This window comes from Chitinivibrionales bacterium (assembly GCA_014728215.1).
Classification (GTDB): domain Bacteria; phylum Fibrobacterota; class Chitinivibrionia; order Chitinivibrionales; family WJKA01; genus WJKA01.
In genome coordinates this window covers 1-57671 of the sequence record WJLZ01000044.1, presented here as the reverse complement: position 1 = coordinate 57671, position 57671 = coordinate 1, and the positions used below count along the sequence as shown (strand labels likewise).

The window sequence follows — 57671 nt, the reverse complement described above, 5'->3', positions numbered from 1 at the left end:
ACCCATAGTACTTTTTTACGACCACCCATCAGTATCTACTCCTTGTAAAAACTATGTCGTCCGGCGCACCGGCAAATCAATGTGAAAAATAGTACCTTTCCCCTTCTGAGACCAATGGACATAAATCAATCCATTATGATAGTCCTCAACAATACGCTTTGCCAGCGTAAGGCCGAGTCCCCATCCCCTCTTTTTAGTGGTATACCCCGGAGAAAATACTTTCTTACGATCTTCCCATTGAATGCCTTTACCATTGTCCTTATGAATAATCCTGACCATTTTATTATCCGAAATATATTCGGTTTTAAGTTCGATCAATCCGTTTTGTGACCGTATCGCATCGAGGGCATTTTTTTGAAGATTTTCGATGACCCACTCCATTAGATCACGATTGCAGGGAACTTCCGGAAGCACACCGAAATCTTTTTGAATCTCTATTTTTCTTCCCAGCACAGGGAGCCGGGCGCTGAAATACTGCATGGCATCTTCAACAACTTTGTTAATATTACTGGGAAACAGGTCGGGAACCGAACCGATCTGATTGAACCGGTTGGTAATTTTTCTCAACCGTATCAGGTCACCTTTCATATTCCCGCAAATTTTCCCAACCTGGCCAATGAGCTCTTCGGGTTCAGGCCCATCCTCGCCTTCAGGTGCAGCTTCAAGATATTCAACCCACCCCATCAGTGACGATATCGGGGTACCCAGCTGATGGGCCGTCTCCTTTGCCAATCCTACCCAGAGATTGCTCCTTTCGGTTACCCTCACACTGTGAAAGGCAAGATAGGCTAAAAGCATCACCGCAACAACCAGCCCTATCTCCAGAAAGGGCATCCACTCAAGAGTTTTCAGACGGTCACTGTTACTATAGACCAGGTAACCGATTTTTGTTCCTGTTTCGTGGATAATAATCGGTTTCGGTTCATAGGTGGCCCTGAAATCTTCAATTTTCTTTCTGATTTCTTCTTTTGATATGGCTGCTGTATCATTGGGAGCGATATGCTCACGATTCCAGAGAGGCCCTGTGGTAATATTTTTCCAGATAATCGGTCGCCACGAGGTATCGGTAACAATAATTGGAAAATGGAGCTTTTGAATCACTTCCTGAAAGATTACCTCGATCTCCTGATTATTCATTCGCTGTGAAAGAGCAGTTTTGATCAATTCAGCATAGGTCTGGGTTACCCTTACCGAATCTTTTCGTATCTGACCGATAATTTGCCGGGTAAAAAGCGCATACCAGAGGAGTCCGCCAAAACAGAGGAAAAGAAAGAAATGCTTCCCCGTGAAGCTCCTTAAGCGCATAAAAAACGGGTAAAGCGCCTGTGCCGGGAAATGTCTCTTTACAAATTTTCTCACGATGACTGTATTTCTTTTACACCGCGCATATATGGTTGAAGTACTTCGGGTATACGGATGGTTCCCCGGGAGGTCTGGTATGTTTCGAGCAGGGCTACCAGAATCCTGGCAGTCGCAACACCAGATCCATTGAGTGTATGGATATACCGCGGTTTCCCGCCCTCCCCGGGTTTGTATCGGATATTCATACGCCGCGCTTGAAAGCTTTCAAAATTGCTGCACGAAGAAACTTCGAGGAATTTCTTTTCCCCCGGAGCCCATACTTCAAGATCATAGCATTTTGCCGCAGCAAAAGAAAGATCGGCATCACATAAGGCAAGCACCCGGTATTTCAGGCCCAGTGCCTGTAAAATACCTTCGGCATTTTCCCGCAAACTCTCGAGTTCATCATAGGAATTTTCGGGAACAACAAACTTTACCATCTCAACTTTGTTGAACTGATGCAATCGCAGAAATCCTTTGGTATCTTTCCCGTAGGAACCCGCTTCTCTTCTAAAGCAAGCGCTATAGGCACAGTATTTTACCGGAAGCTGCTCTTCGTTGAATATCTCGCCCCGATGAATATTAGTCACCGGAACTTCAGCGGTAGGAATACAGAAAAGCCGGTCTTCGCCGATATAATACATCTGATCGGCGGATTTGGGTAACTGCCCGGTCCCGAAATGACTCTCTTCGTTGGCAAGGAAAGGAGGAAATATTTCGGTATAGCCGTTTTTGGTCACATGGGTATCGAGAAAAAAGGAGATAAGGGCGCGTTCAAGCAATGCCCCGGCGCCTTTATAGAGCGGGAACCCGGCCCCGCTGATTTTTGCGCCACGGGTAAAATCAAAAAGCCCAAGCGATTCACCAAGCTCCAGATGATCTTTCGGGGTAAATTTAAAGGAAGGCTCCTCTCCCCACTCACTTACAACAACATTGTCTTCTTCGCTTGCACCATGAGGAACCGTTTCATGAGGAACATTGGGGATCTTGATCGCTATTGCACGAATGTCATCTTCAATGGTTTTCAGATCAGTGTCAAAATTTTTGATTTGTTCCGAGACCGTTTTCATTTCACTGAGAATCCCGGATGCATCGTTCTTTTCTTTTTTTAACAGGGCAATTTCCTGAGACTTTTTGTTTCGCAGGCTTTTCAACTGTTCGACTTCATAGATAATCTCGCGTCGCTTACGATCCAACTCGAGAATGCTTTCGATATCTGCCGGGTCCTTTTTATTAAGGGATGCCTGTTTTACCTTATCGGGGTTTTCTCTAATAAATTGAATATCGAGCATTGTACGGCCTCTTTGACAAAAATAGCACTTGTGAAACAGTAATAGGCAATTTAATGTTCAATAATATATATCATGGAAATAAAGAATCCGGTGAGTCGAAACGGGCTTTTCAGGCCTCGGCGCCTTCACGGCGAACGAATAATTCCGACAAGCCTAGGGGCCTTCGGTTTTTCTTCTCATTGAGTTAATCAGGAGCCCCAGGCCGACGAGAATAACCAGAAAAGAAAAAACCACGGGCCAGTCTCCGAATCGGGTGTAGAATGTAGGACGGTGACCGAGGGGGACTTCGCCGACCAGGACCCCCCGTTCATAAAGCCCTGTCTTTTCACGTACCCGCCCGTACTGATCGACGATCATGCTGATACCGGAATTGGCGCATCGAGCCAGAGGAATGCCGTTTTCGATACAGCGCATGCGCGCCATTGCTGCATGATGAAAGGGCGCAGAGGACCTGCCGAACCAGCCGTCGTTGGTAATATTGATCAAAAGCGACGCACCTTCAGCAATTCGCTTCCGGACAAAGCCCGGGAAGATAATTTCATAACAGATAAACGGTGCAGCCTTGTAATTGCCCTCTATTTCAAAGAGACTGTATTCTTTTCCTCGCATAAAATCGGCTTCACCCAGATTTACCCGGCTCAGAATAGGCACGATATGCTCGAAAGGCATGGCCTCGCTGAATGGAACCAGTTTAATTTTATAGTACAAATCGAAATCGCTGCCCGTTGAATCGAGGTACAGCGCGGCGTTATATACAAACCGGCGGTAGTAAGAGTTTTTTGGGGCAGGCTCCCAGTTCAGTGTTCCAATGATCATCGGGATTTTTACCGAATCTCTCCATGCATACACCCGGTCTTTCAGCGATCGTCGTCGGGGCAGGTAACAAAGAAGTGCGCTTTCGGGTAGAATGATAAGATCGGGATCCTGCTCAGCGGCCTTGTAGGTTAACGATTCAGTAATGGCAAAGGAGGTATCGAGCGACCGGTTGCCCCATTGGTTCTGATTGATATTGGTCTGCAGGAGACCAACCTTGAGGCTCTTTTCACTTTCGGGTGCCCGTGCGAGCCGGAGAGAACCGCCCACCGAGACGATCAGGATACCGGCCGCAAAAATCACCGGGGCCCACAGAATCCTCTTTTTTAACCCTCCGTTATCGATACCCTTTATAAGCCTCCACAAAACCATATTTCCCAGCATCAACAGGAAAGAGAAACCGTAGACTCCGATTACCGAGGATAATTGAGCCAGGGGAAGCACCGGCGCAACAGAATAGCCAAGCAATGCCCAGGGGAATGCAATTTCGGTAATGCTCCTGAAATATTCGATCATTACCCAAAGAGAAGGAAAGAGGAGATAGGCAAAATTACCGAATCTTCTGGTGGTGAACCGGAACAGGACACCCGCTGCTAGATAATTCAATCCCACCACGAGGGACATAAGTCCGAGGCCGATTAAAATCAGATGCCACAAGCCTTCGGCTACGACATTTGCTATCCAGTAAAACTGGGCAAGGGATGCCGTAATGCCGAAAAGATAGGAGTGAATAACCGACCGTTTCAGCGATTGCTGTGTAGCAAAGAAAAAGAGAGGTATAAAGACGATAAAACTGAAAAAGGGAAAGGGGAACAGCAACGGATGGGTATGATGATTAAAGGGGGGCAGCGTGATGCCGTACATAAGTCCGGCAACAAGCGGCACCCACCATCTGTTTTTGGCAGAATAGAATAGTTTGATTTTATTTAATATTATTTGCAGCATCGGAATCCGACATAAAAATACTTCGTGTCCTTCGAAAGTAGGACACGCGAAGTACATTGACTGTCTTTTTCCTTGCTCTGCCACGATCCTCCATACACATATGCGCTTTTTTCATTGCCGCCGGCGGTCCATTCTGCATAGTTGCCGCTCATATCCAGAACGTCGTAACGGCTCTTACAATCGGGATATTTGCCGGATTTTGTTGGTTTGTTATCACTCCAGCTGTTACCGAGGGTATTGCATTTTTCCACATCGTACTTGGTTCCGTAGGGATAGATATTATTTTTCCTACCCCCTCCCGAACAGGCAGCTTCCCATTCTTCGGCGGTACACAATCTTTTCCCCACACTTGCACATTTTGCTCGGGCTTGTTCGTAGGTAACTTTATTAAGCGGCTCTTCATTGCGTTTATTCGGCCACTCATATTCATCGATACAGAATTTCCCCGCCTCATCGACCGGTTCCATACCATCGGGGCAGATAATTATCCGGATCGTATCAGAAGCGCTTTCACCGTCACTATCGGTAACTTTTAAAATCGCAGTGGAGAATGCATCGAATTCATGCTCGACATAGCCCGTATCATTGGATGACCAGTCAAATGTGCCGTCTCCGTTAAAATCCCACTCATATTTCGCAATCTTTCCATCGACATCTTTCCCGCTTCCTTTAAGCAGTATCTTTCGTTTTCTCCGTGAAAGAATATCTTTACCCGCAAATGCGCGCGGCGGATCATTAACAACCACAACTTTCGTCGAGTCAAGCGCAGTCTTTCCATCATCGGATTTAACCGTCAATTTCGCCATGTGTTCTCCGGCGTTTTTGTAGGTATAGCTTGCCCGGGAATTTGTTGATGACGACCAGTCGGCCTTATTATCATTGTCAAAATCCCATGAGTAGGAAACAATGCTGTTGTCGGGATCGGATGCAGTGCCGTTGACTGAAAGCATCGAATTCACCTGAACACGATACGGTCCTTTTGCATCAACACTCGGTGGTGCATTGGTAATGGAAACAGTCCTGGATTTTTCTGCAATCCTGCCTTTTTTATCGGTAACCGTGCAGGTTATGGTATAGTTCCCTTCCTTTTCAAAGCTCGTTGCGGCTTTTGGTTCAGGTCCTTTTTTCTCCACCTTTTTATCACCATCGAAATCCCAGGCATAGGTAATGCCGGCCGTGTCGGTAGTAACCAGATTGCATACAAACGAAACGTCACTGCCCACACTCGCGGAATCGGGACCGGCAAGCGATTTGATCTCCAGTGCTTCGCTGACGGTTACGGTAATTTTTGTCGAGGATACTGCACCATACCGGTCACGCACCTCGCAGGTAACGACATAGTCTCCCTGGTTGTCCCAGGACCAGGTGGCCGTTTTCTCCTTTGCAAAACCATTCTCTCCGGGATAATCCCAAACCCCGTCATCGTCAAAATCCCACCGGACAGTCAGCTCATCCAGCGGATCAGTGCCGTCGGTGCTCTTTTCGGCGCTGAATACAAACTCGGTGCCGATTGTTCCTGATGATGGTTTAACTGAAATTTGTGCGACCGGAGGGCTGTTGACGATAATTTTGCGAGTCGCCTGTGCGGTTTTGCCCTGAGCGTTTTTGATCTGTACTTTAATCCGATACTCGCCTTGCTCTTTATAGGTATGTTTAATTGCGGCCTTTTTTCCATACGTACCATCGGAAGGATAATCCCATTTATTATCTCCATTCACATCAAAACGGTACATGAGTTCTTCGGGGCCCTCGGGTTTATTTTTTGATCGTGAAGCATCGATGGTTACCGCATCACCGGGTGATACCTGTTTTGAACAGAAGAGACTGGCCCGCAATTGCGCTTCCTGTTCATCAACAACAAGATCGTACCTGAAATCATCGGAAGCCCCCTGCTCATCACTGGCCCGCAGCACCACAGAAAACGCACCGGCTTTAGAGGGTTTAAAGCTTAATTCTCCGGAAAAAGAATCGACCTTCATCTCCACCGGTCCTTCAATCAGGCTGAAAACGATCCGGGTGCTTTCTGGATCCTGAGCAAAAATGGTATCCCGGTATATTTTCCCGACGGTGGCTGACGTCTGAGGTTCTTCGAGCCATATAGGCGGAAGGTTCTCGGCCTGACGGGAAATCGGTTCACAGCCCGAATGTGCCAGCGATGCACCGACTACCGACTCACTTACCCATGCCACGAGATGTTCTTTATCAACTTTAGCCACGTCCGTTTTTAAAACGCCCGAATTGTCAACTAAAGCCTTCTGACAGGGAGAAAGATTAAAATCATCACCCTGTCGCGGAGTACAACTCAACCGGCCGCTCAGTGAAATTATCATCGTTTTGTTTTCTTCATGATATACGGCAAAGTGGGCGTTTTCTTCTAAAGAAATTGCCGCGTTTCCCGTCGATATGGAAAATGAACTGGAGAGGGCAGCCATATTATTCAACACCGCAAAGACATCACCTTTTGAAAAATTCAAATGGAGATACCTGTTGCCGTCGGCTTTGTCCATTGTCTCGACACTCAATTCGGTATTTTCGTTGAGGTAAATACTATTCTCATTGCTCAATGTCAGTTTCAATTTCGCTTTGGATGGAATAATGAGGACATCACCGGGTTTAATCTGCATGTCTTTTTCGACAACCTGCTCTTCTCCGCCTTCAGGAATAACTTTACATTCACCAACCACGATATTTGCCACAGGATAAAAGGTGTCCCCTGTCTTTTTTGCACATGAAAAGCAAAGCGCTGCAACAATTAAACTTACCGTGAAAAGATTTACTCGCAAGTAGCGGTGCTCCATATAAAGCTCTCCTGATTGAGTATTGAGGTAATAGAATAATATATAGAGTCTAAATTGTACTTTGCTTTAAAAGGCAAGTCAAGAATTAAAACAATGATTTAATTAAATTTAGAATACCCGGAGGAAGAGAACGTCTGCACGAAGAGCGAAGGAAAGGAATGTCAGATACGTAAATTAAAGGCCTGCGCAAAGGAATCGCTGAGATCATCGACAACCATATCTGAATTATAGTATCCCTTTTTGATGCGGGATTTTACCGATTGGATCAGATCATTTCTGATGGTGGAAGAACTGCTTTTTGTTTCAGCCCCTTTCGACTCTTTTTTTCCGGCCGAATCGTCCTGCTTGCGCGATCGCCGGGAAGCCATTTCAGCAGTATTAAGAGAACGAAATTGAGAAATTTCTGAAATCATAATAAAAAAACTAAATTCCTGTTTAAATTCCGCCGATACTATGAGTATAGAGAAAATGCCGTTTCTCTTTCCATACATCCCCAAGGCAAAGATTTGTCCAATCTTTGCCTTTTTTTATGGCTATTTTTCAATTTTAATCATTCTACATTTTCTCCTAATACATATATCGGCATAAAAATGCATTCCTTTAGCTTATTCTCAAAAATTTATTATAAAACTCTGGGGAGCGGTCTAATTAAAGCTATTGTAGGCCACAAAGTCATAAACGACAAACAAATTCAATTAATCCAAATAAAGGAACCCCTTAATCGAAGAAAATGAGAGGACCATTCAGGGCTGGTGAATTTGATGGCATTGTGCTGATTAATGCATAACCGGAGGGTGGAATACTATATTATTATGAAGCTCAAACATGATACGATTATTTATTTTAATACATTAATAGATAGCAGGTTAGAGGAAAAAATTAAATTGAGAAGGATTTTATTATGAAAGAACAAGTGCAGGAAATCATCAATGAGATCAGACCGAATCTTCAGGCAGACGGTGGAGATATCGAACTGGTTGATGTGACCGATGACGGCATTGTTCAGGTTCGCCTTCAGGGTGCCTGTGCCGGCTGTCCCGGTGCCGCCATGACCCTTAAAATGGGTGTTGAACGTATACTGAAATCCCGTATTCCCGAAGTAAAAGGTGTTGAAAATATCGCTGTCTAAGGCGTATTTGCAATGTCTTTCTCATTACCACTCGGCGCAGCAGTGCAAAAATCAGAATTAACTCGCTACAACTGGCGCTCGGCCTGGACAAAACTGACGTTTTTATCGTTATGCTGGCTCAGCTATGTTATTTTCGCTGCGCTGGGATCGGTTATCTATTATCTGATCTTTCCCCGGCTGGAAAACACCGGATTCGACATTGTCGTCCTGAGTTTATTCGTACTCTTTGTTACCGTTTTGGGTGTGGGGCTTGCCCTGATTACGATCACCTCACTCACCGGTATCGACCTTCTCTATCCTCACGGCAAACCTGCATTAACAGTGACCGTGCTTTTTCCAATCGCAGAGATGCTGAGTAAACTGTTCGGAATTAAAAAGAGCAAACTCCGGACTTCATTTGTCAAAGTAAACAATGCGCTGACTATCGCCCAGGCAAAGAGGATCAAAAGCAACCGGGTCCTTGTTCTGCTTCCCCACTGTCTCCAAATCGATGTCTGCAATCGCAAAATCACCAATGATATAAACAATTGTGCCCGCTGCAAACGGTGTCCTGTTGCAGAACTTCTTGAGCTGGGAGATAAGTACGGGCTGAAAATTGACGTGGTCAACGGGGGGACTCTTGCTGTACGAAAGGTAAAACAGTTCAGACCCGACGGCATTGTTGCGGTAGCATGCGAACGCGATCTTACCTTTGGAATTCTGGATGTTTATCCGATTCCGGTATATGGTGTCCTCAACGACCGTCCCTACGGACCATGTTATAATACCTGTGTAGATATGAACTTTGTTGAAGAAGCGGTCAGGTTTTTTAAAAACAGCCGGAAGCAAAAGGCACCAGCTTCTTCGTAAGCTTTTAGCAAGGATTTTGTCTTATCGACCTCTGGGAATTGAAAGCGCCGGCATATCATATTCTCCGTAAATTATGGCCGCTCTCCATTATCCTTTCTGGAGAAAACAATAATGCGTTGAATATGCTCTCCCGGTTTGCAATGAAAAAAATTGCTATACTCGATATCGGCTGTGGTACCGGTAACGGTATCGAGATAATTCCATTCGGCAATTATTATATCGGTGTCGATCTTTCATTCAGCATGCTCTATCATATGAGAGAGCGGTTTAAATCCCGGGCAGTGCAGGCCGATGGTTATTTTCTTCCGATGAAACCCGAAGCCATCGATCTGATTTTCGCCGCCGGAATCCTTGAATATCAAAAAGACGCCCGACGGTTCCTGAAGAGCATAATCGCTCCGCTCAAGCGAGGAGGGCATATCTTTCTCACCTCATCTCCACCAACCCTGTACACCGATTTGCGAAAAATCAACGGCTCCATGGTCTGGCCGCGTACTGCAGATGAAGTTATTGCAATGGGAGAAAAATCCGGTCTCACCTGCCTCGAGAAAAGCCGTTCGCTGTTGCAGGAACAATTCCTATTTATTAAAAATTAAGATTTTACTCCAGTTCCCGATATTGGATATCATAGGAGTACCCCTGTTCGGTGAGAAAGAGTTGCCGTTTCATGGCGAAATCCAGTTCTCGGGATTCCCGGGTAACGATTGAATAGAACGTTGCCTGCTCCTCCTTTTTCTTGGGCCGCAGGATTCTTCCAAGGCGCTGTGCTTCCTCCTGACGGGATCCGAAGGACCCGGAGACCTGGATAGCCACATTTGCATCGGGCAAATCGACGGCAAAATTACCGACCTTCGACAGAATGAGCTGTTTTATCTCCCCTTTTTTGAACTGTTCGTAAAGGGTAATCCTTTTTGCGTTGGGTGTGGCGCCGGTAATAAGCGGGGCATCGAATTCAGCCGAGAACTCATCGAGCTGGGACAGGTATTGTCCCATGATAAGCACCTGATCGTCTTTATGTTTATCGAGCAGTTCCCGGGCGACCGGCATTTTATAAGGATTCTCGTATGCCATACGGATTTGCTCCCGGGAAGTACAGGAGAGGTACTTGAGTTTTTCCGATGACGGCAGGTCGACTCTGATTTCAACGCATTTTGCCGTTGCTATCCACCCCTGCCGCTCCAGATCTTTCCAGGGAATATCGTATTTTTTCGGTCCGATCAGAGAGAAAACATCCTCTTCATGCCCGTCTTCCCTCACCAGGGTGGCCGTCAGACCTAACCGGCGGCGAGCCTGAATATCGGCGGTGAATTTGAAAACAGGAGCCGGAAGTAAATGGACTTCATCGTAGATTATCAATCCCCAGTTTTCCTGATTGAAGAGCTTGAAATGGGAAAAATCTTCGGTCTTTTTCTTGCGGTAAGTTAGAATCTGATATGTTGCAAGAGTTATGGGTTTGATCTCTTTTGTTTCTCCGCTGTACTCTCCGATACTCTCTTCGGTAAGATCGGTTTTATCCAGAATTTCTTCTTTCCATTGCCGTGCGGCGGTAATGCTGGTAACCAGAATAAGGGTCCGGCGTTTCAATAGCGCCATGACATAGAGTCCGACCACGGTCTTTCCGGCACCGCAGGGAAGAACAACCACTCCACTCCCCCCGGAAGTCGAGCTGTCGCCGATAAAGCTCTCTGCAGCCTGTTGCTGATACGTTCTGACAGAAAAGGAAGTACCGTCTCTGCTCGTTTCTCTGAGTTCTACATCATAGGGAGCACCGTCAACATACCCGGCCTGGTCATTTATCGGAAAGCCGATCTGGATGAAACACTGTTTGAGTATACCCCGATTCTGACCGGGAACAACGATTTCATCGGTCCCCACTTTCTCTCCCACCAATGGAGCTATTTTCGGATGTGCGGTAAGATGATTCAACTGTTGCGCATTACTCGCTTTAAGCACCAGCCGGTTGTCGCTGGTTTTTAAAACGAATTTACCATAACGCCCCATGAGTTCCCGGACATCCTGGCACACATTGCCCGGCACAGGATATTTGGAAAACTCTTCCAGCCGCCCCACGACATCATCTGAACTAATCCCCAGAGAAGATGCGTTCCACAGCGATAAAGGCGTTATCATATACGTGTGAATGTATTCGGGGCTTTTTTCCAGATGAGCAAATATACTGATCGCATCGCGAGCTTCGGTGAATCGGGGATTATTTACTTCAAGAAGGAGGGTGCTGTCACTTTGAATAATCAGCGGATTATCGATATTCATATAAAAACAAGAACTTTCAGAAAAATGAAGAGTGACAAAATCATAGCGAGTAAAAGTTTTAAAAATAATATACGGGCGGCATTGACTCGTATTAGTTCCAAAACATAGTTTTTAAAGTTACTTGAGAGTACATCTATTTTGTCAAGCCACTCATCCACTGCGAAAATGAGTGGTGTTTTATTTTAAGAGGGAAAAAAATGGCAAATGTTATCGTTGTCGGAACTCAGTGGGGTGATGAAGGCAAGGCAAAGGTTATCGATTACCTTACCGAGCGTTCCGATCTGATTATTCGCTTCCAAGGGGGAGCTAACGCAGGACACACGGTTATCGTTGATGGCGACAAATTTGTTTTTCACATGGTTCCATCGGGGATAATGTATCCCGGCAAGGTCTGCATTGTAGGCAATGGCGTTGTTTTTGACGCCGAGCAGTTTTTGCTTGAAGTCGATGAATTGACCGAAAAAAACATCAATGTTATCGGCCGTCTTTTCGTTTCAGATAAAGCCCAGATGGTGCTTCCGTACCACAAACTGGAAGATAAGGCATCGGAGATGCTTAAAGAGGGCGGCAAGATCGGTACTACCTGCCGGGGAATCGGTCCGGCCTATGCCGATAAAGCTCATCGAAGCGGTATACGCACCGGCGATCTGAAAAACTGGGACACCTTTATCGACCTTCTGAAAGCCAATTTCGACCATAAAAAGAAATTTTTCGATGCTTTCTATACCATGCCCTTTGATCTGGACCTCGACAAAACTATCGAAGATTTCCGGAAGATACGAGAACGGTTGCTTCCCTTTCTGGCAGATACTTCCGAGTATATTTATACCGCTACGGGAGAGGGGAAACAGCTTCTTTTTGAAGGCGCACAGGGTACATTTCTTGATATCGATCATGGAACCTATCCTTTTGTGACCTCATCGAATACTGTTGCAGGATCGGCATGTACCGGTTCCGGTATCGGCCCTTGCCTGATCGACCATGTGATCGGGATTGTCAAAACATACACCACCCGGGTTGGCAACGGACCTTTTCCTACCGAACTTGAAGATGCAACCGGCGAACTGATCCGTAAGCACGGCGGAGAGTACGGAGCCACCACGGGGCGTCCCCGCCGTTGCGGCTGGTTTGATGCTGTCATGATACGAAAATCGATCCAACTCAACGGTATAACCCGTCTGGCCCTGACCAAACTTGATGTTCTTGATCATCTCGATGAGATCAACGTTTGTACGCACTACGAAATAAACGGTAAAAAGACACAGGTCTTTCCATCAGATCTCCAAACACTCGAAAAAGCACGGCCCATATACGAGACGCTTCCGGGGTGGAAGCAGCAGACAGCACAGTGCAAAACCCTTGCCGATCTTCCGGAGAATACAATAAAGTATATTAATAAAATAAGGGAACTCTGTTATGACACTCCCCCGCTGCTCGTTTCAGTGGGGCCCGACCGTTCCCAGACTATCGAAGCTGAACCTTTATAAATCTCGCAAATCCGGAGTTGTAGCATTATGATTGCCGTTGAAGTTAACACAGTAGCGTTCTCCAATAACGGCTTTGTCATCTTCCTTAAGGAGCGGGATGGCAACCGAACACTCCCAATTTTTGTGGGCATACTCGAAGCCCGTTCTATTGCCGGCCAGTTGAACAATGAAAAATTTCCCCGTCCGCTTACCCATGACCTTTTCAAGAATGTTCTTGATCAGGTTGACTGCAAATTGATGAGGGTTGAAGTGTGTGATTTAATCGACAACACATTTTACGGCAAGCTCGTTCTGGAGCAGAAGGGCAATTCGCTTGAAATCGATTCCCGTCCGAGCGACGCCATTGCCCTGGCACTCCGATTTTCCGCACCGGTCTTTGTTGGTGAAAAAGTCATGGATGAAGCATCCGAGATTATTTCCGAAGAAGCGATTCAGAAAAAAACGGATGAAAACGGGGAAGAGGCTCCGCCCCTCTCAGAGATGGATCGTCTCAAACAGGAACTGGACAGAGCCATCAATGAAGAGCGATACGAGGATGCCGCTCATCTACGGGATGAAATCAGCGAGCTTTCTCAGCGCACCGATTCAAATTAGAAATTTCGGCCCAGGCTTACCCCCCATTCTGCCGCGTGGAACATGCCCTTTCCGGTATTCCGGATAAGCCGTCGCCCAGATTGTATATACGCTGTTTTCATAATTAAATTTAAAGGGCCACCTATGCAGATGCATACCAGGAGTGCAGGAGGAGTCGTTGTCAATAAGGACGACAATGTTTTGGTTGTCAATCAGAACCGCAATTCATGGTCGCTCCCCAAGGGGCATATCAAACCCGATGAAGACCCCCTCGCCGCAGCCATGCGGGAGATTGAAGAAGAGAGCGGCATCACCGACCTTCAGCACGTTAAATACCTCGGAAGCTACGACCGCTATAGAATCGGTAAGGATGGCGGTGATGATGAATCGGAACTGAAAACGATTATGATGCATCTCTTTATGACTTCCCAGATGACGCTCGAGCCGACAGATCCCCATAACCCCGAGGCCCGATGGATCGATAAGGGCGATGTCGCCGGTCTTTTAACCCATGACAAGGATAAAGAATTTTTCCTCAGTGTCAAAGATGCAATCGGGAATGAAAGGTAAGCCGGCACGGTCGAAGGTCGAACGCGATACACTGAGTGTGGCCGAAGGGCTGCCGAAGTGTCGGAAGTCGAAAACCCGAAATCATCTACTCTCCTAATTCACTCTCTCTCTTCCTCACATCATTCGTCCGATCAACGCCGGCACGGCATGCTCGACCCGCAGGATCCTGGGGCCAAGTGAAACGGGAGTGAACCCCACTTCTTTCAATTTCTCAATTTCATAGGGGATGAATCCCCGTTCGGGACCGATTGCCAGGGTAACAGGATTTTTACATCCCCGGGGGCATACTGTCCCGGCGTCCGGCTGAGCAACCAGAGCTGTTGTTTTTTCGGCAATTGTCTTGAGTTCATCTTCAACAAAGGGCTTGAACCATTGACGGAGTTGTATGCGGGGCATCACCGTATCCTGGGCCTGCTCGAGCCCCAGGATCATATGACGGCGCAGGTTCTCCTTTGTAAGAACGGGTGTCGACCAGTAACTTTTTTCGACATGCCGGCATCCCAGGATAAAAATCTTTTTGACACCCATTGCCGTCGCTGCCTGAATAATCCGTTTGAGAGCTTTTGGGCGGGGAAGTGCAAGTAACAGGGTCAGCGGTATCGGTGGTGGAGGCATTATCCGGAGGGTAACCTCCAGCTCTATACGCACCTTCTCAACATTAATAACCAGGCCGGTCCCGATGTCACCATTCTCGATACCCACCCGCATCGAATCGCCAACCGAGCACCGGTTTACTGAAAGAAGGTGCTGTGCCCGGCGGCCTTTCAGGCAGACTCGCCCCTTATCGATAAAATCCTCATTGAACAGAAGAATCAGGTTCATGCCGAATCTATTCGTCCCCTTCTTCGGGAAGAGCTTTCTCTTCATCGTTCTTTACTTCGAGTTTCACTGCGTTGTCGAGTCTTTGTTTATACCGAAGGATATGATCATCCCCAATGCGGAATGATTCGGATGCTTTGGTAAGATTCTTTCCGATATCTTCATATTTTTTATAAAATCCGTCAAAAGACTTCTGCATCTGTTTGAGCTGGTTTTGAAGTTTTTTGGCACTCTTGATTATCTCGATGTTTCTGACACCGTAAATTATTATTTGTAAAAAAGCATAAAAGGTATTGGGGCTTACCGGAAGGACGTTATTCTGCTGTGCATACTCATAGAGTCTCGAACTGTCGCCCAGATGATTTTTTTCTGCGATAGTTTCGTAGTAAATAGCCTCCGAAGGTATAAACATGAGCGCAAACTCGGCGGTCCCTTTTTCGGGTTTGATATACTTGGTCCCGATACTTCTAATCTGAATACGAACGGCATTCTCATAATCCCGCCAGCACTTGCTTTTTTCAGCCTCGGTTGAAGCACTCAGGTATCGCTGATAATCGTCACGGGGAAATTTGGCATCGATAGGAATGACAATATCCCGATAGAGGATAGCCGCATCGACCCGCTCCCGCCCATCAACAAGGTACTGTTTTTCCCATATCCCCTGCGGAAGTATTCTGTCAAGCATCTCTTCGAGGATAGTCTCGCCGTAATTGCCCCGTAATTTCGGTGCAGCAAGCAGATCTTTAAGTGACTGACCGAGTTTCTGTGCATTTTCCTGCTGCTGGACGATTTTATGAATAGTCCCCCCCATATCTTTGATTGTCTGAAGCGTTTTCAGGGCATGGTCCGAAACCATATCTTTGGACCGAACAACTTCTTCACGGGTACTTGCCAGAGACTTATTCAACTCGGTCTGAAAGGAAAGAAATTTTTCATTCAAACTGGCATCGAATTGAGAGGGAAAGTCTTTGTTTGTTTGTTTTTTAAAAATAAGAATCGATGTCAATATAATCAGAATGATCAGTGCAGCGAGAATGAATGGTTCCATAGTATTTTAACCTTGGGCCTTTTTATAATTTGAAAAAAGACAGATTGAATGCATCTATCAAAAATAACCATTCCGATATGGAAAATGTGAAATTTTCACCGACTATTTAAATAAAGGAGATGATAATGATCAGTCAGCAACTCACCCCGGGCCGGGTAATCAATGGCTTTGAAATCATCAAAGTAGAGCCCATACCCGAACTCAGATCCGAAGCGGTTCTTTTCAATCATCAGAAAACCGGAGCCCGCCTCGTTCATTTGTATAACGAAGATCCCGATAATCTGTTTTCGATAGCATTCCGCACGCCGGTCTCCGACAATACGGGGGTTCCCCATATCCTGGAGCATTCGGTACTGGGCGGCTCGAAAAAATTTCCGATCAAGGATCCTTTCCAGGAGCTTCTCAAAGGTTCGCTTCAGACATTTCTCAATGCCCTTACCTATCCCGACAAAACCGTCTACCCGGTGTCTTCACAGGTAGAGAAAGATTTTTACAATCTTGTTGATGTTTACTGCGATGCGGTATTCAATCCCCTGCTTACCGACACGACCTTTTTTCAGGAAGGATGGCATTATGATATCACCGATCCCGAGGGCCCTATCGATATCAAGGGGATTGTCTACAATGAAATGAAAGGTGTTTTTTCGGATTTTTCCAGTCATGTTCACCGTAAAACAATGTCGGCATTGCTTCCCGACACAACCTACACCTATGAAAGCGGCGGAGAACCCGAGAGTATCACCGATCTTACGATCGATCAGTGGCGTGAATTCCACAAACGTTTTTATCATCCTTCTAATTCATTCATCTTTCTCTATGGTAATATGCCTTCTGAAAAGACCCTGAAATTCCTTCAGGAAAATTATCTGGGCGGCTACGAGGCCTTACCGGTAAACTCAACAATACAGGAGCAGCCTTTATGGAAGTCACCACAACAGATAGAAATCGAGGCTCCGGCGCCGGAAGAGGATGATGGAACTGCGACAGTGGCAATATGCTGGCTGTTCGGCAATTCATTCGATCCGGTGGATTACCTCAGCGGCATAATTATTTCGCGATATTTACTTGGAACCCAGAGTTCTCCGCTCCGTCGGGCGCTGATCGATTCGGGACTCGGGGAGGACCTCGATGACATTTCGGGATTTGATTCGGAGATAATCCACGGCGTATTTGCGGCGGGGTTACGGAAGACCCGCCCGGAACATGCCCGGAAAATAACCGACCTCGTTATGGACACACTGAAAAAACAGGTTGATCAGGGGCTTGACAAAGACATTCTGGAGGGAGCGGTTCGCCAGACCGAATTCCGTCTCAGGGAAATCACCGGAGGTCATTTCCCCTACAATCTCAGGCTGGCCGACCGGTGTTATCGTTCGTGGTTATACGATAAAGACCCTCTGACCCATCTGACCTTTGAAAAAAATCTTGCAAAGATCAAATCGGACCCTGCAGGGCAGGCCGAATTTTTCGGTAATAAAATTCGCACCATGCTTCTCGAAAATACTCATCGGTTGTCGGCAATTATAAAAGCATCATCGGCAAAGGGAAAAGAACTCGAACAGCAAACCCGTACACATGTTGAAGAGTTGACCCGAGGGTTCGATGAAAGGGACAGGAAAAAATATCATGACCTTACGACTAAATTAATCGAGCAGCAAAAAAAGCCGCCGTCACCCGAAGGACTGGCAAAATTACCCCACCTGAACAAAAACGATCTCCCCCGGGAAAATAAAATCGTTCCTGTCGAGCAAATAGAGCTTTCAACGGTTCCTGTCTATATGCACCCTCAGTTTACAGCAGGAATCGTATATGTTGATATCGGGTTCGATTATTCGCATATCGACGAAGCGCTTCTTCCTTTCCTTCCGCTCTATTCCGAACTCTTAACGCACTGTGGCGCCGGCGGATTGAACTATGAAGCAATGGCGACCCGGGTATCGCTGGCTACCGGAGGAATCTCGAGTTCGGTACTCTGTCAGACAAAGGCGCAGAGCACAACCGACCTGTCACTCCGATTTTTCCTTCATGGAAAAGCGCTTGTCGCCAAATCGGATGATATGATGGGAGTGTTCTCCGATATTTTTACAACACCCGACCTGACAGACAAAAAGCTTTTGCGCGATCTTCTCTACGAATCACGCAATGATTTCAATGCATCGATTATCAGTGCAGGACATATCTACGCCATGACTAATGCATCCGCAAGCCTGTGCAGATCGGAATGGATTAACGAAAGAATTGACGGTATTTTTCAGTTGAGATTTCTCAACAGTCTGGTACGGGAAGAGAACATCGATGCCCTGGCGGAAAAAGTGCAGGCACTTCATTCGGCGCTGATCTCACAGGACACCTGCTGTATATCCGTTACCGCCGATGATCCATCCAGACACACCGCGCAGCTCGAGTCTCTGATCGGCCGTCTTCCCACCGGCGTCCCACAATCACCGAAGCCTGTCGCGACCGCCGAACCGGTCACCGCCCGGAAAGGAATCGAAATAAGTGCATCGGTCAACTTTGTTGCACAGGCCTGGCAACTCCAGTCGATAACGCCGGAGGAGGCCGGACTGCTTTCGCTGCTTTCCCGCAATTTGTCAACAGGCTTTTTGTGGGATAAAATCCGCGTTGAAGGCGGCGCTTACGGCGGCATGTCGGCCTTCTCCCCGGTCCATCCGGTATTTACCTGCGGTTCGTATCGCGACCCCAATGTGTCGAAAACCCTGAATAATTTTATCGAAGGACTGAAACAGGCTGCTGAAGGTATTGAAGAACAGTCGGTGGATCAGAGCATCATCGGTACAATCGGCAAAATAGACAAACCCAAATCGCCCCATTCAAGAGGTTTTGGAGAAACCATCGCTCTTTTGGGGGGAAGGACCCGCGAATACCGGGGAGCGTTGCGGGAGGCGATACTCTCGGCTACTCCAGGAAATATCAAAGCAATCGCACAAAAAATCCTGGATCAGGAAAATACGGCGATCACCGTTCTGGGAAATACAGCATCCTTTACCGCTGCCGAAAGCGAAGGGGTTTCACTTATGTGTGAACCACTGCTTCCCTCCGGTATGGCAGTAAAAAAATGAAGAGGGAATTATCTGTTGTGACAAAAAAAGAAGACGGGAAATGCCTTCAGGGTAGTTTCCCGTCTCTCTCAACCATAACATCCCCAAAATGACCCCTATTCGCTTTATGCAGAGGTATCAACCTCATTGTTATTTGTCCGCTCTTCCTGATTATTCCGGGATTCGGTTTCTTCGGTTTCGCGTTCCTGACGTGCTCTTTCGGTTTCATTGTCACGAAGGGTGCGTTCTGCTCCCGGGGCACGTTCCACCCGGGCTGAGTTCATCGCAGCCGTATCATTAATTCGATCAATAGCCATCGTGCCTCCTGTAAAAAAATGCGTATATTCTTCCCTTTTTTAGTATCGGCAGATTTTCGAAAAACTTTAGAAAAAAATTTTTTGCATGCCTTAGTGCCTTTTGCTCGTAATGATTTAATTTAAGTACTATATTCTATAAACCGTAAACCGTTAATAATATGGAAGTATTGGAGTACTCCTGCTTGAAATCGGGACAGGTTCCGTAGGGAGAAATGGAATGACAAAACACCCCGGCTTATTCAGAAAAGGCATCAGAATCGCTTGCTTATCTGTTATTCTCTGCCTTTTAACTTCGGTGAGTACGCGAGGAACGGATATAGAGCTTAAAAACGGCGCGTCATTTACCGGAGAAATCGTTTCCGAATCGGCTAATTTCATTATTCTCAATACCGGCGGTTCAAAGATCAATATCGCAAAATCGCTCATCAGCAAAATAGATGATTCACCGATTCAGTACCCTCCCCCCGCCTCACCATCATCAGGGGCACCGCAATCGGACAAACCCGAGTACAGGAAAATCACTTTCACCCATGGCCGTCGGGTAACAATAAATTTGAAAAACGGCGCCTCATTCCATGGGAAAATCATATCGGAGAATGCCAATATGATTATTCTCAACGTTGATGGTTCACGGGTAAATATTTTTAAAAAGATGATCGATACAATCGACGGCAAAAAGCTTGTTAAGGAAAAAAAAGCACCGCAAACTCCACCTGTTATTCCCTCGCAAATTCAAAAAAGAAAACCGAATGATCAGCAAACAAAAAATGAAATGCCGCCTTCACAACAGCCTGTGGTGCGCCAATCAGCTCCCGGGAACAGAAAAGACAGCACAACGGAGACCGGATCACCGGCAAACCGACAGGCCATTCCCCGGCCCGATTCTCAACTATCAAAACAGAAACAACTCCCCAGTGCTGCAGATCAGGAACCAGTAGCTGTAGCTCAAGACCCGGAAACCAATGAGCGAGCATCGAATGCTGCTCAAACAGCAAAGCCTGGAGAACGGAGATCAAACGAGGTAACGGTTCCAACTCCCAAAGTCACGGCACAATCGAAACAAGCGGACATGGTTTCGCAGCCATCTGTTGATTTGCAACAGTCTGAAAAGAGCGTTGCGGTGGAAAAAGGGAGCGACAAAAAGAAAAGGCCCACCCGGAAACAGCAGATTTCTCCCGCACTTTCAAAAGCTCCGGTACCGCCGGAGACATCTCAGGATAAATTAGGCAAAGTAAAACAAAGCCCGGAGCCGGAACAGGCGTTGAAAGGTGCTCCACCAAAGGAGAATACCGGGTCTCCGGTCCCGGTTTCCCGGCAACCGTCCCCGCCTTCTCAAAGGCCGGTTACGCCGGGCCCGGTCGCTTTAGCCCCCGCCCCGAGAAAGCCGGCGCCGGTAATCTCCAGTCCCGACAGCAAACGGAATGTGGCGGAGTCCGAAAAGAGAGGCCCGGCTCTATCGAATCCGCAACGGTATATCGACAAACTCAAATCACCTCTCCATAAAAACCGGATTCACGCAGCACTCTCCCTGGCTCAATTGGAAGCTGATGCCGCTCCGGCAATACCGGCACTGATCGCGGTCTTCCCCGACACGGCACTCTATACGCCCTCACCCGAAACCGACAGTTTGACACCCGGGCCCGACCAGCCGACCTCGTTGAGCGATGAGGCTCGAAAGGCGCTTATTGCGACCGGCAGAAAATCAGTCGGCCCGCTCATTGACGCACTGCGTCATCCGAACTGGACAACACGGGCTCAGGCAGCCTATGCACTCGGAGAAATCGGAGACCAAAAGGCCGGCAAATACCTCATAAAATCACTCACCGATACCAGTCTCTTTGTACGTGACCGAGTCATGGACGCCCTGGTCAAACTGAATGAACCCGGACCACTGATCGCTTCCCTGAAAGGGCGGGACACCGAGCTTAAAAAAAATGTCATTGAAGTTCTTGGTAAAATGAAAGCACGGGATGCTGTAGAACCGCTGATCAGGCAGCTTAAAAAGCGGAACTCCTATGTCAGAGAAAAAGCAGCCTATGCTCTGGGTAAAATCGGAGATCCCCGGGCGGTCGAAGCACTGATTGATCTTCTCAAAGACAACATTTCCTTTGTACGGTATAATGCCTGTGAAGCTCTGGAAAGGATCGGAGACAAACGGGCAATTCCGCCGATTCGGGCCATGCTCAAGGATCAGAGTTCCTATGTGAGAGAAAAAGCAGCCATCACCCTGGAGTCGTTGACAAATTTGGAATTCGACAACACTACCACCGATATCGGATCTCTAATTTCCGATCTTCAGCATGAAGATCCTGCCGTACGGGAAAAAGCTGCAAACACCCTCTGGTTGAGAACCGGTGAGAAGTTTGGAACCGATCACACGAAATGGAAATCATGGTGGGACAAAAACCGGAAGGAGAAACTCCAATCAAACAACACCGAATCGTGAAACAAATACTCCATTATCTTCTTCCTGCCCTCTGCCTCGGTATCTCATGCGCAGCGCCGGTACAGGAATTCTACCCCGACTCATATTTTAACGAAGACCGAATCTATGTCAACAAACCGCTCCGGTTTTCGATCTCCTACCGGGGAAACTGGAACATTATCACCGATCCGAACAATATGGATCGGGCTAACAGGCAGACCGCTGAAGCGCTTGCGAAAACCGGTGTCGAACTGCTGTTTATCGGCTCGACCTTCGAAGGCACACAGGCATCCCGGGGCATTGCGGCAAATCTCAATCTCCCAAGCCGGAAATATGCCGAAAAAATCCGGGAGCTGATGAGCAGTAATATTCAGGAAGATCTCGGACTGAAAGAATTCCTGGCCCACGACAAATATATGATAAAATGGGAATTTGTTAAAAGCGGTTTTCATTTTGTCGAATTCTATTTCACGCTCGACACCTACAACATACGCATCGCTTTCTGGACCACTCCGGAACTCATGCCGAATTTTATGCCTGTTTATGAAGAAATCCTCAGCACGCTCACCATCATTTCGAGATATTAGGACATACTGCACATGCATATTCTTTACTACATTACAGCTCACGGTTACGGGCACGGTGTGCGGGCGAGTACTATCTGCAATGCCTTTTCAAGTAATGTTGCGTTGACAATTCGCACCATGCTGCCGAAATCATTTTTTGATGAAGAACTGCGGCGTCCTTTCAACTATTATCCCGGCCGGTTCGATTGCGGCTGTTTCCAGCGTGATTTTGTAACGATCGACATGAAGAAAACGATTGACACCTACAAGGAGATCGCTCGGGCCAATGAAAAGGCACTGGAGTATGAAATAGCGTGGTGTAAAGAACATACTGTCGACGGCATTGTTGGTGATATTCCTCCTTTTGCCTTTGAAGTAGCTTCAGGGGCAGGAATCCCTTCAGTGGCAGCCACCAATTTTACCTGGTACAATATTTATGCCCCCTTTGCCGGCCCTTTCCCTGATTTTGCTCCCTGGATCGAGAAAATCCGTTATCAGTATTCCCTGGCCGATCTTCTTCTGGAAATCGCAGCGGCCAATCCCATGGAGTTCTTTCCGGTAAGAACCCCTATGCCCATTGTCGGGCGAAAAGGTACAAACCGGAAAGCAGGGCTTGCCGCCCGGTTCGGGGTCAGTCCTGATAAAAAGCTGGGGCTTATCTATATCGGCGAATACGGCATGGATTCCCGGGATTGGAAAAAGCTGGAACGATTCGAAAACTGGGAATTCTTCGGACTCTACCCCCTCCCGGAGAAGGTATCCAACTACCACCGTATCGATAAACGGCTTATCCCCTACCAGGATTTCCCGGCATCGGCAGATCTGGTTATCTCAAAGATCGGGTACAGCACGGTTGCTGAATGTATGCTCAATGGTGTTCCTCTGTTATATCTGCCCCGCGACGATTTCGCCGAGCATCCGGTCCTCGAGAGGGCAGTAAAGAAATGGGGCCATGGATACCACCTCTCTCCCGGCCGATACAGAGCACTGGATTGGGATGACGTACTTGCCCGAGTAACACAAAGGAAACGCCCTGTCCCTGTAGACGATTCCGGTGCCCGAAAATGCGCGGGCGAAATCGAGAAATTGATCGGTTCGCACTGACCAGCCAGCCTCCCGGCACTATTCGCTTTTGACTTGCAATCCCCGGGTATCAATAATAGAATATATCAAAGGAATCGGCTCTGAAAGCCGGATAATTCCACTATTTTCCAACTATGTTTTGTCCTATGGGAATGTTTCATGGGAAATCCCCTGGCACATTTTTTTGCAGTTGAAGAACGCGAAGATGGCGTTTTTGTAACGGTAACGCCGGAAGAGAAGCCAAGGACATCGATCGAAACAATCAAACGGGCATTGAATTCTGCACTTGTCATGAATTACGATATGGCTCTTTTAGAACAGGTTATCGAACGTGCATCGGGTGAACCCGAGCTTATCGGACCGCCTTTCGAATATTACGATCCAGGTTTTGACAAGTATGTTGATGTAACCATAACTCCTCAGAGAGCGAGTGTGAAAATAAACTCTCTTTGTCTTGCCGACAGTCTTAAACCAACGACTGAAATGCTGCTTCTATGCCTGAAACGCAAGGGCGTACGCTACGGTATTAACACAAAAAAGGTGACTGAATACATTGAATCGGGGAAATTCGATATCGACATCCCGGTCGCATTTGCCAAAGCGCCGGTGGACGGTAAAGACGGTGAAATTGAATTCGAAATCGATCTGAAAACCGATCTGAAACCTCAGGAAAAGAAAGACGGCAGTGTCGATTACCGGAATATCCGTTCCTTTGTCCAGGTTGGAAAAAACCAGGTAATTGCAAAAAAATCCCCCCCCACTCCCGGGGAAGACGGTATTTCAGTAACCGGGGGAAAAATTCCGGCTCAGCCGGGAAATGATATTGCCTTTCCCGCGGGAACCAATGTGCATGTTTCCGATGACGGCACCCAATTAGTGGCATCACGGTCGGGCGTACTCAAGCGTGAAGGAAACCTGATTAATGTTACCGATGAACTGGCAATCGGAAAAAATGTCGACTACAGTGTCGGCAATGTCAAGCATGCGGGAGACATTGTTATCGGTGGCGATGTCATGCCCGGGTTTACTGTTGAAGCCGAAGGAAATATTACTGTAAAGGGGCAGATTGAAGCTGCGCGGATTATCTCCCGTAACGGCACAATAACGGTCCAGAGAGGCATTCTGGGTAAAGGAGAGTGTTATATCTATGGAAAAGCCGGTATTCACACGGTATTTGCTCAGGAAGCCATTTTGGAGACCGAGGGTGTCTTAACGATAGAGCGAAGCTGTCTTCATTGTACCTGCAGCTGCGGGATTTTACGGGCCCTCGACCATCAGGCATCAGTCGTAGGCGGTAGTCTCAGAGCAGCGAAACATATCGAAGTACACCAGATAGGCACTGAAAAACTGATCGAAACGCGCATCGGCCTCTATGATAAAAACAGAATCGAAGCAGAGGAAAAGCTCAAAGAGATTCTCGAACTTAAAAAAAGCCTCGAAGAAAAACTCGAGCCGGTCAAAAAACAGGTCAGGACCAAGGCTGCAATCCTCAAAAAGACCGGTGCCCACACAACAGACCGCCAGCGAAAAGAGATAAAAAAGTGGGTGGATATATATAATAATCTCACCCTGAAACTGAAATACATCGACAAAAGAGCCGGTGAAATTAGAAAAAAGACCCATATACAGTCCCGGTATGACGGCTACATTCGGGTAACCGGCCATATTTACGGGGGAAGTATTCTTGATTTATACGGTATGACTAAAAGAATCGACAACCGAATCACCGATAAAACATTCAGAGTCCGGGAAAGCCGGATCCAAATCTCAGGGAGCAGTGTATGAGCGGATCAAATGAATTTGCAGTCGAAACAAAAATGGGGCACCTGTGGATAACACTTCCCTCCGCCATCCATATGGACAATTACCGTGAAATAGAGCAGAAAATAGAATCTCATCTGTACGGGGATTCAAAACAGATCGTTCTCGATTTCACCAACACCAAAAGGATATACAGCTCGGGAATGGGCCTTCTGATTCGTCTCAGAAAGCAGGTGGGTGAAGCGAATGGAAATGTAGCACTGGTCAATGTTTCAAAGGTATGCCGGGATCTTTTAGCCGAAGTAAACCTCGACCGGTTGTTTCCTGTCTATGCCACTGATATCGAATTCGAGATCTCCCAGGGTGATGTCTGGACCGAACAGCTCGATGATGATGATATCGGTTTTGTATGCATTGTTCAAATTGAAAATGGAATCTGCCGGGTCAATCTTTCGGGACAGATGTCCACCTTTAAAGATTTATCCTGCTTTGAAAAGGAGATGAACAAACAAACGGCCGGATCGGTCGTTTTCGATCTTTCCCAACTGGATTCCATCGACAGTTACGGCGCTCATCTTCTTGCCAATGCATTAAAGGAGATAACCAAAAAAGGCGGAAAGTGCACCGCCTACGGTGCCAACGATGCTGTCAGTGCTATCCTCTCACTCCTTTCACTCGAAGAATTTCTGGCCCTCTATGCCACAGAACAGGAGGCAATTGAGGGGGCGAAGAAAGGTTGAGGTTGAATAAGGGGGGAAAATTAAGAGCGATTTGAGACAAAGCCCTGTCCCGAGTGCTATCGGGAGAGTGATAACGATCTGAGATAAAAACTCTACCCTGTATCCCGAGGGTCGACACTTCGGCATGCCAATGAATGGCCTGTAACCTTCAACTTTCCCCTATTCACGTCTCACATAATATATTTTTCCCAGAGCCGGGTAGCTCAATAATAGCCGGCTGGAATCCGTAATTCTTACGAAAAACGGTTTGAAGACACAAGTTTGGCGTTTTAAAAGTTCTTTTCCATATGAGTTACGCTTTCATATTTCGAGTTTTCCCTACGGGGGTGTACTGGTTTTCGACGGTGAGAGTGAAACGTAAGCAGCATGTCGAGGATAATCGGTTGGCCTCGTTAATCATCCGATAAAACTAATAATTGCCGAAGATTACTCTTTTGCAATGGCTGCCTAAATAGCGCAGCCGGTCTGATACATGAGCGCACCCGTAGTGTATCGGGCCCAATTTAGGGTGCTGGTCGACATGGGGTCGCACCGACCGTGTCGGCGAGATCAATTGGTGCTGGTTATTTCCTGAGCTTGTCTGCCGGCGCAGGAGATAACGAGATCAAAAGACAGACTAAACATGTAGCGGCTTCCGCAGATCGCTCATCGGACAGGGGTTCGACTCCCCTCACCTCCACCATTAATTTTCGCCCGTTTTCCTAACCCAAGGCAAACGGGCTTTTTTGTTGCTATCTTCAACACAATCAGCGAATTGCGAGATTTTCAGAGTCTACTTTAAGCCAGTCGGATTATGAAGTAACCCAAAAGAGAATGAGCTGCTCAAAAACGAAAATGCATTTTTAAAGAAACAGGTCGAAAGTCTGACTGATCTTCTAAAGAATAAATGGGCGCAGAGTTTATCGGAATAACGGAGTGTTCCAATTATCTGAAATCCTCAGGGATTCAAAATATCCACTGAGCCAGTTGTCCGAACTGGGGTAGACCTGCCGGTGATTAAAATTCCAGCTATTTCTTTCGAGCCAAGAAGAGCAGGACTTATTTTCTACTTAATCTTTAAATGAAAGAATTGTAATATTAAAAAATGAGCAAGCCAATACCAGAACAGTCAAATTTCATAGCTATAGGGGCATGGAATCCTGCAATAATACAACCCCAATGGCTGAAAAAGGAATTCCCTACCCTTATACCTGAAAAGTTCAACGTTCAAGTTGTTGCAGGGGTTGTATCTGCCTTCAAAATTGAGTTTCCTGATGAGTTCATTCTCGACCCCAATGGTGGTCGCTTGGTTTTTATCCCCAAAAGGCTCGACGACGAAACCTTGAAGAAAATCGCTGAGTTGGGCCGAGGAATTCAAGATTTGTTGAACCACACCCCGATTGCAGCAGCAGGCTGTAACTTCGTATTCAGGCTTGAAGCCGATGAATTTTTCAAGCTTGAGAAGATCGAAACAGACGAGGATATCAAAGGGTTATACGAGAATATCGAAGGCGGCAATCTCATTTCCCGTTCGATCAGCCACGTCATTTCACAGGAAGATCACACAGTGAATGTGGCTTATGAGTTCAAGGGACAGGCAAAACTTTTGCGGATTAATTTCGATTACCAGCAGCCTGAGAGAGCAATGCAGATAGCATCAGATGCATTGGTAGAAAATTTCCACCGAGCTTGCAATATGTGCAAGGATTTAGTGGGGAGCAAATAGTATGGCATCAACAATTACCGTAGAAGAGTTCATGGGAACCAAATCCTCTTTTGGGGAAGCGGCATTCAATTTCTTTGAAGGTTTGGCTGACAAAGGTTTCACTCAACAGTGGAGTACTGATCCATCCTTGAAAGAAACGAACAATGTGCAGGTAATCGAATCCCCATCTGCGGCAATTGGTGGTAGCCAGGCCAAAACCAACGGTGATAACGCAATTACCTATTACGAAATGCCTTCTTCGACAAAGGAATTGTCGTTCTACGATTCTCTCCAGCAAAAAGTTTTCTATAAGTTGTTTTTTCCTTCACATTGGGCTGCCGAAGGGGTGAGCAGGCCGAACATAACGGCAAAGAAAAACGCCTTCAACCTTTGTTGGGAAATCTACAAGAAATATGACCTGCAGCCCGACAGAATTCTTTCTACGAAAGAAGAAGGGGTCTACATCGTTTATGAATGCATTGATTCCCGTGGAAGTCGTTCGCTTGTGATTGAAGCTTATAATGACGCTGAAATCGGTGTCGTTGTATGTGATAACGATAAAAAGGAAATCATCCATAACGAAGATATTCTCGACATGAATTTTGAAAATGCTGTCAGAATCTATAAAACGAAAACTCGCTGAAAAACCATTCTTCGCCCGTCTTTTACGCTACCAGTTTAAGCCCAGCGATTTCCTGCCACACGAAAAACTTTATCGGGGATTCAAGAAAGCTGATTTGCCCGGGGACACGGGCATTCTTGAGGGGAACCACTTCACTTTCCCGAAAAAAGGTGGTATTTCCTGCGATTGGGGTCGATTTGCGAAACCCGAAGACGTTCGCAAAAGGCGCGAAGATTCGAAGCAGGACGGATGCTATTCATTCACGGTAGAGCATGCTCGATACAATGGCAAAACTTCAACCTGCCATGATCCTTGTCCCGAACAAAACCCCCAAAATTATGCTCACATGGAAATCAGGCAATTGCGCCCAAATGACGATCCATTCCATGAACCACCAAAAGACTGCAAGCGGCTTGAAAAAGCGGCGGATGAATGGTCGAAAAGCTACCGTCTCGCCTACCGTGAGTATATCTCAAGGCAACTGACCGTGGAAATCGAGCCATTGGTATAATAATCAAGCCAGAGCGAGCATTGCTTTTTTCACTTTTTACACGGTTACCGTAGAAACCCCGTGAATACGGGCAGCCTTCCGAACCAAAATTTTCACTTTCAGATCCCGAACCAGCCCCCCGTATTTTTTCAGCAAATCCCCCTGTTCAAGAGTAGTGCCCTGTGGTCGCCCGAGCTGTTTACCGTTTCTGCGTGCTCGTTCAAGCCCCGAATTTATGCGATCAACAAGAAATGCTCGTTCCATCTGAGAGAATTGGTTTATGACGGCAATAAGTAGGTCAACTAATGGGTTTGCCTTGCCTTCATCCGAAAGCGTATCTACGCCCAAAGATTGAACTACAATAGAAATCCCCAGCTCTGTGAATTCATGAATCAAGGTGGCAACCTGATAGGCGTTTCGCCCCAGCCGTGATAGCTCCGTAACGAGGATTTTATCGAATTTGCCTTGCTTAGCCAGCTTACGTAGCTCGATTATCCCTTCCCGTTCAGAGTTGTTTTTCACAAAGGGCTTATGGATTTGGCGCACAAATTCGAGAGCGTTATCGCATTCCCAACCATCGCTCTATGCGTGTGGTATCAGTACACCGGTGCGAACTCGGTCGTATTGCTGTTCATTCTTACCCACTGATCCTCAGAATTAATCGCAAAGCCTGAAGCATCCATTGGCTGCGCAAAAAAACACTTTTCTCCTTCCTGAAAAAATGGATTTACCTCATGTACCGATGTATTTTCGACAAGTGATATTTTGGCGTGCATCAGGGAACCAACTATCCTTGATGCTGCACCTTATTTTGTTTGACCAATCGAGCTGTTAATTCCTTAAAAGAAAGGTGATAGTATGAAACGCATGGCTGTAAGTCTTGTCGGGTGTATACTTCTTCTAACGGTCTCCTGTGGTGTGGGTCAGGGAATGACTGCAAAGGAGTGTTTTGAGCAGGGCAAAGAGGAGCTGTCGCAAGGGAATCAGGAGAAGGCATATAAATATTTTCTTGCGGCGACCAAAAAGGAGCCCCGCAAGCCCGAATACGAATGGGCTGCCGCGCAGGTAACTTCCAATCAGAATGCAGCATTCCTTCATACAAAAGCGGCATGGGAGAAGGGACTCAAACACCGGGCGATACTCCATGCACTGGCCCGTCTCTCCTTTCACACGCAGAAATCGCAGAAGCTCGACTATGTTCTGTCGCTCTATCAGGAACTCGATGATACCAGTAAAAGTGATGCATTCAAGGCATCATTGTATTATCAATTTGAGGCCTACGATTCTGCGCTGACCCTCTGGACCAGGGCATTTCAAAAGAAACCGACTTCGTCGCTCTGCAACCGGATCGCTGTTGTCCTTAACAAATCGGGTAATGCCGACAGTGCGATGGCCTTTCTTGCTTCATGCAGAAAGAAAAAGCTTCTCAACCCGGCAACTGCGGTTATGCTGGCTTCGTTCTATGCATTCGATTATAAGTACGATTCCATTGAAGACCTCTTTCAGGAAGCCCAAAACCTGGGCAACTACACCGATCCGCTTCAACTGGAGCATGCCGGTTTTCTTATCGCGCAGGAGCGGAGAAAGGAAGCCGAGGAACTTCTGAAGGGGATCAGCAAAGCTGCTGCGCATAAACACGACCACATTATCAATCTCCGGGCACGTACCAGCCTCGGTCTGCTGTACCTGGCCGATGAAAATATCGGTGCGATAAAGGACCTTGCGGCCAATATTCCCGGGAAATCGCCCTATCATGAAGGCGAAAAATTATTCTATCAGGCTTTGTTGTCGATCGCAGCGGAAAACAGCGGCCGGTTGGCGCTGATTACCTCGGCGCGGGAAAAACTGCCCCGGGATCCTGCGGTCGAACTTGTATATGCGCGGGAAAATGTTGTTGCCCAACAGTATGAAGTAGCCCTCGATGCCTACCGGAAACTCCCCCAGGTTTTTCTCCGATCTCCCCGGGTCCTGGTTGAATATGCCACAGCCCTGTCGCTGGCGGGTAAATCCGATGAAGCTCTTGCGGTGGTCAGCACCATGCACCGTAAGAATGTGATGACAAAGTATTCACTGACACTGTTTCGCGATCTTGCATTTCGTAAGAAACTGCTCGACAAGAGCCGGGCTGCTCAGCGGATTCTGGAGTCAAAGTACGGTGATGATGTCAAGGTTATATACAGCGGGGCCCTGATGGCCCTTAAATCGGGTAAGGTCGACAGCGCCCGGGCACTGTTCACACAGCTCGCAGCGGACCATCCCGACGAACCCCGGTTTGAAGCCGCCCGGTTGTCGACCTGGGTTATCAAAGAAGAATACGAAAAAGCCGCGCGGGAGTGTGAAAAAAGTTCAGCTCCCCCGGAAGTCGTTGCACCGATCCAGGCCCAGGCCTATCTCAAACTCGGTGAAATCGACAAAGCGGAGCAAACCTACGAAAGAGCCCTGGGCAAAGATAAAAATCCGGGACTGGTAATCAATTATGCCAATTTTCTTCTGACCGCCCAAAAGACTGAAAAAGCTGCCCGGATGTTCCGCACTGTGCTCGATTCACATAAGGAGGATCTGGCAAAGGACAGTGCGGCCAACGCAGCGCTTCTCAACAATTTTGCCTGGTCCCTGGCCCACTCACCCGATTTCGATAAAAAAACCGCTATTTCGGCAGCTGAACAGGCCCGGAATCTTGCGCCGGATAACCTCCATATCCTCGACACCTACGCAACGGTGCTCCTGGAAAGCGATGAGCACAAATCATGTATCAAGCTCCTTGAAAACCATTCGGCCACGCAAAAGGAACCGGCACTGCTTATCAGCCTCGCTCAAGCCTATGCCGGAAACAAAAAGATAAACAAAGCAGTGCGTGCATACCAGGATGCGCTCAGAGTCCCCGATTCCGCCCGCGTGGCGCTCAAACCGAGCTTAACAAAGCGTGATATCAAAGAGAATATCGATGCGTTGATCGGGGGTGAAGAGTGAGGGAAAAGAAGGGGTGAACGTTGAAGGTCGAAAGTCGAAGGCGGTGCACTGAGCTGGTACATTGAGATTGGTCGAAGTGCTGCGAATAATCTTTCGTCTCTCTTATTTCGCCCTCAGTGTCAGTTTCCCTATCATCAACTTTTATCGCACCTCGCGATAAGGTATAACACATGTTTTGGAACTTGAGCAAAAACTGATGTGAACAAGATATGCCCCCTGAGCGGAGAGCCGTGAGGGAAGCCGGATACGCTGTTTCTTTACGGTATCGCCGTCGAGCCGAAGGATGGTTTGTCCCGATGAATTAACAATCCGGACAGTATCGATCTCACCGATATTTTCGGGAACATAGATACTGTTATTTCTTATTGAAAGTCCGGGATGGCCCCCAGACCTTGTTTTTTGTTTGGCGGCTTTCACGGAGCAATCGGTTTCCGGCTGGATTTCACCGGTTGCCAATGTTGTGATATGGGCATCAACGGCGCAGGCCAGACCATGAAAGAGGGTGCTGTACCCATCGGAATACCCGCCTTCAAGAATCGAAACGATCTTTCCGTTGCAGCAGGAATCGGCCAGGTCCATAAGCGGTTTTGTCAGTGATGAAAAGCCGTGGGGAGTTATATCGAAATAGCCGAGTCGGTCGTCTCGTTTGCTGTCAAAGCCCGCGGAGATAATAATAAAATCGGGCTGAAAGGATTCGGCAGCGGGTAAGAGTGTGTCATGCCACACCCCGAGAAACTCATCATTGCCCGATCGTTCGCTCATGTGAACATTGATAGTGAACCCTTCACCCTCTTCTGTACCGGTTTTCCGAGGATCCCCGGTCCCGGGATAATCAAGCTGATTGTGGGTTGAAAAAAACAGTACTGAAGGATCGGCATAGAAAGCTTCTTCGGTGCCGTTACCGTGATGGTAATCCCAGTCGACAATAAGGACTTTTTCGTGGTTCATGACATTCTGCGCATAGCGGGCGGCAATTGCTGCATTGCTGTAAAAACAGAATCCTTCTCCCGAACAGGAGCCGCCATCGGCGCCGGCACCGTTATTGTAGGCATGATGGCCCGGAGGACGAATTGCACAGAAAGCATTTGTAACAGTACCCTCGGACACGGCTTTTACGGCGCCCAGGATCGATGCCACCGCATATTGCGCTACCGCACCGGTCGGATCGCAGGCGTTCACCGAGTCGTGGTGCTCCCGGGTATGAATGTCGAGAATGGATGATTCGGGCTCAACTGTTTCACTTAATTGAGTCAGCTCCGCCAGGATCCCCGATTGTTCGAGGCGGCGATTGATCCATCGAAGGCGGTCGGGTGATTCGGGATGTGATACCCCCAGTGAATGATCCAGAAAAAGGGGATCGTACACATATCCGCATGTTTGCATATCCCCCTTTCGTCTGAAAGGGGCAGCATAGGACGGGATAAGCCCCAGACCGATAATACTCTGGATTGTTGTATCAAGAAAAGCCCTTCGATTGAAAGTGGGGACAGGCATAGAAGCCTCCAATCCATCAAAAGTGAACCAGGGAGGTATATGCTAGATAAATAATTTATGGGGAAAAAAAGAAAAAAGAAAAACGGAACATGGAGTGTTGGAATAGCGGAGTAACCCCGCTACGCTCCGGAGTGGTGGAGTAATGAATGTTGCAGTCTTATCACCCACTACTCCAACACTCCACTCTCTTTAGTTCTTCAGTTGTCCCGGGCGCCCTTGATAAACTCTTCGGTCATCCTCCAGGCTTCATCGTCGCAGAACTGCCGGGGTGGATGTTTTGAGAAATAGGCTGAAGGTGAGTAGAGGACCCCGCCCTTGCCTCTGTCGAGAGCAAGTTTGCAGCACCGGATCGAATCGATGGCAACACCGGCGGAATTGGGAGAATCTTCAACCGAAAGACGGAGTTCGAGGTTCATGGGGATATCCCCGAAAAGCTTGCCCTCCATGCGGATAAAGCAGACCTTGTTGTCATCCTGCCACGGGACATAATCGCTGGGACCGATATGAATATCCCGGTCGGAGAGCCGGTTGGCGGTCACCGACTGGACGGCTTCGGTTTTACTGGTTTTCTTTGATGCAAGACGGCTCCGGTTGAGCATATTGAGGAAATCGGTATTACCGGCGGTGTTGAGCTGATAGGTGGAAGTAAGTTTCACTCCCCGCTTTTTGAACAAGTCGGTGAGTGTCCGGTGTGTGATGGTCGCACCGAGCTGTGCTTTGATATCATCACCGATAATCGGAATATTTTTCTCCTCAAACCGTCGTACCCACTCAGGATCGCTGGCGATGAACACCGGAATGTTGTTAATAAAAGCAACGCCGGCCTCTAAAGCACATTCCGCATAAAACCGTACGCCTTCCTCGGACCCCACCGGGAGGTAATTGAGCAGGATTTCGGCACCCGATTCCTTGAGGGCTTGTACGACATCCTCCTTTGTCGCTTCAGCTTCACTACTGAGAATAAAGGTATAATTGTCGTCATAGTTATCCATATGATCGGAACAACCATCACATATTTTACCCATCCGCACCGCAACACCGGCTTTCGGCATAGAATCACAGAAAACCTTCGTGCAATTGGGCCGGGCGAAAATGGCTTCGTTAACATCCATCCCGACCTTGCGCTTGTCAACATCAAATGCTGCAACGACGTTAATATCGGGCGGAGTATACCCGCCGATTTCCCAGTGCATAAGACCGATGGCGTCATCGCCATTCTTTGATTTGTAATACTCGATTCCCTGGAGAAGTGAGCTTGCGCAATTGCCGATTCCGGCTATTGCAATTTTAATATCTGCCATGCACGCACCCCCTACTATAAAAAGTACATTTTTGCATTACCACCAAAATTATTAGAATGGAACTAAAGGGCTCAAAAATACATAAATTAGTTGTATTTGAGCAAGAAATAATGAGAAAGGAACTTTTTTAATATATATAAAAGGTATAAAAGGCGCAACTAAACAAAAAAGGAGCTGTCTCTTACACAGCTCCCACAATTTCCTCCACCCACATGGCGGTGCGCAGCAGAGGAACCGGTTTTCTCTCTATTACCCTATATAATTACACAATGTAAGGTAAGCATAATCACTTTACTAAAAAGGATAAGGATTCTTCAGGCGAATGACTCCCCGTGCGGTGCCGAACCACATATTGCCTTTCCGGTCACATACCATCTCCGATGCCGATGATGCCGTTATACCCAGTTTCTTCGGATCGGAAATCCATTTGTCCCCGTTGAATTTCAGAAGTCCGGTCGGCGATCCGAACCAGACCCTTCCCTGGGTATCGACCATCATACAAACAATATCATCCTTAATGGACATATACACTTTCCATTCCTTGCCGTTGTAAGAATTGACATCACTTTCACCCACAGCGGCCCAGACTTCGTCGGTACGGCGGTCGATCGCGATCGCTTTCACATTGTTCCAGCTCATACCTCTTTTCATATCATGGATATCCCACGATGAACCGTCAAAAACACCGATTCCTTTATCGGTCCCCACCCATGCCCGGTTTTTGCCGTCAACGGCAATACAATTGATTACATCCCCGGGAAGGCCATCCTTGGAAGTATACGTTTTCCATGTATTTCCCTGGTACAGGTTAATACCCTTTGGTGTTCCCACCCAAACTTTTCCGCCTCGGGCAGGGCAAATCGCAGTAATTGCATTATCGGAAAGACCATTGTCAGCAGTAAAGCTTTCGAATCCGTTAAGATCACCCTTCGCAACGCCATCACTCGTCCCGATCCATATCACACCGGTACAATCGGTGGCCATGGAAGTTACCGATGACGCAGTGATGTCGCCCAGTTTGTTGACAACCTGCATTTTCATGTTCTGCATATACAAAAGATTCACTTCCTGCCCAGTCGAGTACCAGAGCTTGTTTCCTTTAAAAGCAAAGGCAACGATGGGGCCCTCACTGGGGTATACGCTCCACTGCATGTCGTTTTCATAGGTAATTGAATCCACCTTGACGTCTTTCTGGGCAAGCGCCAGTGAAGAAAGCAGAGCAAGCAGCACAAACGAACGGATAAACATCCTTCCTCCTTTGAAAAAAATAACGTTTTAATGCTTATATACGTTAATAAAAATATATATAAACCGGATAATAACTCTAAAAATCATCCGGACGGATACCCCAGAGCCTGAGCCAGATTTTTATAGGTCCAGTAATTGGCAAGTACTCTTTTGACATACTTCCTGGTTTCGGAAAATCCGATATTTTCTATGAACATATCAAAGGTCTGATGTTTATTCCGGTTAAGCCATTTTTTTGCATTATGAGGTCCCCCGTTGTAACTTGCAAGGGCCAGAACGATATTACCGTCAAACTGGTTCATTACTTTCTTTAGATAATAGGCACCGTACTGAATATTTTTCGCCGGTACATATAAACTGTCAAGAACAAAATTCTCCTTAAGATCTTTTCCGATCTCTTCTCCGGTGTAGGGCATTATCTGCATGAGTCCGATTGCCCCTACCGGGGATTCTATGACGGGATTGAAAATGCTCTCCTGACGCATGACCGAAACAACCAGATAGGGATCGATATCATGCTCGTGTGCGTATTTCATGACGGCGTTTCTGTATGGCAGAGGGTACAGAAGCGAATAGACCGGCAACGGACGGTCTCGCCGGTACTGTGAAGCGATACGCCAGGCAAGCCGCATGCCGACCCGGTATGACAGGGCCGGTTCGTTGCAAATCCGATACAATTCCGACAAGTCAAACTGAAGTACAAGATTGCGGGGGAAATCCTCCTCAAGATGTTTCAGGAAATATTCGGCCCGGTCGGTCAGCCCCACCGCAGCGAGAATCGATCCGTATTCGTAGGCAAGACTGTCTTCACTGGAAAGCGGTTCTCTTCTATCGACACATATCGAATCGAGCCAGGCTCTGGTCTCGGCAATACCCTTTGTGGTATCAACAAAAGAAAAAGAGAGCGTGTCACCGAGAATCGTCAGCATTTCCCTTGAACGGTAGGCATAATAATCGGTTGGATCTTCGGCGGCAAGTTCGTGAAAGAGCTTTCTGGCTCCGGAAAACTTTTTCAGGGCCATGCAACTCTTGCCTTCCCAGTACCGTGAAGCCGTACTGAGCGAAGACCGCGAATATTTTTCATTAAAGCCTCTGAAAGTAGCCAGTGCCGAATCGTACATCTCCGCTTTGTAAAAATTAAGCCCGCACCGGAAATAGGAATCATCGGCCCGGGAGCCTCTCGAGTACGATTGATAAAGCTTGCGGAATGACCGGATAGCATCCTCATACTGATGGTTTTCTTCATGCTGCCAGGCACGATACCAGAGTATGTCATGACTCATGGGGTGATGAGGATAGAGTTTGATATGCTTGTCGTACCAGAGCGCCGCTTTCACTCCTTTGTTAAGGTTCCGGTACGACCGGGCCAGCATCAATACAATATCGGGCGTGAGTCCGTACTTTTTTTCATACTTATCGAAAAATCGTATTGCTTTGTTGTAATTTTTCAGCCGGTAATTCAGAATAGCCCGGTGGTAAAGATATTCACCTGTGGGCACCGATGAAGAAAAATCATCTCTGATAAGTCCTTTATGAAGCCAGTTACTTGACTTTTTATATTTCCTGCAATAATAAGCTATCCGGGAGATTTTGAACAGACGGATCGTCGGGAAAATCGTATTGGGAACTTCGTATTTTTCAAGAACCTTGAATATCTTGCAGGCCTCCGATGATTTGGGTTTTTTTGCATATTCGGCGATCACACTGTCGACCAGCTTCCACTCTTTATTCGAGAGAAGGGTATCGAAAAAATCGGGCATCCAGATTTCTTCGGTTATTTCTGCTTTGGATTCCCGCATTTCACCAAACCAGGAAATCTGTGCGGCAAGGGTGGAATCCTGTTTGAGGACCGAATAGACTTTTTTGCGCAGGTGACGGACATAGGGCGAGGGAAGGCCGGTTTCGAGGGCTACCCGGTAGGCATGAAGAGCATTTTCGGTACGGTGCATTGTATGCTCGATATCACCGATAAATTCGTAGGCAAAGGGAGCCAGTTTCGTGCTCTTTTCGGCACAGAATCGAAAATAAAAGAGCGCTTCCCGGTAATCTTTCATGTGATACCGGACTAATCCCAATTTGAAAAACCGGAAACCCTGGTCTTTTGCCAGCGTATCGGACAGGATTTCTTCTAAAGCCTTTTCATAATTACCTTCCCGAAGGGCTTTGGTGCCGGACCATTCAAGAGTATAACTGCCTTCATCCGCGCCCGAATAACCGGTCAGGAGGGCGATAAAAAGTATAAGGAGCTCACATTTGCGCACCATGAACATCCATTTATTCATAATATGATTCATCCCCGGCAAAACCCCCTATGGTCGCAGTCACTCTGGATCGACAATTTAAGCTCTTAAACCGGCAGGTGCCTCTTCCAATCGATAACCGCCTCAGTTATAAAATTATACCATTGCAGAACTATATACAAATTTGTATATATATAAAGAAATAATTCATATTTCTCTACCAGAATAATATATTTTGATTCTGCACAAATTATACAACCATCGCAGACAATTTCAAGATTTGTTGTGTAAATTTACAAATGAGTTCCAGAACACACAATATACTTTTCAGCCTGATTTTTCTGCTCACCACCGGCTGCTTCGAGAATGATTCGAAAACCGGAACAACCGCCAGTGTATCAAAGCTGCATGATACGATAACAGTCACCGCCTACAATGTTGAAAATCTGTTTGATATCACCTTAAACGGTTCCGAATACGACGAGTACGTGCCGGGCAACAATAACTGGACCCATACCACGTTCGCCACCAAACTGAATAACATCGCCTCGGTAATTGCCGAAATCTCGCCCCATATACTGATCCTGACCGAAATCGAAAACCGCAGTGCATTAGACCATCTTATCGACAAACTGAAGGCAAAAGATTGTCATTACCGCCACAGTATCATTGGAGACAAGCCGAATCCAACTACCACCTGTCCTGCGATTCTTTCCCGCTATCCGATTGTATCCAACCGCATGTTCGGCACAGCCAAAACAGAAGGGTATTTCTCCCGGAATATTCTGGAGGCCGATATTTTGTGCGGCACCGACACGCTCAAAATATTTGCCAATCACTGGCCTTCAAAGCGCCATCCCGAATCACGGAGAATCGCAGCCGCAAAAATCATTGCACAACGAATCCAAGAACTCCCTTCATCCTGCGACTATATCATCGCGGGCGACCTCAATGAGAATTATAACGAATACGAATCATTCCGCAATACCCGGCACGATGACACCCGGGGAAAAACCGCACTACAGCATATCCTTGCTACCGCAGAATCAACACCCGACCGGTTTCCCGATTATCTAACCGAACAGGAATTACGCGAAAAAACGAGCCACGCATTTCATTACGACCTCTGGTTTGAAATCCCGGCACACCGTCGGATGAGTAACACCTATCGGGGAATACCCCAGACGCCCGATCATTTTCTTCTCCCCCGCGCACTCTACGACTCGTATGGGATCTCCTACTGTGATAATTCATTTTCCCCTTTTACCTGGAATGGAAGGCTTCTCAGAGACGGTGTCCCCTGGCGGTGGCAAAAGCAGTATCGCGACCGCAATGCCTACCATCTCGGCGTGGGTTTTTCCGATCATCTGCCCATATCGGCACAATTTTACTGCGGGCCTTTTCGATTTAAAAAAGACGCCAGCCCAAAAATGTCCGAACAGAGGGAGACTACTTTGTCGCGGGGTATCTGTGGATTTGAAACCGGTTATGAAGGATGGGTTCGGTGTGATCGTGATATCACGCTGAAACGTATCTTTGAAAATGCATCATCGGGAAAAAGCTGTCTGGCGCTCGATGGTTTCCCGACCAGAAAAAATGTCTGCGCAGCACGATGTACCTTTCCGCTTCCCGGTCAAAAAGCTAAAGCCGCCACCCTGCTGATCGATATCAGGGGAAAGGGGAAACTGAATATCAGGACCCGCAGTCGGGATTCAAAATGGCGATATTATAATTATGAAAACTTTTCTCCCTCCGGATCGGGGCGGTATACATTTTATACATTCGATATCTGGACAACAATCGCCTGCGCCCTTCCCGAAACAGCGCAAAAAGTATCATCGATAGAAATCGAGCTTCGGGCAGGCAAAGGCAGTGAATTTTCCTTTTTTATCGACAACATCCGGATCGATGCAAATACATAATGCAGACGCCTTTGAATATTGGAAATCTGACTATCGACCCGCCTCTTTTCTGTGCGCCCATGGCGGGAATTACGCACTCTGCATTCAGGCGGCTGATGGCCGATTTCAAGGGATACGGCGCCCTTTTCACCGAAATGCTTTCGGTCAGGTCGCTTGTTCATGAAAAGATATCAGTTTCTCCCTTTACCCGCCGGCGGGAGAATGAAGGCACGGTTTTTTATCAACTGGTCTGTAATGGTGAAGAAGATTTTGATGCTGCTTTGGGTAATCTGGCTGCAGGTTCTCCTGATGCTGTCGATCTGAATTGCGGCTGCAGCGCACCGGAAATCACCCGGTGGGGTGGCGGGGCCGCTCTTTTCGCCGACCGGAAGCGGTTGGAGAAAACACTGCGAAAACTCCGGACTCTGTGGAAAGGCCCCTTAAGTGTCAAATGCCGGCTCGGCGGTAATTCCCCCCAGTGGGAAAAGGAGTTTTTTGCCCGGATCAAAATCATTGAAAACTGTGGTGTCGATGCACTTTTTTTGCACCCCCGTTTTACCAACGAAAAGCTCAAGCGCCGGGCCCGGTGGGAATTCTTCTCCAAAGCGGCATCATCGATTGCCATCCCGGTCATCGCCAATGGAGATATTATGTCACCCCGTATTGCCCTTGAACGAAGCGATCTTTTTTCGGATGTCAAAGGGATTATGATCGGCAGGATGGCGGTGGTGCGCCCCTGGATTTTTGCCCAAAAAAACTTGTCCCCCCTTTCTATTGACTTTCATGGGGTATGGACACGATTTTTTGATTATGTACTGGAAGATTTTCCGCCGGAAAAGGCCGGCGGCAAAATCAAAGAATTTTCTACCTATTTTGCACGTAATTTTATGTTTGGCCATGAACTGTTTCGGAAAATCCAACCCGCAAAATCGCTTGAAGAGATGCGTTCGAATGCTTCGGCCTTTCTTAAGCGAGGTCCCGAAACCTGTTTATCACCGACAGTAATGGGCATATAATGAAAAAAAATCTTAAAAAGCGCATTCTTATCGTTTTTGCTGTTTGTGTCGGCGTTTTTGCCGCCTCGCTCTATCCCGGTTATCGCATCGCTAAATATGCATTTAACCGCTATTTTGATACCTGGGGCGATAAACTGATCGATCTCGAAAACCGGGGCCTTCTCTCCAGAAAATATGGCGCCGCCTGGCAGGACATTCTTACCGGTGAAGCCATGGAAAATGCGACCAATCATCTCTTCGACCGGGATACACCACAAACACGCGACACGCTCCGGGTGGTTGACGGCGTCTTTGTTAATGATTATCCATCCCTGAGTATTATCGCCGAATTAAATGAAATCCACGAGTATTCCAACACTATCGAAATTATCGACCGCATGGAACGGCAGATCGCGGATATCAAGACCGATCATACCCGCGCCAAATTCGACGAGTTTCCCAAAACGCTGATCGACGCGCTCATTGCTGCAGAGGACGGCAATTTCTTTACCAACAACCGGGGATTTGAATTCGACAGTTTTGTACGAGCCGGCTTACGGTCGATTTTCGAGTTTTTCACCCGGTTCCAATGGCGCACTCCCCGGGGGACATCAACCATAACCCAGCAGGTATCCAAGCTCTTTATCTCCGATATCGATGAAGAAGGACGACGGATTGTAAGCCGGAGCGTTAACCGGAAAGTCCGTGAATTGCAGCTTGCCGCCGCCCTGCGAAAGAAATACTCGGCCGAGGAGATCCTCGAAGTCTATCTTAACCATTGTGTCACCAGTGATTATGGTCTGATCGGATACAAGGATATCGCCCGGGGACTGCTGGGTAAGGAGCTGGATGAGCTGACCGACGCCGAATGTATTTATCTCGCCCGTATGGTGAAATGGGGACGGAATCTTCCCGAAAAGATCAGGCACCAGTGCCGTATCGATATGGACCGCATGGCCGCGGTTCTTAACTGGGATGAAGCCAAACAGCAGGCGGTTCTGGCAAAGATCGATTCTCTGGATTTCAAAACACCAAAGCGCATCCATACGGATTTCGGCGCCCTGGTCGACCTGGCAAACGAATTCTGGCTGAAAATCCTGGAAAAAAACGGCGCTGCAGAAAAAGACCTTCCCGAAATGGATATAATCGATCCCAATTCCCTTATCAGAAAAAAGGGAAACGCGGTTATTCAGCTCACGATCGATCTGCCCCTTCAAAAAGAACTCCAGGAAATGGTCGATGCCCGGGGATATGGCAATGATACGATTATTACCACTGATGTTCGGGTCGGCAGTTTCGGCGAAGATATTACCCGGTCAACACGGCCTGTGGATACACTTCGGTTAATAAAGATCATGACCGAAGAACAGGAATTTTCGGAACCCAATTCAGAATTTTCGACCATCTTCAAACCCGGCGATACCCTGGTTACCAATATCCGGTACAGAAAAAAGGGGCCATCATCCTATCGCCGGAGCTGCTTTTATTATGCCCGGCGGCCGATTAAGGTTGACGGACAATATTATGCCTATGCGATCATGGATTCGAAAACCGGAGAACTGAGGGCATACTATTCCCGGGACAAAATCGGCTCCCGCTGCGCGTGCCTGCTCAAAAATCGCACCCCCAACGGGTCATCAACGGCAAAGCCTATTTTCAATGCCCTCAATTTTGACTGCGGGATTTTCGAACCTTACAGCAAATGGGACGACAGTGTTGAAGTTACCGAAGATGTTCCATGGAAAAGGGAATTCAATTATAAAAACGGCAAACCGGTCGGTGTCATTTTCGCCAACAGTGCGGTCCGCAACCGGGGCTATGAAGTCAATAATCATGGGAACATCTTTGAAGGATGCCAGTATGTTTTCGAGCACCTGGCAACCTCCAACAATATTCTCGGCGCGGAGACAGTCTACCGCCTTAACCGCAATCTTTTCAACAAACTGGGCGGTATCAACCGGAATGCCCTTCCTTTGGTACAATATTTCCAACGGATAAATGCATTCGGAAGAATAAAAAACAAACTCGACCTCAACTATATAACCGGCGTTCGGGTGTATAAAGAACTCGCCCGGATTGCAGGGGTGAGGATCGATTCGATGGAAGCCTATGGGCGGAAAGTTCCCGTATCCGACAGCCTCTATTCGGTAGGCCTGGGAACGCTCGAGCTGACCCTCTATGAACAACTTCACCTATTCAATATGCTGTACAACAACGATCTCATCGAAAACCCGACCGGTCATCCATCCCTGATTATCAAGCAGATTGTTGTGAATGGCGATACCATGGGAATCAACGACACGATACGGCGGTATCACCCATTCGCAGATGTCAACAACCTGCGGCCAACCTATCTGGGCCTGCACAAACGGTTGACATCGAATAAATGGGACGGCCTCGATGAGTATGAAGTTCCTTACAATGGTCCCGTCCCGGATACTTCGGGGCTCTTTTCCATGTTTTTCAGGTATTCCGACGAGCATTATTATATCGAATCACCCTTGGCGAATTATGCAAAAAGCGGTACCACCGATGATGTTATCCGTCCCTTTAACGTCGATGCTATCAGCAAAAAACGAACCAACTATGGCATGTGGAATGCGGTGGTACGAATTGACATGTCAAAGTTGGAACAGGACACTAAAGAGCCGGAAATACAGGACCTCACCATTGCCTGTATCGGAGAATGTAATTACGGGTATACGGGTCCGCGGGACGGCAAAACGCTTCACAAATTCGTTTCCCGGGATCTTTTGAAAAAAGCGGGAACCAAAGCCCCGGGCGGTTTTTATACGCAATATGAACGCTATCTGAAAAAAGTGACCCCCCAGTCTGAAATGGATTGCGGGAGAAATTCCACCACCCAGTTCGCATCGGAGAACAGGGACTCGCTCGAAAACAAAACCTTCTTCAAGAAGCTGTTCAGGTTCGGCGACAAACGCTAATGTCAATTATGGAGAAATGAAACTATGAAACCTGCCAGGATTATCATCGGAGCAATGCGATTCAAAGACAGGCAATCGGCAATCGATACGGTCCGGTGCGCTGTGGATGCGGGCTTTAACTATATCGATACCGCTCCATGTTACTGTTACAAAAGCGAAAACGAGAATTCCGAACGGTGGGTAAGTGAAGCGATCAATCACCCCGACTATCGCGACCGGGTTATGGTTTCGGCAAAATGCTCTCCTGGAAACGGCGGTCTTGGAATCGGTGAATTCAATCGGGCAAAGGGATTCAGCATTCAAACAAAGGAACAGCTCAATACGCTTTTCGATCAATCACTCGACCGGCTGGGAGTTGACCGATTCGATTATTATCACATGTGGACAACCCATACCCGGGAACAGTTTAATGCAGCCATGAAACCCGGCGGGTGGTACGACGGTGTGATGGAACGGAAAAACCAGTGGGACCACCTCGGTATTACCACCCATGCCGATAACCGGACCATTATCGAATTTCTGGAAACAGACAAATTCGAAACAGTTACCCTTCCATTAAATGTACTCAACCGCTCACGTATACCTGCCGTTGAATACTGCCGCACAAGAGGTATTCCGGTGATAGCGATGAACCCTCTGGCCGGCGGACTCTGCGCAGCCCATCCACGGCTCAAAGAATTGGCAATCCGTTATCTCATGGCCCTTCAGGGAGTCCATCTTCTGATAGGGTTTTCATCACCCGAAGAAGTCGAGTATGCCGGAGAGATCCACGATCAGTGCCTCAAAGAAAACGACAGCATCGACGACATTCTCGCCGAAGTCAATCAGTTAATCGATGCTTCCGAACCTTTCTGCACCTCCTGTGGTTATTGTCAACCCTGCCCTCAGAATATCAATGTGGGGGCGTGTCTTTCATACTACAATGCACTCAAATATATGGGTCTCGATCAAGCCCGGGACTCTTTTCAGAAGAAACAGTTCGAAGACGACCTCAAGCTGAACAACTGTATCGGCTGCGGCGAATGCCAATCCCGCTGCCCCAACGGCCTGAAAGTGACCGAAATTATCGAAGACGCCAAAAAGCTGTTGTATGGTTGATCAAAAGAGGGGCGAAAGTTAAAAGTCAGTATTTTACTCACCCTCAGCCTCAGCCTCACCATATAAAATCGATATATCTAATACATATCCTCCCCTTCATTTGTTGACGTCCTTCTTGTTGAAATCCCCTTGTTTGCATAGAATCGGTGTTTTTTAATCTCATTTCTCTGGCACAGAGCTTGCAATCACAGGTACATCCAAAATCAACAAGGAGGATTTGTATGGTTCTAAAAATGTACCCCCCAGTCTTTTGCATCACTGTGATACTCTGCGCGCTATTTCCATTGCAGGGTCAGGAAAGTGATAATGAGATGGATGAAGCTGCGGAGGATGCAATTGAAGCTGTTTTGGAGGCCGAGGAAGAAGCCGGAGAGGCTGTCCTGGAAGAGCAGGAGTATGAAGAGGAAGTCCTGCGGGAACGAAAAGTGGTCGCCCGCGCCATGGTTCATGAGTGCTGTGAAGAACGGAGAAGGTGCAGAATCTCGGGATCCGGTGGTTTTGCTCCTCAGGTAATCCGGTTGAGCCGGGATTTTCTGGAAAAGGTCCGGAAATATGAAAACGATCTTGTTCTGCGGGATTTTCCTTTTGAAAACAACAGCATATTCATGCTCGGGTTCAACGGTTATGCCCAGCTTGACAATGGTTTCAGATCCGGCGGCGGGTTGTGGGCAGGATACAAACACTATGACAGTGATGAATTCATTCACACACTCACCGATTCGACCGGGGACACGACACACCGGTATAATGCTATCACAACCCTGCGGGTGATCCCCGCCTATGGAGGTTTTACAGCAGAGAAAGCATTCTCCTTCTACCCCTGGACGGTTAATGTCGGTGGTATGATCGGCGGTGGCGCCTACATTTTTCATAAACAGATCAGAAAGTTCGATGACATTTTCGCCAGTGTCGATGAAGATTCTCTTGACTGGACAAAGAAAAACAACTCGGTTGCAGTTGCACCCTTTATCGCATGGGATCTTCACACCGGTATAATGGTTGAGTTGGCTCCCCTATTCAAGCTCGGGGTTGACGGTATTCTTCTGTTCACCTATTCGCCCAACGGATTTGTCACCGGCACGGGATTCGGCGATTTCATGCTGGTCTCTCCCGGTATCAGATTGAAATTCATATTTGGAAAAGATTACTGTGATTAGGGAAAAAGATGGACAGTTTGACGAGCGCTAACGTGGTTATAATAACAATTCGGAAATAGTTTTATTCAAGGAGGTATTATGGTACAACAAATGTATATCCCCACATTACTTTTGAGCATTATCTTCTTTGCAGGTGCAATGAATGCTCAGGATTGTGCGACAATAGAAACCGAAAAGGACAAAGCGGGCAAGGTCCACATAACTATCGACAAAGGTGACAGTGGCGGAATCACGGTTATTGAAGAGAACAAGGATACGGTATACATATTCAGGAAATCCTGTCGCGATGACGAGCGGAAAGGGTTACGTCGGGGCCTTGGCCGTTTACGGGAGAAAGGATGGGGCGGCAGTGGTGGACCGTGCTTTGGCGCCTTTGCTCTCTCCATGGACCCGATCAATGAGGTAATCGAAACCGATGACCTCCTGCGCCATTACACGTTCAGTATCAACGACTATTTCGAACCGGTATTCATGCAGGGCGGAAAAGGCTATGGCGGTCTCGGCAATGGTCTCCGCCTTGGAGGAGGTGGCATGGAGGGAATACTGTTTTTCCCCAGCAAAAACGCCTACCAGGATTCGGCGGTCGACCTGGAAATTGAAATACAATACGGCGGATTCCTCATCGAAAAAGCGTGGGTCATCGATAAGCTCAATTACACCGCCGGAACCTATCTCGGAAGCGGCTCGATTACCCTGAATGCAGTCAAATATTCCCTGAGTGAACGGACCAATTTCGAAAATGAAATCGACGATGACGAAGCTCAGAAAGCCAAAGCCCGGTTTTTCTCCATGGAAATTCACGGAGGATTCACCTATTCATTCTTTCCGCTGGTCCACATCGGCATGGATATGGCTCTGCCTTTCTTTTTCTCATCCAAGGGATTCGAACGCAGATCATCCGATTTTTTCAGTGTCAACCCGGGCCTCCAGGCAAAGATCATGTTCGGAACGTTGGGATAGGAAGAATAGTTGAGGATTGAAAGATGGTTGAAGGCCTGGAAAGAGGATAATAGATGTCCAAGCGATGTTCAATGGAATGCGTGATACAGATAAATAGTATGGATGGTGTAATGATTGGTGATTTAAAAAATCATCGGTAAAAAAAGGAATATGACCGTGAAAACAAAAATAATGTTTCTTGCAGTGAGCGCTTGTATCGCAGTCCCGAATGCGCAGGCAGAGCTTATAACACTCACCGACGCCGAATCCAGAGCATCGTCGATAAGCTATGAAATGCGATCACAGCATTTCGAAGAACAGGCCCGGGAATGGGAAAAGCGGAATGCCGTTTCAAATTATTTGCCATCATTGGATTACGGTTTGAATTATACCCAAATGGACCAGGATATGGTTGACGCCTCGAATGCCATGTTTGAAAGCTTTGAAGGCATGTCGGACATTTTTTCCGGCACGGGTATAGAAGCTGAAGAAATCGATTATGAATCCAGTAAGATGCATGTGACAACTGTTTCCCATGAATTTACAGTCAATCAGCCGATCACCAACGGTGGTGCCGAAATAATCGCGATCAATATAGCGAAGCACACCAAATCTGCAATCGAGTTTCAGCAGGAAGCGCTTCGGCAGGAGGTTATCTATAATGCCCGGAAAGCCTATTTTGATGTCCTTGCGGCGCGGGAAATGACCATTGTGACTCACCAGGATTACTCATGGGCGACACAGAACCTGGCCAAGGCACAAACGAGGTATGAAGGCGGGGCGGTTCCTAAAACAGATATCCTTCAATGGGAAGCTGAAGTTGCCGAAAAGGAGAGCGCGCTTCTCCAGGCCCTGGCTGTAGAAAAGATCGCAGTCTATTCACTCTATTCAACTATGGGAGTCCCGGTCGAAAAAGCAGACACCTCGATTACGCTCCAGCCGCTTCAGGTGTTCGAGCAGTGGTATGTCCGGGGTCCTGTTGAGGCCGAAGGGACGGTTGAAAATAATCCGCAATTCAAAGCGATCGAATCGCACACTCGTGCCGCTCTGGGCTACAAAAGAATCGCGGCATCATCCTTTTTTCCGAAAATAAATGCTTTCGGCTCCTATTCGTGGCCCTATTATCTTTCGGATAACGATGACCTTGTCCTTCAGGAAGAACGCAAAGGATGGACTGCCGGTGTTTCACTCAGCGTTCCAATTTTCGGCGGGTTCCGTAATTCGACCAATTACCGGAAAAGCAGCTATGAATATATGAAAGCGCTTGTCGACAAGGAGCACAGCGCCAATCAGTTCGAACTCAATCTCAAGCGAATACATTACTTCTATCAGGCTTCATACAAATCGGTCGCTGCGGCAAAAAAGCAGCATGAACTCATGGCTAAAAATCTCGAAATCATGCAGGCCCGCTATGACGGCGGTCTGGTCAATCAGTCACAGCTTCTTGAAGTCGCTGTGGGCGCACGAATGGCCCGGATCGGTTATATACAGAAATTATTCGAATGTCTCTTACTCGAATCGGAATATCAAAAAACTGTCGGGAAACTGGAGGTATACCAATGAATAAATTGCGCGTACTCGCACTTGCAGGTCTGGTCTTTGCATGCGGCTGCCGGTCGCCCAAGGATAAGAAAAGGGAGGACACTCAAACCGAAGTCAAAGCGCCGACACCGGTTGAAGCGATTGTTGTCTCCAAATCGACATTGTCGAAAATAATCAGCGCCTCCGGTGTTGCCCAGGGGATCCGGGAAGCCACTGTCGTTGCGGAAACCCGGGGGAAAATCCGGAGCGTTCAGTTCAGACTGGGCCAGTATGTCAAAAAAGGACAGCTCCTTGTGCAGGTCGAAGAATCGGTGCAGAAAGCTGGATACGAACAAGCAAAGAAGGCGCGTGAAGCTGCAGAAATGAACCTTCGGGTAATACAGAAACTCTACGATGAAGGAAATGCATCGGAAGGTGAATTGACCGGTGCGCAGGCCCAGATGACCACTGCACAGGCTGCGCTCGAATCTGCTCAAAAGGTATATAACGACTGCAGAATTATCGCATCCATTGCCGGCTATATCGCCCATAGGGATGCATCGGTTGAAACGGGCAATTACCTTGCTGCCGGTACCCCGGTAGCGCGGATTGTGAATATCTCTTCGCTTAAAACAACGGTCCCGGTAGGTGAGCTTGAAATAGGTCTTCTCAAAACCGGCGCCCGGGCAGATATCCTGGTACCGGCAATCGGCGATACACTGTGTGCCGGAAAAGTAACCGCCATTGCTGCAGGAAGCGATCCTGCAACCGGCTCCTATCCTGTGGAAATTGTCTGGAACAATACCCGCGACCGGAAAATCAAATCGGGCATGTCGGTGCGGGTGACTATTCATACCCAAAGCGAGGACTCGGTGATCCTGGCGCCCTCGGGCGCGGTAGTCGAAAAAGACCGCAAGGATGCTGTTTTTGTGAACTCCCACGGAAAAGCAACGGTCCGTTTTGTCACCCTTGGCAGAAACTCGGGGAACAATGTCGAGATAATTAACGGCCTCGATGTGGGCAATGTCCTTCTGACAAGCGGCATGACCTCCCTGGGCCGGGGTGATTCGATCATAGCGACCGTTAAAAACAGACCGGAGGCCCCCGATGAACATCGGTAAATTCTCAGTAACCAACTCTGTTTTTGTCAACATCCTGATGGCCGCCATTCTCTTTCTGGGAATATTTTCCTTTATCCGTCTTCCCCGGGAAGTCATGAGCGAGGTCAACTTTTCCTGGGTGCTCATCGCGGTCCCGTATCCCGGCGTTTCGGCAGAAGAAGTCGAAAAAAATATCACCTCCAAAATCGAGCAGGAGGTATCGGATGTTGATCATATAAAAAAGATAACCTCAACCACCCGTGATGGATACTGTACTATTTTTGCCCAGTTTGAGGATATAATATCCGATGATGAATTCCGCCGGGCCTACCAGGACCTCCGGGCTGAATTCGACAAAGTGGAGCTCCCCGAAGGGACGCTGGAACCCTATATCGATGACTTTTCTTCATCGGACATGCTCTCCATTCTCAGTATCAACATGATCGATAATGCGGGTAACACCCGTGTTTTGAACAAAGCCGCCGAAGATTTGAAAGATAAACTGCTCGATGTCGATGATATTTCCAAAGTCGAGTTTTACGGCGGACAGGAACGTGAAATCTGGATCCAGATCGACCGTGACCGGATGGAGGCTTTCGGTATCTCCCTGGATGAGGTTATCAGTAGTGTCCGGCTCAAGAACACCAATATCCCCGGCGGTTCGCTGGATCTTGACAATCGATCGTACAACCTCAAAACGCGGGGTGAAATTACCCGATCCGCCGATTTTGCCGATATCATTGTCCGAAGACGGCCTGATGAGGGGTCGGTGGCGGTTGGCGATATCGGTACCATCGGCAACGGCTTTGGAGAAGCCGAGTACGATGCCCGGTTTAACGGCGTCCGGTCGATCACCATGCTCATCTCCAAGAGCAAAGATGGCAATTCGATTCATGTTGTTGACAGGGTAAAAAAAGAGGTCGACTCGTTCAAAGAGAGCCTCCCCGAAGGAATTTCTATCGAACTCTCCAACGATAATACCTTTTTTATCCGGGATACACTCAGTACGCTCGGCTGGAATTCATTAATGGGATTTATTGTTCTGGTGCTGGTCCTGTTTGTCTTTATCGGTTTACGCAACTCCCTGATCACCGCTCTTGGTATTCCCATCACCTTTGCCATAACGTTCATATTCATGGAATGGTATGGCGAATCGCTGAATGGTAATTCACTTTTTGCACTCGTTTTGGTGCTGGGAATGATCGTGGACCACGCAATCGTTATTATCGAAAATAGCTACCGTCATCAGCAGACGGGATTATCACCTGCTCAGGCTGCGATAGTCGGTACCAATGAAGTTGTCAAACCGGTTATTGCCGCCACCATGACGACGGTGGCGGCCTTTCTTCCCCTTATGCTTCTTCCGGGAATCATGGGAAAATTCATGCGGATCATTCCGATCATCTCCTGTCTTGCCCTGATCGCCTCGACCGGTGAAGCCCTCCTGTTTCTTCCCTGCCATTTCGCAGAATGGGGAGGAAAGGTAAAACAGAAAGGGACCGGTTTTATCGGCCGCTGGCAGGGGGCGTTCAAGGGGCTTATCGAAAAGCTCTTTCGCCGCCGCCGGCTTGTCATGCTGGCAACGGTGACCACAATTGTCGTTGCGGCGATTATGACAAAATTCGTTCAGGAAGATCTTTTTGCCGAAGAAGACTGGACTATGTTTTATGTCGACATCGAGCTCCCCAGCGGCACGCCCCGGGAAACTACCGACAAGATTGTGCGGCGTTTCGAAGAACGTCTGGCGCCCTTTATCGGTAAAGGAGAAATCGTGTCCCTTACCACCACGGTCGGCATGATGCAGACCGATGATGACTGGGTCGAACAGGATAATGTCGGCCAGATTACCGTCGATGTTACCGAGCTGAAAGACGGACGGGACCGTCCGATGGTAACGATCATGGATGATTTCAAAAAGCTGTGCAATGATATCCCCGGCGCTGAAAATGTCGGGTTCCGCAAAGTTAACTCCGGCCCGCCCATGGGCAAACCGGTAGAATTCCGCCTCTCGGGTGATAATTACAACGATATGGCATCCATTGCCGACGATTTTAAAAATATCCTGAGTGAATATCCGGAACTCTACAATATCAAGGATAATTTCAACCCCGGCGCACCGGAAATTCATGTGGTACTCAACGAAGAACGGGCTGCTGAACTGGGACTCAGTACCGCGCAAATCGGCATGTATATCCGTAACTGTTTTGAAGGCGCTCTGGCGACAACCTACTATGACCGGGATGAAGAGATCGATGTTATTGTCAAGCTTGATAAAAAGGACCGGAATTCGATCGATGATGTTCTTCAGATGAAATTCCCTACTCCCGACGGCAGACTTATTCCCTTTTCAACCGTCTGCTCTATCGAGCGGAAAACCGGTATTTCCATTATCAAACGTCATGAACAGAAACGGGAAATCACGGTCACTGCCGCTGCAGACGACAAGAAGAATATCAAGACGATCAATGCCCGGGTAGAACAGGTATTCAATGAAAAGTTCAAGCAGTCCTATCCCGGCATTTCCCTGAAAATGGGCGGCGAATGGCAAGAATTCAAGGTGCTGCTCATGGATATTCTCAGACTGTTCTGGATCGGTCTGTTTCTTATCTATGTTATTTTAGGGACCCAGTTCAAATCCTTTATTCAGCCGGTAATTATCATGTTCACGATCCCCTTTGCCTTTGTGGGCTGCATTATGTTCCTCTTTTTCTCAGGCACCCCGATATCCGCCGTAGTGCTCTTTGCCGGTGTTGCTCTGGCTGGAATCAGTGTCAACGATTCGATCGTACTGATCAGCTTTATCAACAATCTGCGCAGCAAGGGCATAAGCATCGCCGACGCCGTTTCAGAAGGCGCCTCGGTCCGGCTCCGCCCGATCATACTGACCTCGGTGACAACGATCGCCGGACTGCTCCCCATGGCAATCGGCCTGGGTGGCCATTCCGCAACCTGGGGCCCCATGGCCGCAACGATCATTTTCGGCCTGTTTTTTTCCACGATCGGAACCCTGATTGTGATCCCCTGCGCGTACGGTATCCTGGATGATGCTACCTCATTTTTTCGGTTGAAGAAGAAATGAAAGCACTTTCGATACGCCGCCCCGCACGTCGACACTTCGACTCAGCGCGGCTCATGCTCAGGACAACGTAAGGAGAATGATTACGACAAATGTGAGAGAAAGAAATAAGGGGGGTTCCTGTTCGGTCTGTGCCCCCAAGTGTGGGGGCGGGCGAGGCCCGGGGGTTGGGCTCTCACAAAGAGCATTTTCCAAGCTGGGTTTGAGCATGGTCCCGACCGGGGGAGGGAATAGACCCCCAGGCCCTCCCACTCTCCTTTCCCCATTGAATAGTGTATTTTTATATGGTATAATTAAAATATTCGCAGCAGGATTCAAATAGCCGGGTAACAATATCCTAACAACGATTAATCATATTATTTTAGCACTTTAGCTGTAAGCCAAACTTCAATACTTCTTTTCAATGATCTTTTTAATCAGACCTTTCCAGACAATCCATTCATATTTTTTGTTTCTTTTATCCCCGAGGTAATGCAATGCCCAAAGGTAAAACCAAGTATTTTGTGCTTGATACGAATGTCATTCTCCATGACAGCTCATGTATCCATCAGTTTGAAGACAATGATATTGTTGTACCGATATGCGTAATCGAGGAGCTTGATAATTTCAAGCGGGGTAATGATGTTATTAACTTTCATGCCCGTGATTTTCTCCGCACGCTCGATTCACTGAGTGGTGACAAGCTTTTTGACGGCGGCGCGAAAATCGGTCCGCGGCTCGGGAAAATCCTGATCAAACTCGAAGACCTCTTTCATCCCGACCTTCAACTCAATTTCACCCAGGATAAAGCCGACCACCATATTTTAAATGCAGCCTACTGCTTAGCGAAAGAAAAAAGCGATAAGCCGGTAATTCTGGTCAGCAAAGATGTTAACCTTCGGATGAAAGCCAAATCGATCGGTATCGCCGCTCAGGATTATACGACCGACCATGTCCGCGACATTTCGACATTGTATACCGGACGGCGCATTGAAGAACATGTTGATGAAGCGTTGATTGACAAGATGTACCAGGAACCCTATAATGCCGAGGTTTCGGAATTCGCCTTGAAAAAGACGATGCTCGCCAATGAGTATGCAATCCTCCGCAACTCGAAAAAATCGGCCCTGGCAACCTATGATCCCCTTGTGCAAATAATCAAACGGGTTGACAAAACATCGGCCTACAGTATCAAACCCAAAAATGCCGAACAGACCTTTGCTCTTCATGCCCTGATGAACGAAGATGTTCGCCTGGTGAGTATTGCCGGCAAAGCCGGTACCGGTAAAACGCTTCTTGCCCTTGCCGCGGCACTCGAACAACGTAAACACTACCGCCAGATATTCATGGCCCGGCCGGTGGTCCCCCTGAGTAATAAAGATATCGGCTATCTTCCCGGAGATATCCGCTCAAAACTCGATCCCTATATGCAACCGCTGTTCGATAACTTAGGGGTAATCCAGAACCAATTTCCCGAAACCGATGCCAAACACACACGGATCAAAGAATTTCTGGAACAGGATAAACTGGTCATCGCCCCCCTCTCCTATATCCGTGGACGAAGTCTGGTGAATATTTTCTTTATTGTCGATGAAGCCCAGAACCTGACCCCCCATGAAGTGAAAACGATTATTACCCGGGCAGGCGAAGGCACCAAGATGGTGTTTACCGGCGATATTTTCCAGATCGATCACCCATACCTCGACAGCCATTCCAATGGCCTCAGCTACCTGATCGAAAAAATGCAGGGCCAGAATATCCATGCCCATATCACCCTGGAAAAAGGGGAACGGTCAAAACTGGCCGAGATCGCCAGCGATTTGTTGTAATAACAGAAGAGGGTCCTGATGATTCATGCTGAAGCGGGACAGGACCCGGTTGGGCCACTGCCCTCTGATCGTTTCTTGTTTCAGGAGAGAAACATTAACGGGTGGATTATATGGAAATGAAATTTTAATATTAAAAGGTATGTAAGGGCATTCCATGCCCTTAGACCCTGGTAGGAAAATGCTTTATTATATGCTATGCCGGTCTGCCGGCATAGAAAGAGAATGGATCAAAAGGCCTTTATCTGTAAACTACCACTTATAATAGTGTGCAAAAAAACGCATATGTTCTCTTCACTTTAACGAGAAAGTATTTACTACTAATAGTGGTGCTAAGTATTTTATAATAAGTTTATATAAATTTTCCACATGGGTTAAGTTAAAATAAGCCATTAACATACCCCTACCCTCTTCAATAATAATTGCCGGAGATTCATATTTGGATAATTATTTCTTAAAACCTATTAAAGGAATCATATTCAAACACAATTTTAAATTCCTTCTTCTATTACTGCTTTTTCAATCATTGTTATGGGTTAGCAGTGCTTATAAAGAGAAGGCCAGTGAAGATGCCATGTGGTTTGCAGAAGAAGCTTATTTTTTTGCGAACGATGGATATGTCCATTCAAATTTTTTCAAGGATTTTTATGGAAGAGGAGAAAAAGTAGTCAGCTTTCACCGACTTTTTGTTTATGCAAATGCAATGATAGTAAAATTATTTGGGTTTCATCTATGGACAATACGATTAAATTCATACATATCGGCGGTAATCATAATGGCAATTCTATTTGCTTTTGTCCTAAAAAAACATAGCATAGGCATTGCTGTATCCACGGTACTTTTCTGGTGGCTATGCATGGAGAATTTCTATGCTATGAAAATTGGAAGGCCCGAAATGATGCTGGCTTTGATGGGCTTAATAAGTTTTATTTTTCTGCATAAATTTTTTATATCTGATAAACTATGGGCAGCAGCACTCGCAGGCATATTCGCTGGGCTCTCAGCGTACGTTCATCTCAATGGCTTAATATTTATTTGCGCAGGAGGATGCCTTCTGCTTTTTCACAAAAAGCGATTCATTGCTATCAGTCTATATTCTCTTTGCATTTTTGCAGTGCTATCGCATTATGCATATGATGTATTTATTGATTGGGATCTATACAAATATCAGCTTAGTAGCCCCTTTTATGGTGATAAATCACATTTATCACTGATCAAATTAGCCATTAATTTTTTCAATGAGCAAAAGCGCTATTTCTGGGATGCAGGTTCTATAGCTGTATCAATCATATTGATCGTTTCATTAATTATTATCGTTTATATACGCAGCAAAAAACAATTATGCATAAGTTTTTCTGATAAAATATTATTTACCTACACCCTATTCATAATGCTTTTTGCCGGATTGCTTCTTCACGATAAAAGACCGCATTATGCAACCATACTCTATCCTTTTTTTGCATTAATGGTGGCAAAATCTATAAGTATATTCATTAAGAAAAACACAACTTTACCAAAATGGATAACAATATTGGCGGAAATTTCTATTTTGCTTTTTATCAGTGTTGGTTTTACGGGTGAAATACATCACATTGTTACAACAGAAAAACAAAACTTGGTAAGAGTTAATCAAAAAGCCGCACAATACATGCCGGAAGGATCATGCTGTGTTGCACCAATGAACTTTATATTTGAAGAAATTGCCGATTATACGATTGTTTCGTTACTATTAGCGAATTTTTATGTTGACAATAAACCTCATTTTCGCGGGTACAAAATAACTCCGGAAACGCTCTATGAATTTTGTAAAACCAGAAACATAGATTACGCTGTCGAAACAAAATACGCTGAAAAACATGACAGGTTACGATTTGAGAGCAAAGAAGATTTAGTGCCATTCTTCGATATTATCGTTATGAATGATGATTTTCATATTTTAAAAGTAAACAATAGTGCTCCGAATGCTTTTAATGATGAGTGTAACAAAATCTGGCTCAAGATCAACACTCCAACCAAGTCCATTTGGATCAGTCATTGATTCTAACGTTCTGCTTCTTAAATTATCGGCTGTGTAGCTTCCCTCAGGCAATGCCCCTTTACCCCAAGGACCAGAAATAGAAGGGTAATTTTGTCCTTGAAAGCTGAAATTTGTTCCATCAAAACTTGCCGTTCCATAGTTTGTGGCATTCCTGCTAACCGATAATGTCAAAGAACCTTGCAAAACCATATACATCTATTTTTCGTTTTGCTTTTCAAATAAAGTCTTCTTTAGCTCGTTAATATCAGCAATCAATTTTGCATATTCTTGTTTATAAAAGCTATAATCTTCATTACTCTCATTATCTTCCCAATTAACCATTTCATTTTCATTTACATAAAAAAGAATTTCCCTTGTTTTTTCAACTTTTGAATCAGGGATCGCAATCGGCATATCATAGATTTGGTCAACCTTCTTAATGAAAATAGCTTTACCTTTCTCAAAGTAATATTCTATTAATGTACGTCCCATATCATAGAAATATGTAACAGCTATTTTCATCAACTCATTCTCTGAATAATAACCCTTAACCCTTCCTCCCTCAGAAGATTTGCCGTAAATCATTGCATCAGTTATTTCCATTGAATCTTTAACGGAATCAATGCGGGTTATTTGCTTCTTTATGTTTTCGACTGCTTTGGTACTATCGGCTATACCATTCGTTGAAGGTGTCTTTTCTTTTTGATTTGCACAAGATAAAGTGGCAAAACATAAAATCATAGCAATAAAGTTCACAACTATCTTATTTGTGTTCATGGTCTTTTCCCCGATAAAAGGTCTTTAATGCTTAATCCGAACGGCATTTGAAAATGAACCATATCTCTTGAAGCCCAATCACCGCCCCATCCAAAGCCGTGTTTCATACCTAAAGCACCTATTTGGCTCCAATTTTGGTTCTTCCACAATGCCTTTTTATTACTAATCTGAACTAAATCAATAGCTAAACCATAGTTGTGATAACTATGTCCACCTTTTGCGGGGGTTTTTCCTGCATTGTATAAAGCGTTTTGTTGGTCTACTGAACGGTAACCGAAGTAAATCCGTAGATTCATACCTTGTTGTGCAGCATCATTTATAAAAGCTGTGGCAGGGGCTTGTACATTGGGGTGTAAACTAAGAATATTTTTATTAGTGGTTGCGTCCCAAGTGTTGGCTACACTG

The 57671-nt window shown here is 46.9% G+C and carries 44 protein-coding genes and 1 other RNA gene (1 of these 45 running past the window's edge); 28 read left to right on the top strand and 17 right to left on the bottom strand.

Annotated elements, in window-relative coordinates; translation table 11 throughout:
• The 6 genes from GF401_03115 to GF401_03090 all read right to left on the bottom strand — a co-directional run.
• Positions 1-29, bottom strand: the start of a protein-coding gene (locus tag GF401_03115) for a PglZ domain-containing protein (GenBank protein ID MBD3344033.1). 1552 nt of this gene lie to the left of the window's left edge; the window shows 29 of its 1581 coding nt (coding positions 1-29); it begins with the start codon at positions 27-29; the stop codon falls past the left edge of the window.
• A gap of 22 nt (positions 30-51) precedes the next feature.
• Positions 52-1359 carry a two-component sensor histidine kinase gene (locus GF401_03110; GenBank protein ID MBD3344032.1) on the bottom strand — a complete coding sequence of 436 codons (1308 nt, stop codon included), beginning with the start codon at positions 1357-1359 and terminating at the stop codon, positions 52-54.
• Entirely contained in the window at positions 1356-2633 is a 1278-nt protein-coding gene (serS, locus tag GF401_03105; GenBank protein ID MBD3344031.1) for a serine--tRNA ligase, read from the bottom strand. The genes GF401_03110 and serS overlap by 4 nt, the downstream gene beginning before the upstream one ends.
• Positions 2634-2786: 153 nt before the next feature.
• Complete coding sequence (lnt, locus tag GF401_03100) at positions 2787-4448, bottom strand: apolipoprotein N-acyltransferase (protein ID MBD3344030.1); 1662 nt, start codon at positions 4446-4448, stop codon at positions 2787-2789.
• Positions 4379-7189, bottom strand: coding sequence for a PKD domain-containing protein (locus tag GF401_03095; GenBank protein MBD3344029.1), 2811 nt, complete (start codon positions 7187-7189; stop codon positions 4379-4381). The genes lnt and GF401_03095 overlap by 70 nt, the downstream gene beginning before the upstream one ends.
• Positions 7190-7350: 161 nt before the next feature.
• Positions 7351-7602, bottom strand: a complete 252-nt coding sequence (locus GF401_03090; GenBank protein MBD3344028.1) for a hypothetical protein — start codon at positions 7600-7602, stop codon at positions 7351-7353.
• Between the two features lie 488 nt (positions 7603-8090).
• Between GF401_03090 and GF401_03085 the strand changes: the two genes are divergently transcribed.
• From GF401_03085 to GF401_03075, 3 genes are all read left to right on the top strand, one after another.
• Entirely contained in the window at positions 8091-8318 is a 228-nt protein-coding gene (locus GF401_03085; protein MBD3344027.1) for a NifU family protein, read from the top strand.
• Between the two features lie 12 nt (positions 8319-8330).
• Positions 8331-9167 (top strand): DUF116 domain-containing protein, encoded by an 837-nt coding sequence (locus GF401_03080; GenBank protein MBD3344026.1) that lies wholly within the window; start codon positions 8331-8333, stop codon positions 9165-9167.
• 122 nt (positions 9168-9289) lie between these two features.
• Positions 9290-9763, top strand: coding sequence for a methyltransferase domain-containing protein (locus GF401_03075; protein ID MBD3344025.1), 474 nt, complete (start codon positions 9290-9292; stop codon positions 9761-9763).
• Positions 9764-9767: 4 nt separating this feature from the next.
• Here GF401_03075 and GF401_03070 read toward each other — a convergent pair whose 3' ends face one another.
• Complete coding sequence (locus tag GF401_03070; GenBank protein MBD3344024.1) at positions 9768-11438, bottom strand: helicase; 1671 nt, start codon at positions 11436-11438, stop codon at positions 9768-9770.
• 197 nt (positions 11439-11635) lie between these two features.
• On the opposite strand from GF401_03070, the gene GF401_03065 reads away from it, so the two are divergent.
• Genes GF401_03065 through GF401_03055 form a run of 3 tightly spaced genes read left to right on the top strand, consistent with a single transcriptional unit; the run spans position 11636 to position 14068 of the window.
• Positions 11636-12925: an adenylosuccinate synthase gene (locus tag GF401_03065; GenBank protein ID MBD3344023.1), complete on the top strand. Its 1290-nt coding sequence runs from the start codon at positions 11636-11638 to the stop codon at positions 12923-12925.
• Between the two features lie 27 nt (positions 12926-12952).
• Positions 12953-13519 (top strand): hypothetical protein, encoded by a 567-nt coding sequence (locus GF401_03060; GenBank protein ID MBD3344022.1) that lies wholly within the window; start codon positions 12953-12955, stop codon positions 13517-13519.
• Between the two features lie 42 nt (positions 13520-13561).
• Positions 13562-14068 (top strand): NUDIX domain-containing protein, encoded by a 507-nt coding sequence (locus tag GF401_03055; protein MBD3344021.1) that lies wholly within the window; start codon positions 13562-13564, stop codon positions 14066-14068.
• A gap of 114 nt (positions 14069-14182) precedes the next feature.
• Here GF401_03055 and GF401_03050 read toward each other — a convergent pair whose 3' ends face one another.
• Together GF401_03050 and rmuC are read right to left on the bottom strand one after the other, a co-directional pair.
• Complete coding sequence (locus GF401_03050; GenBank protein ID MBD3344020.1) at positions 14183-14890, bottom strand: 16S rRNA (uracil(1498)-N(3))-methyltransferase; 708 nt, start codon at positions 14888-14890, stop codon at positions 14183-14185.
• Positions 14891-14897: 7 nt separating this feature from the next.
• Positions 14898-15935, bottom strand: a complete 1038-nt coding sequence (gene rmuC, locus GF401_03045) for a DNA recombination protein RmuC (protein MBD3344019.1) — start codon at positions 15933-15935, stop codon at positions 14898-14900.
• 119 nt (positions 15936-16054) lie between these two features.
• Here rmuC and GF401_03040 point away from each other — a divergent pair, with 119 nt between their 5' ends.
• On the top strand, positions 16055-19015 hold the full coding sequence (locus GF401_03040; protein MBD3344018.1) for a hypothetical protein: 2961 nt from the start codon (positions 16055-16057) through the stop codon (positions 19013-19015).
• Positions 19016-19119: 104 nt separating this feature from the next.
• Here GF401_03040 and GF401_03035 read toward each other — a convergent pair whose 3' ends face one another.
• Positions 19120-19311, bottom strand: coding sequence for a hypothetical protein (locus GF401_03035; GenBank protein MBD3344017.1), 192 nt, complete (start codon positions 19309-19311; stop codon positions 19120-19122).
• Positions 19312-19528: 217 nt separating this feature from the next.
• Between GF401_03035 and GF401_03030 the strand changes: the two genes are divergently transcribed.
• The 9 genes from GF401_03030 (at position 19529) to GF401_02990 (ending at position 28703) form a co-directional block, all read left to right on the top strand.
• Positions 19529-21757, top strand: a complete 2229-nt coding sequence (locus GF401_03030) for a hypothetical protein (protein MBD3344016.1) — start codon at positions 19529-19531, stop codon at positions 21755-21757.
• Positions 21754-22323 carry a hypothetical protein gene (locus tag GF401_03025; GenBank protein MBD3344015.1) on the top strand — a complete coding sequence of 190 codons (570 nt, stop codon included), beginning with the start codon at positions 21754-21756 and terminating at the stop codon, positions 22321-22323. The genes GF401_03030 and GF401_03025 overlap by 4 nt, the downstream gene beginning before the upstream one ends.
• Positions 22324-22335: 12 nt before the next feature.
• Positions 22336-23406 (top strand): hypothetical protein, encoded by a 1071-nt coding sequence (locus GF401_03020; GenBank protein ID MBD3344014.1) that lies wholly within the window; start codon positions 22336-22338, stop codon positions 23404-23406.
• A gap of 138 nt (positions 23407-23544) precedes the next feature.
• Positions 23545-25170: a DUF342 domain-containing protein gene (locus tag GF401_03015; protein MBD3344013.1), complete on the top strand. Its 1626-nt coding sequence runs from the start codon at positions 23545-23547 to the stop codon at positions 25168-25170.
• The gene (locus GF401_03010; GenBank protein ID MBD3344012.1) at positions 25167-25886 is read left to right on the top strand and encodes an STAS domain-containing protein; all 720 of its coding nucleotides are present in this window, start codon (positions 25167-25169) and stop codon (positions 25884-25886) included. The genes GF401_03015 and GF401_03010 overlap by 4 nt, the downstream gene beginning before the upstream one ends.
• A 322-nt stretch (positions 25887-26208) precedes the next feature.
• Positions 26209-26568: a transfer-messenger RNA gene (gene ssrA / locus GF401_03005) on the top strand.
• A gap of 739 nt (positions 26569-27307) precedes the next feature.
• The gene (locus GF401_03000) at positions 27308-27436 is read left to right on the top strand and encodes a hypothetical protein (protein ID MBD3344011.1); all 129 of its coding nucleotides are present in this window, start codon (positions 27308-27310) and stop codon (positions 27434-27436) included.
• A 156-nt stretch (positions 27437-27592) separates the two neighbouring features.
• On the top strand, positions 27593-28213 hold the full coding sequence (locus GF401_02995; GenBank protein MBD3344010.1) for a hypothetical protein: 621 nt from the start codon (positions 27593-27595) through the stop codon (positions 28211-28213).
• Positions 28179-28703, top strand: coding sequence for a hypothetical protein (locus GF401_02990; protein ID MBD3344009.1), 525 nt, complete (start codon positions 28179-28181; stop codon positions 28701-28703). The genes GF401_02995 and GF401_02990 overlap by 35 nt, the downstream gene beginning before the upstream one ends.
• Before the next feature lie 36 nt (positions 28704-28739).
• Here the strand turns inward: GF401_02990 and GF401_02985 are convergent, their stop codons facing one another.
• Positions 28740-29228 carry a hypothetical protein gene (locus tag GF401_02985; GenBank protein ID MBD3344008.1) on the bottom strand — a complete coding sequence of 163 codons (489 nt, stop codon included), beginning with the start codon at positions 29226-29228 and terminating at the stop codon, positions 28740-28742.
• Positions 29229-29540: 312 nt separating this feature from the next.
• Between GF401_02985 and GF401_02980 the strand changes: the two genes are divergently transcribed.
• Positions 29541-31652, top strand: a complete 2112-nt coding sequence (locus tag GF401_02980; GenBank protein MBD3344007.1) for a hypothetical protein — start codon at positions 29541-29543, stop codon at positions 31650-31652.
• Positions 31653-31793: 141 nt separating this feature from the next.
• Here GF401_02980 and GF401_02975 read toward each other — a convergent pair whose 3' ends face one another.
• The 4 genes from GF401_02975 to GF401_02960 form a co-directional block, all read right to left on the bottom strand.
• A complete protein-coding gene (locus tag GF401_02975; protein ID MBD3344006.1) occupies positions 31794-33146 on the bottom strand; it encodes a histone deacetylase in 1353 nt (450 codons plus the stop codon).
• A gap of 197 nt (positions 33147-33343) precedes the next feature.
• Positions 33344-34447 (bottom strand): inositol-3-phosphate synthase, encoded by a 1104-nt coding sequence (locus GF401_02970; protein ID MBD3344005.1) that lies wholly within the window; start codon positions 34445-34447, stop codon positions 33344-33346.
• 294 nt (positions 34448-34741) lie between these two features.
• Positions 34742-35695 carry a hypothetical protein gene (locus GF401_02965; protein MBD3344004.1) on the bottom strand — a complete coding sequence of 318 codons (954 nt, stop codon included), beginning with the start codon at positions 35693-35695 and terminating at the stop codon, positions 34742-34744.
• A gap of 83 nt (positions 35696-35778) precedes the next feature.
• A complete protein-coding gene (locus tag GF401_02960) occupies positions 35779-37989 on the bottom strand; it encodes a transglycosylase SLT domain-containing protein (protein MBD3344003.1) in 2211 nt (736 codons plus the stop codon).
• Positions 37990-38234: 245 nt separating this feature from the next.
• On the opposite strand from GF401_02960, the gene GF401_02955 reads away from it, so the two are divergent.
• The 11 genes from GF401_02955 (at position 38235) to GF401_02905 (ending at position 56510) form a co-directional block, all read left to right on the top strand.
• Positions 38235-39857, top strand: a complete 1623-nt coding sequence (locus GF401_02955; protein ID MBD3344002.1) for a hypothetical protein — start codon at positions 38235-38237, stop codon at positions 39855-39857.
• On the top strand, positions 39857-40852 hold the full coding sequence (locus GF401_02950) for a hypothetical protein (GenBank protein MBD3344001.1): 996 nt from the start codon (positions 39857-39859) through the stop codon (positions 40850-40852). The genes GF401_02955 and GF401_02950 overlap by 1 nt, the downstream gene beginning before the upstream one ends.
• On the top strand, positions 40852-43776 hold the full coding sequence (locus GF401_02945; protein ID MBD3344000.1) for a hypothetical protein: 2925 nt from the start codon (positions 40852-40854) through the stop codon (positions 43774-43776). The genes GF401_02950 and GF401_02945 overlap by 1 nt, the downstream gene beginning before the upstream one ends.
• 24 nt (positions 43777-43800) lie before the next feature.
• Positions 43801-44874: a hypothetical protein gene (locus GF401_02940; GenBank protein ID MBD3343999.1), complete on the top strand. Its 1074-nt coding sequence runs from the start codon at positions 43801-43803 to the stop codon at positions 44872-44874.
• A gap of 221 nt (positions 44875-45095) precedes the next feature.
• Entirely contained in the window at positions 45096-46031 is a 936-nt protein-coding gene (locus tag GF401_02935) for a hypothetical protein (GenBank protein ID MBD3343998.1), read from the top strand.
• 78 nt (positions 46032-46109) lie between these two features.
• Positions 46110-46991: a hypothetical protein gene (locus GF401_02930; GenBank protein MBD3343997.1), complete on the top strand. Its 882-nt coding sequence runs from the start codon at positions 46110-46112 to the stop codon at positions 46989-46991.
• A gap of 150 nt (positions 46992-47141) precedes the next feature.
• Positions 47142-48533, top strand: coding sequence for a hypothetical protein (locus GF401_02925; GenBank protein MBD3343996.1), 1392 nt, complete (start codon positions 47142-47144; stop codon positions 48531-48533).
• A complete protein-coding gene (locus tag GF401_02920) occupies positions 48473-49612 on the top strand; it encodes an efflux RND transporter periplasmic adaptor subunit (protein MBD3343995.1) in 1140 nt (379 codons plus the stop codon). The genes GF401_02925 and GF401_02920 overlap by 61 nt, the downstream gene beginning before the upstream one ends.
• On the top strand, positions 49599-52670 hold the full coding sequence (locus GF401_02915) for an AcrB/AcrD/AcrF family protein (protein ID MBD3343994.1): 3072 nt from the start codon (positions 49599-49601) through the stop codon (positions 52668-52670). Before GF401_02920 ends, GF401_02915 begins: the two co-directional genes overlap by 14 nt.
• A 473-nt stretch (positions 52671-53143) precedes the next feature.
• The gene (locus tag GF401_02910) at positions 53144-54475 is read left to right on the top strand and encodes an AAA family ATPase (protein MBD3343993.1); all 1332 of its coding nucleotides are present in this window, start codon (positions 53144-53146) and stop codon (positions 54473-54475) included.
• 436 nt (positions 54476-54911) lie between these two features.
• Positions 54912-56510, top strand: coding sequence for a hypothetical protein (locus tag GF401_02905; protein MBD3343992.1), 1599 nt, complete (start codon positions 54912-54914; stop codon positions 56508-56510).
• Positions 56511-56705: 195 nt separating this feature from the next.
• Here the strand turns inward: GF401_02905 and GF401_02900 are convergent, their stop codons facing one another.
• Both GF401_02900 and GF401_02895 read right to left on the bottom strand, forming a co-directional pair.
• A complete protein-coding gene (locus GF401_02900; protein ID MBD3343991.1) occupies positions 56706-57266 on the bottom strand; it encodes a hypothetical protein in 561 nt (186 codons plus the stop codon).
• On the bottom strand, positions 57263-57671 hold a 409-nt coding region (locus GF401_02895), incomplete at its 5' end, for a peptidase M15 (protein ID MBD3343990.1). The genes GF401_02900 and GF401_02895, both read right to left, overlap by 4 nt.

Bases quoted from the DNA above. Each gene is read 5' to 3' on its own strand.
- serS (MBD3344031.1), bottom strand. From the start codon at position 2,633: ATGCTCGATATTCAATTTATTAGAGAAAACCCCGATAAGGTAAAACAG.
- lnt (MBD3344030.1), bottom strand. From the start codon at position 4,448: ATGTACTTCGCGTGTCCTACTTTCGAAGGACACGAAGTATTTTTATGT.
- GF401_03095 (MBD3344029.1), bottom strand. From the start codon at position 7,189: ATGGAGCACCGCTACTTGCGAGTAAATCTTTTCACGGTAAGTTTAATT.
- GF401_03090 (MBD3344028.1), bottom strand. From the start codon at position 7,602: ATGATTTCAGAAATTTCTCAATTTCGTTCTCTTAATACTGCTGAAATG.
- GF401_03085 (MBD3344027.1), top strand. From the start codon at position 8,091: ATGAAAGAACAAGTGCAGGAAATCATCAATGAGATCAGACCGAATCTT.
- GF401_03080 (MBD3344026.1), top strand. From the start codon at position 8,331: ATGTCTTTCTCATTACCACTCGGCGCAGCAGTGCAAAAATCAGAATTA.
- GF401_03075 (MBD3344025.1), top strand. From the start codon at position 9,290: ATGCTCTCCCGGTTTGCAATGAAAAAAATTGCTATACTCGATATCGGC.
- GF401_03070 (MBD3344024.1), bottom strand. From the start codon at position 11,438: ATGAATATCGATAATCCGCTGATTATTCAAAGTGACAGCACCCTCCTT.
- GF401_03065 (MBD3344023.1), top strand. From the start codon at position 11,636: ATGGCAAATGTTATCGTTGTCGGAACTCAGTGGGGTGATGAAGGCAAG.
- GF401_03060 (MBD3344022.1), top strand. From the start codon at position 12,953: ATGATTGCCGTTGAAGTTAACACAGTAGCGTTCTCCAATAACGGCTTT.
- GF401_03055 (MBD3344021.1), top strand. From the start codon at position 13,562: ATGCCCTTTCCGGTATTCCGGATAAGCCGTCGCCCAGATTGTATATAC.
- GF401_03050 (MBD3344020.1), bottom strand. From the start codon at position 14,890: ATGAACCTGATTCTTCTGTTCAATGAGGATTTTATCGATAAGGGGCGA.
- rmuC (MBD3344019.1), bottom strand. From the start codon at position 15,935: ATGGAACCATTCATTCTCGCTGCACTGATCATTCTGATTATATTGACA.
- GF401_03040 (MBD3344018.1), top strand. From the start codon at position 16,055: ATGATAATGATCAGTCAGCAACTCACCCCGGGCCGGGTAATCAATGGC.
- GF401_03035 (MBD3344017.1), bottom strand. From the start codon at position 19,311: ATGGCTATTGATCGAATTAATGATACGGCTGCGATGAACTCAGCCCGG.
- GF401_03030 (MBD3344016.1), top strand. From the start codon at position 19,529: ATGACAAAACACCCCGGCTTATTCAGAAAAGGCATCAGAATCGCTTGC.
- GF401_03020 (MBD3344014.1), top strand. From the start codon at position 22,336: ATGCATATTCTTTACTACATTACAGCTCACGGTTACGGGCACGGTGTG.
- GF401_03015 (MBD3344013.1), top strand. From the start codon at position 23,545: ATGGGAAATCCCCTGGCACATTTTTTTGCAGTTGAAGAACGCGAAGAT.
- GF401_03010 (MBD3344012.1), top strand. From the start codon at position 25,167: ATGAGCGGATCAAATGAATTTGCAGTCGAAACAAAAATGGGGCACCTG.
- GF401_03000 (MBD3344011.1), top strand. From the start codon at position 27,308: ATGAATTTTTCAAGCTTGAGAAGATCGAAACAGACGAGGATATCAAAG.
- GF401_02995 (MBD3344010.1), top strand. From the start codon at position 27,593: ATGGCATCAACAATTACCGTAGAAGAGTTCATGGGAACCAAATCCTCT.
- GF401_02990 (MBD3344009.1), top strand. From the start codon at position 28,179: ATGCTGTCAGAATCTATAAAACGAAAACTCGCTGAAAAACCATTCTTC.
- GF401_02980 (MBD3344007.1), top strand. From the start codon at position 29,541: ATGAAACGCATGGCTGTAAGTCTTGTCGGGTGTATACTTCTTCTAACG.
- GF401_02975 (MBD3344006.1), bottom strand. From the start codon at position 33,146: ATGCCTGTCCCCACTTTCAATCGAAGGGCTTTTCTTGATACAACAATC.
- GF401_02970 (MBD3344005.1), bottom strand. From the start codon at position 34,447: ATGGCAGATATTAAAATTGCAATAGCCGGAATCGGCAATTGCGCAAGC.
- GF401_02965 (MBD3344004.1), bottom strand. From the start codon at position 35,695: ATGTTTATCCGTTCGTTTGTGCTGCTTGCTCTGCTTTCTTCACTGGCG.
- GF401_02960 (MBD3344003.1), bottom strand. From the start codon at position 37,989: ATGAATCATATTATGAATAAATGGATGTTCATGGTGCGCAAATGTGAG.
- GF401_02955 (MBD3344002.1), top strand. From the start codon at position 38,235: ATGAGTTCCAGAACACACAATATACTTTTCAGCCTGATTTTTCTGCTC.
- GF401_02950 (MBD3344001.1), top strand. From the start codon at position 39,857: ATGCAGACGCCTTTGAATATTGGAAATCTGACTATCGACCCGCCTCTT.
- GF401_02945 (MBD3344000.1), top strand. From the start codon at position 40,852: ATGAAAAAAAATCTTAAAAAGCGCATTCTTATCGTTTTTGCTGTTTGT.
- GF401_02940 (MBD3343999.1), top strand. From the start codon at position 43,801: ATGAAACCTGCCAGGATTATCATCGGAGCAATGCGATTCAAAGACAGG.
- GF401_02935 (MBD3343998.1), top strand. From the start codon at position 45,096: ATGGTTCTAAAAATGTACCCCCCAGTCTTTTGCATCACTGTGATACTC.
- GF401_02930 (MBD3343997.1), top strand. From the start codon at position 46,110: ATGGTACAACAAATGTATATCCCCACATTACTTTTGAGCATTATCTTC.
- GF401_02925 (MBD3343996.1), top strand. From the start codon at position 47,142: ATGACCGTGAAAACAAAAATAATGTTTCTTGCAGTGAGCGCTTGTATC.
- GF401_02920 (MBD3343995.1), top strand. From the start codon at position 48,473: ATGTCTCTTACTCGAATCGGAATATCAAAAAACTGTCGGGAAACTGGA.
- GF401_02915 (MBD3343994.1), top strand. From the start codon at position 49,599: ATGAACATCGGTAAATTCTCAGTAACCAACTCTGTTTTTGTCAACATC.
- GF401_02910 (MBD3343993.1), top strand. From the start codon at position 53,144: ATGCCCAAAGGTAAAACCAAGTATTTTGTGCTTGATACGAATGTCATT.
- GF401_02900 (MBD3343991.1), bottom strand. From the start codon at position 57,266: ATGAACACAAATAAGATAGTTGTGAACTTTATTGCTATGATTTTATGT.